Origin of the sequence: Streptomyces marincola (assembly GCF_020410765.1) — a bacterium.
GTDB classification, from domain to species: domain Bacteria; phylum Actinomycetota; class Actinomycetes; order Streptomycetales; family Streptomycetaceae; genus Streptomyces; species Streptomyces marincola.
In genome coordinates this window covers 743905-801575 of the sequence record NZ_CP084541.1, presented here as the reverse complement: position 1 = coordinate 801575, position 57671 = coordinate 743905, and the positions used below count along the sequence as shown (strand labels likewise).

The window sequence follows — 57671 nt, the reverse complement described above, 5'->3', positions numbered from 1 at the left end:
CAGGACGGCCTCGTTGATGATCGCGGTGAGCCGCAAGGGCGAGTCCTTGCGTCGCAGCACTTCCTGCCGCGTCATCCGGACCGCGACCAGCCGGTCCACCTCCTCGGGGCTGAGCCCCTGGTGGGCGCGCTCGTGGATGACGCGGACGTAGTCCTCGGTCTGGAGCAGGCCCGGCACGAACTCGGGTTCGTAGTTGTGCAGCGCGGTCGCCGTTGCTTCGAGTCCGAGAAACGCCTTGAACACCGGCCTTATCGCCGGGCGGTACTCGGGTGACTGCCACCAGTCGCGGCGGGTCTTGGTGACCGCCGCGTAGCCGGTGAGGCGGGCGCGGGTCTCCTCGCCTGCCCCGTAGATCTCGCACAGGGCCATCACGTCGGCCTGCTCGACCGAGGAGTTCTCTCCGGTTTCCAGGCGGGTCAGCTTGGACGGGCTCCAGAGGAGCTTTCGGACGACCTGGCTGGCCTTGAGGCCGGCCGCGAGGCGCAACGAGCGTAGCTCGCTCCCCAGTTGCAACCGGCAGAGCGCCGGTGTGGCCGACTCGATGTCTGTGATCATCCGCAGTCCTCTCGGTCTCAGTGTGGCGGGGCGTGTTGCGCGTGCGCAAGCAACGTTCCGCGTCGGCAAGCAACGTTCCGCACGGGCGAGCAATGTTTCGCGCCGCGACGGCAGATGCCGCTTCGGAGCGAGCAACGCCCGTGCACCGCCGGAATGGTGCGCAGAAAGTTGATTGCAGAATTCCGGGGCGCGGGTCCCACCGTAGCGTTTCTGATGCCATTCTGGAGTCAGTTGCTCACCCTGCGCCATAGGGCGTGGTGATCGCGACCCGAGCGTCCCCCTGCGCTGACTCTCTCCGGAGGCCCCGATGACCATTTTGGAAAGGCAGGCCGTCAGGCCCGACATGTACGGCTGGGCCGTCGACGTACGGGCTTCCGATCTGGCTCAACGACGGAGAGCCGTCGTGGACATCCTCCAGTTGTGGGGGGCGCCGGATTCCGTCGTCGAGACGGCCAGGCTGGGCGTGTCCGAGTTGCTGACCAACGTGCTCGCGCACTCCGGTCGGGCGGACTGCTACCTGTTGGTCGCGCGGGTCGGCGGCCTGGTCGTGGTGCAGGTGTTCGATGCGTCGCCGTCGTTGCCGGTGCTCAGGGAGCCCGCGTCGGATGGGACGTGCGGGCGCGGGCTGTGGCTGCTGCGCGAGATGGCCGACGATTTCGGGTACGCGCGCACGTGGCTCGGGGTGGGGAAGGTGGTCTGGTTCGCCTGCGCGCTTGCCTCCCTTGACGGCTCGGCGTCGTGCGGTCGCGCCTGTTGAGGCCATCTTTCGCGGCATGGTCGGCCCGCCGGGCCGATGGCGTGCCGCATCTCGACTCCCGCCCCCGGCGAGCACGGTTCGATACCGGCTCTCCCACGAGTCACAGGCTCCCGGGGGCGGGTTCTATCGATACGCCCGGTCGTGGCCCGGGCGCGGAACGGAGAAGTGCATCGTGCGATTCGATACCTACTCGGCAAGCCGTCGGCTGTCCGGGCCGCTGCCCGGGTACGGGGGTGATGCGCCGGTGGCGACCGGAGTGCTGGTCGCGGTGGAGATCGATGCCGCCACCGTCCGGCGCGGTGATCAAGTGATGATTGGCGCACAGGCGTTCACCGTGCGTGACCTCTTGGCGCTGGCGGGCGGTGCCAAGCGGCTCGTCTTCGATTCGGGGGACTCGTTCGTCATGGGGTCGCGCACTGTTCTGTGGGCCGCTCGGCGGGTCGATCCGCGGCGCAGGGGGAGGGCGTAGCGCACGCGGCCGGGTGTGCGCCGGGTGTGCTGTCGGAGACGGCCGCGACCGCGATGGTGAGGATGCCGGGGTGTCGGGGGTGGTGGTCAGGGGGTGCCGGTGGCGCCTGTGGGGCAGGCTGAGCCGTCGGGGAAGGCATCGGCCACGAGGCCGGTGAGGCAGTCCACCGTTCGGGCCGCTTCCTCCTCGTCGTCCGTCGGCAGGGCGTCGCTCAGTACGGTCAGGACCAGCAACTGCTTGTCCACGACGTCGAGATACATCCGGGCCCTGCTCGGCACGAGCTGGGACGCCGGTCCGAAGTCGACCACGGTGACCGAGGGCTGAGGTGGGGTGCTTCCCGTGTCGTGCACGATGGTGGGCCAGCAGCGGCCTCCCTGCACGAGGGCGAGCGCGACCTCCTTGGCCTCCTCCTCGCTGGCGTATTCGAGCAGTGAGTAGGACGCCACCGATTCGTCCTCCGCCTCGTAGGGCGCGGTCCAGCCGGAGGCTTGGCCCGCTCCCTCGGCGATGTCGTCCCAGCCGCAGAACTTCCACCAGTCATCGGCCCTGCGGGCCACGTCCTCATCCCCGCTCAGCTGCCAGCGCAGCTCGGAGTGCCAGGGCAGCGTGTCGGCCGCTGGGAACGGTGGTTGGGTGGAGGCGGACGGCGGCGGGCTCGCCGCGGGCGGCGTCGGCGGTGCGGGCTCGGGGGCGGCCGGGGTGAACAGCCAGGTGCCGGCCGCCACCGCGGCCAGCGCCGCCACGCCGCCCGCCATCGCGGCCGCCCGGCGGTGGCGTGCCCGTCGCCGCTGCGCGCGGCGCTTGGCGTCGCCGGGGCCCGGCAGTACGACCGTGGCCCCGAGTTCGTGGGCGAACGTGTGCAGCCGCTCGTCCAACGGGTCGCTCATCGGGTCTCTCCCCTGGGTGTCCCTGGCATGCTGAACGACAGTCGGTGCGGCGCCCGTTCGTCGGTCAGCCGCTCGCGGAGGGTCCGCCGGGCCCGGCTCAGCCGGGTGCGGACGGCGGGTTCCGACACACCGGTCTCCTGGGCGACCTGGGCGACGGGCAGGTCGAGTACATGGTGCAGCACGACCGCGACCCGCTGGTCGCGGGGGAGTTCGCGCAGTGCGGCGACCAGCGCCACGTGGTCGGGCGCCGCGGAGGGTACGGCGGGCGGCGGGCCGTGGCGCAGGTGTGCGCGCAGGCGGTTGCGGGTCTTGCGCCAGGTGCTGACGGCCAGCCGCAGCGCGACGGTCCGCACCCACGGCGTGGGGTCGCCCTCGGCGGTCAGCCGGTCCCAGCGCTGCCAGGCCCGCGCGTACGCCTCCTGCACCGCGTCCTCGGCGTCCCCGAGGTCGCCGGTCAGCGCGTAGATCGCGGTCACCAGCCGCCGGGCGGTGGCGGCGTAGAAGGTCTCGTAGTCCTGCCAGGCGCCGTTCCCGCTCATCGCGCGCCGCCCGGCAGCCGTCTGCGCAGCGCGGCGATGAGGCCGGTGACCTCGGTCAGCCGCAGTGGCCCCGCCAGCGACACCACGGAGGCGGCCAGCAGGGCGGTGCCGATCGCGAGGCCGGCGGCGTCGCCCGCCAGGCCGGGGCCGAGCGTTTCGCCGCACCAGCGGGCGGCGGACCAGCCGGCCAGCGTTCCGGGCAGCGCGGCGGCCAGGGCCCGCAGGTGGGTGCCTGCCGTGGCGGGCCAGCGGCCGATCGCCGCGCGCAGCGCCCACGTGGTGCACAGCAGGCCCACCACGCAGGCCACGGCGTAGGCGCCGGCCATCCCGGCCACCGCCCAGCGGGCGGGCAGCAGCGCGTAGGCGGCCAGCACGAGGGCGGCCTGGGTCGCGGCGGTGACCAGGTTGAGCAGGAACGGGGTCCGCGTGTCGCCCAGTGCGTAGAACGCGCGGGACAGCAGGTACTGGGCGGCGAACGCCGGCAGCCCCGGCGCGAAGGCCACCAGGACCCAGGCCAGCACGCGGACGTCGGCCTCCCCGGTCCTGCCGTGCTGGAAGACCACGCCCATCACCTGCGGCGCGAGCGCCACGAACACCAGTGCCGCCGGCATCAGGGCGACGGCGTTGCGCCGCAGTCCCCACGCCAGGTCCCGGCCCACCGCCGCCGGGTCGCCGCGCCCCGCGGCGCTCATGCGGGGCAGCAGCGCGGTCGCGAGCGACACCGTGACGATGCCCTGCGGCACCATCCACAGCGTGTACGCGTTCGTGTAGGCGGCGAACCCGGCGCCCGCCGCCGCGCCCTCGGCCGCCGCCCGCACCCCGGCCGAGGTGGCGAGGCTGGTCACCAGCCAGAACGTCAGCTGGTTCACGGCCACCAGCAGGATCGTCCAGCCCGCCGCGCGCAGCGGTGCGCGCAGTTCGGCGCCCACCAGGTCGAGGCGCAGGCGGGGCCTGAGTCCGGCCGCGCGCAGGGCCGGCAGGAGCACGCCGGCCTGCACCGCGACGCCCGCCGTCGAGCCGAGGCCGAGCAGCAGCGCCTGCCCTTCGGTGACCTGTCCGGCCTCCATGGCCTGCCCCGCCACCGCGAGGTAGAGGCCGAAGACCGCGATCACGACGAGGTTGTTGAGCACCGGTGCCCAGGTCATCGCGCCGAACCTGCCGTGCGCGGTGAGTGCCTGGCTCAGCAGCGCGAACAGGCCGTAGGCCAGGATCTGCGGCAGGCAGTACCGCGCGAGTGCGATGGTCAGGTCGCGCTGCGCGCCGTCGAAGTCGGGGGCGTAGGCGGCCACCAGCCAGGGTGCGGCGAGCACGGCCGCCGTGCTGAGCAGCAGCAGCGCGCCCGCGCAGAGGGTGAGCAGCCGGCCCAGGTGCGCCGTGCCGCCGTCCGCGTGCTCCCGTGCCGCGCGCACCAGTTCCGGTACGACGACGGCGTTGAGCGCGCCGCCGAGGAGCAGGAAGTACACGATGTTCGGCACCGTGTTGGCGATCTGGTAGGCGTCGCCGAGCAGCGCCGTGCCCAGGGCCGCGACCACCACGGCGCTGCGCACGAAGCCGGTGGCGCGCGAGACGAGCGATCCGGCGGCCATGATCGCGCTGCCCCGGCCGGGTGAGGACGCGCCCGGTGCCTGCGCGCGTCGCGCGTGCCGGGGACCGCTGGTCAACTGCTTCACGAGCATCGGAGTTTGCCCTGGTCAGGGGCTTGAGGGAAGGCGCGGAGGCTGTCGGGAATCTCATGGTCACCTTTTGCCGGGCCCGGGCGTGCAGCAGGAGAACGGGCCCGTCCGGGACCGTGGCCGGGCCCGCCCGGCAGCCGTTGTGGAGGGAAGTGTCCCGTGCCGACCGCAGTCATGATCCCAGCCGGAGTGCAGGCGCCCGAGGAGAAGACCCGTGCCGCTCCCGAGGTGGTGCGGCTGACCGCCGCCGAGCATCTGGCGTTCCTCAGGGAGGGTGCGGCGGGGGCCGGTCCCTGCCCCGGCCGGGTGAGTTTCCTGCAAACGCCGGCGTGGGCCGGGGTGAAGCAGGGCTGGACGGGCGAGAGCCTCGGCTGGCGGGACGCCGCCGGCCGGCTGCGGGGGGCCGCGCTGGTGCTGTACCGCCAACTGCCCGGGAGTCGCAGGTCGTTCGCCTATCTGCCGGAGGGCCCGGTGATCGACTGGGCCGCGCCCGACCTCGGCGGCCTGCTGGCGCCGCTGCTCGACCATCTGCGCGGCGCGGGCGCGTTCGCCGTGCGGATGGGGCCGCCGCTGGCCTACCGCCGCTGGTCGGCCAGGTCGTTGAAGGCGGCGACGGGGCCTGGCCGGCGGGTGGGCGATCTGCTGCCGGATCTTGTCGAGCCGCTGGGCGCGGCGGTCGCCGACCGGTTGCGCGAGGCCGGGTGGCGGCGCTGCGGCGAGGAGGACGCGGGGGGCGCGCGGGACGCGCAGCCCCGGCTGGTGTTCGAAGTGCCGCTGGCCGGGCGTTCGGTGGACGACCTGTGGTCGGGTCTGAACCAGGAGTGGCGGCGCAACGTGAAGCGCGCCGCGAAGGCGGGGGTCTCGGCCCGGCTCTCCGACCGGTCGGAACTGCCGCTGTTCCACGACCTGCTGGGGGTCACGGAGCGCCGCGACGGCTTCCGCCTGGGGCGTTCCCTTGAGTACTACCAGCGGCAGTTCGCCGTGCTCAACGAGCAGCAGCCGGGTTCCATGCGGTTGTACACGGCCGTCTACGCGGGCCAGGTGCTGGCCGCGCACACGCTGCTGCGTTCTCCTGACGGCGCCAGGGCCTGGTACCAGACCGGTGCCTCGGCCGACCACCTGCGCGAGGTGCGGCCGAGCAACGCCCTGCAATGGCGGATGATCAACGACGCCCACCAGGAGGGCGCGGCCGTCTACGACATGCGGGGGGTGCCGGACACCCTGGACCCGGGGGAGCGTCCGTTCGGGCTGCTGCGCTGGAAGCTGGGCACCGGGGGCGAGGCGGTCGAGATGCTCGGCGAGTGGGAGTTGACCTTGAGCGGTGCGGTCAACCGGACCCTGCACCGCGCCATGCAGACCTATCTCGCCCGTCGCTGAACGTCCTGGGCCCTGGGGCGTGGGTCGTGGGTCGTGGGTCCCGGGGTGGGGGCGGTGGGGCGGGTGCGTTGCCAGGGGTAAAGATAAGTGATAATCATTTTCATTAGTCACGGCCTCCCGCGTTCCTCCCCGCGCGGGGCCGTGCGCGTCGTCGCGCTGCCCGCTGCCTCGCCGCCCCCTGCTCCGTACCTGAAGGACACCACTGTGAGATCTCCCGACCGCCGCGCCTTCCTCGGACTCGGCGCCCTGACCGCCGCCGGAATAGCCGGGTTCCTGACCGGCTGCTCCTCCTCCTCGTCCTCCTCGTCGCAGGACGGAGAGGGCGGGGAGGGAGGTGATGGCGGGACGCTGCGCGCGGCCTTCGCCGGGGGCGGGTCGAGCGAGACCCTCAACTACCTCCTCGGCCCGACCGCGTTGGACTTCGTCCGGGCCCGCCTGGTGCACGGCGCGCTCGGCGCCATCGACGCCGGGCAGCCGGACGGCGTCCGCTACGGCGTGCTGGAGTCGATCGAGATCAGCGACGACCTGGCCACCTACACCCTGCGCCTGCGCGACGCCGTCGCCTTCACCGACGGCTCGCCGGTCACCGCCGCCGACCTGCTGTACTCGCTGCGCGCGCCCGACGAGTTGGGCGGGCTGCCGTTCACGCGCCTGGCGGGGCGCAACTTCGACCTGGCCGCCGCCCGCGTCGTGGACGACCGCACGCTCGACCTGCCGACCCTGACGCCCATTGCCGACGGGCGGCTGCTGCTGTGCCAGAGCATGCTGGTCGTCAAGGAGGGCGTGACCGAGTTCACCCCGCAGACGCCGTCCTGCGGGCCGTTCGTCATCGAGGCGTTCGAGCCGGGCCGGCAGACGGTGCTGCGCCGCAACCCCGACTGGTTCGGCCCGGCCATCGGCGAGGAGGTCTCCCTTTCCGAGATCCACCTGCTGTCCATCGGTGACCCCGAGGCCCGGGTGAACGCGCTGCGCGGCGGGCAGGCCGAGTTCGTCAGCGGCGTCTCGCCGGCCACCGCGCGCACGCTCGCGGACGCCGAGGGGGTCGCCGTCACGGCGGGCGAGCCGCCGTACGTGTCGAACCTGCGGTTCGTCATGAACCTCGCGCACCCGCCGTTCCAGGACGAGCGCGTGCGCCGCGCGTTCCGGCTGGCGATCGACCGGCAGGCCATCGTCGACACCGTCTACTTCGGCCGGGCGCACCTCGGCAACGACGTGCCCGCGCTCGGCTTCCCCGGCTACCACGCGGAACTTGAGCAGCGGGCCCACGACCCGGAGGCGGCCGAGGCGCTGCTGCGCGAGGCCGGGCACGCGGGCATGGCGATCGAGCTGACGGCGGGCCCCGAGCTGACCGGCATGGTCGAGACGGCCACGCTGATGGTGGAGCACCTGCGGGCGATCGGCGTGGACGCGACGCTCAACGAGCTGCCCGCCGGGCAGCTGTTCGCGGACTACGAGGCGTACCAGCGGCTGCCGTTCGCCGCCGGGTACAACCCGCCGGCGCCGTTCGAGCCCAATCACACGCCGGGGAACTTCCCCGACATCGACGAGCTGGTGGTCACCGCCCGCAGCGCGACGGCCGAGGCCGACAGGACGGCGGCCTCGCGCGAGGCGCAGCGCCTGCTGTGGGAGCGGGGCAACGAGATCATCCCGGTGTTCGTGCCCACGGTCGACGCCCACGCGGACGGTGTGGGCGGCGTGCGGCACCTCCAGTTCCCCGATCTGTCCCTCGCCACGCTCGACCCGGCGTGACCTGGCGCGATGTGGCGCTGCGCGGCCTGGTGGCCGCCGGCACGCTGCTGGTGCTCTCGGCGGTGATCTTCTTCTCCACGGACGTGCTGCCGGGGGACGCGGCCGGGATCATCGCCGGCCAGGACGCCACGGAACGCGAGCGGGCCGAGATCCGCGAACGCCTCGGCCTCGACCGCCCGGCCGTCGTCCGCTACCTGGAGTGGCTGGGCGACGCGGCCACCGGCGACCTCGGGCGGTCCGCCGCCGCCGGGCGGCCGGTCGCGGAGGTGCTGGCGGAACGGCTGGGCAACTCGGTGCTGCTGGTCGCGCTCGCGGCGGCGGTCGTCGCGGTGCCCGCGCTCGTGCTCGGGCTCGCCGCCGGGCTGCGGGCCGGCCGGCCGCTGGACCGGGCGCTGTCGTCGCTGACCGTGGTGCTGCTCGCGCTGCCGGAGTTCCTGCTGGCCACGGGGCTCGTGGTGCTGCTGGCCCAGCACTGGTCGCTGTTCCCCGCCGTGTCGATGGTGCCGGCGGGCGACGCGCCCTGGCAGCACCCGGACCTGCTGGTGCTGCCGGTGGCGAGCCTGGTGCTCGGCGGCCTCGGCGTGGCGACGCGGCTGGTGCGGGCCGCCGCGGCGAGCGCCGCGGAGCATCCGGCGGTGGAACAGGCCAGGCTGGACGGCGAGTCGGGCGCGCGGCTCGCGTGGTCGTATGTGCTGCCCGCGGCGGCCGGGCCCGCGCTCCAGGGCTTCACCGTGATGGTCGCGGGGCTGCTGGGCGGCAGCCTGGTCGTCGAGACGCTGTTCGCCTACCCGGGCATCGGGCACGAGGTGGCGCAGGCCGTGACCTACCGGGACACCGCGATGGTGCAGGGCCTGGGCCTCGCCCTGGCCGGGGCCGTGCTGCTGGTGCTCCTGGCGGGCGATGTGCTGGCGCGGGCGCTCGACCCGCGGTCCCGGCCGGCCCGGCGGGGAGGTGGGGCCGCGTGACGCGTACCGTGCTGCGCTGCCTGCCCCTGGCGGCCGTCGTGCTGACGGCGGTGTTCGCGCTGGCCGGGCCCTGGCTGCCGGTGCACTCGCCCACGGCGCAGGTGGGCGCGCCGTTCGAACCGGCGAGCTGGGAACACCCGTTGGGCACCGACTTCCTGGGGCGCGACGCGCTGGCCAGGACCGTGCACGGCGGCCGGTCGCTCGTGCTCCAGGCGCTGGCGGCCACGGCCCTTGGCAGCGTGGTCGGCCTGCTGGCCGGGACGTTCGCCGGGCTCGCCGGGCGCGGACCCGCGACCGGCGCGCTGCGCGTGGTGGACGGCCTCGCGGCCGTGCCGCCGCTGCTGGTGATGCTGCTGATCGCCGCCGGGCGGCCGGGCAGCGAGGCGGCCGTGTTCGCGGCCGTCACCGTCGTGAGCCTGCCGTTCTCGGTGCGGGTCGTCAGCGAGGCCACCAGGCGGCTGGCCGGCCTGTCCTACGTGCGCACCGCGCTGGCGCGCGGCGACAGCCGGTTCGCCGTGATCCGGCACGACATCCTGCCCAACATCGTGCGCGAGGCGTGGGCCGAGGCCGGTATCCGGTTCATCGCCGCGACCCAACTGTGCGCCACCGCCGGGTTCCTGGGGCTCGGCGCGCCCGCGCCGGCCGCCAACTGGGGCCGCCTGGTGCGGGAGAACGCCGCCGGGGCCGTCGCCAACCCCTGGCCGGTGCTGGCCCCGGCCGCGCTGCTCGTGGTGCTCGCGCTGGGGGCGACCCTGGCCGCCGACCGGCTGACGTCCCCGGGCGGCCACCCGCGAGGAGAACGGAGCGTGGTGACATGACGCTGGTCGAGGTCTCGGAGTTGAGCCTGGCGGCCGGGGGCCGCCCGGTGCTCTCCGGGTGCTCGCTGACGCTGCGCGCGGGGGAGCGGGTCGGCCTGGTCGGCCGTTCAGGATCGGGCAAGACGGCGCTCGCGCACGCGCTGCTCGGCCACACCCGCGCGGGTCTCGACCGCACCGGCGGAACGGTGCGGGTGGCCGGGATCGACCCGTTCTCGCGCGCGGGCGCGCGGCAGGTGCGCGGCCGGCTGGTCGCCTACCTGCCGCAGGACTGCGCCGCCACGCTGCCCGCCGAGCACCGGGTCGGCTGGGTGCTCGACCGCGCGGCCGGCCGGGCCGGGGTGCCGCGCGCGCGGCGCGCCGCCGAGCGCGCGCGGGCGCTTGAGCGGGTGCGGCTGCCCGCGGACCTGGCCCGTTCCTTTCCGCACCAGATCTCGGGCGGGCAGGCCCAACGGGTCGCGCTGGCCGCCGTGCTGGCCGCGGGGGCGCGGCTGATCGTGCTCGACGAGCCGACCAGCGGCCTCGATCCCGCCCTGGTGGACGACGTGGTGGAACTGCTGCGCACGGCGACGGGGGACGCCGCGCTGCTCGTCGTCAGCCACGACCCCGAGGTCGTGGACCGGCTCACGGAACGGCGGTTGACGATGGCGGGCGGCCGGCTCGCCGAGGGCACGGGGGCCGCGCCGGCCGCGGCCGGGCGGACAGTGGCTGCCGCGCCGCCGCGCGCCGCGCCGCCGGGGCCGCCGGTGCTGCTGGCGGAGGGCGTGACGGGTGGCCCAGGGCGGCCCGCGGTGCTCGCGGGCGCGGGGCTCAGCCTGGGCGCGGGCGAGTGCGTGGCCGTGCTCGGCGCCTCGGGCGCGGGCAAGACGACGCTGGCGCGGGCCCTGGCGGGCACCGCCGTTCCGGCGGGCGGGCGGTTGTGGCTCGGCGGGGACGAGCAGCCGTGGCCGGTGGCGCGCCGCACGCGGGCCGCGCGGCTGCTGGTCGCGCACGTCGACCAGGACAGCCGGGGCGCGCTCAACCCGCGCGAGCGGATCGGCACCGCCCTGGAACGGGCCCGCGCCGCCGCGCGCCGCGGCGGCGTCGACGCGCCGCCCGTCGCGGACCTGCTGGCGGGCGTCTCGCTGCCGGCGGGCGCCGCGCGCCGTTACCCGGGTGAACTCAGCGGCGGGGAGCGGCAGCGCGCGAACCTCGCGCGGGCCCTGGCCGCCGGACCCCGGGTGCTGCTGTGCGACGAGGTGACGGCCTCGCTCGACGGCGCGACCGAGGACGAAGTCCTCGACCTGCTGGGGCGCCTGCGCCGCGCGCACGGTCTCGCCGTCGTCCTGATCACCCACAGCCGCCGGGTCGCGTCCGGCGCGGACCGCTGCCTGGTGCTGAGGGACGGGCAGTTGGCCCCGGCCGGGCCGGGGCCAGGGGCGCCGTCCGCGACGACCGCGCCCGCCGCGCCCCCAGGACTGCCGTGCACGCCGTGACCGAGGACCTGACAGAACGTGAGAGAGGACCGCTGTGAGCTCGACTGTGCGTCTTGACGAACGCCTGACCGCGTACCGGGGGGACGCGGTGGCGGTGGCCGCCGCGCTGTGCGCCGGCTCCGGGGAGGCCCACCTGCTGTACGAGAACCGCGGCGCGGTGTGCTGGGCGGAGGGCGAGGCCGCGGTGGTCGAGGTCGGCTCAGGCGGCTGCTCGCTCGTCGTGGCGGGCGAGCGCCGCCGCCTCGACGCGGCGGGGGCGCCGCTCGCGGCGGTCGGCCGGGCCCTGGCCGAGGCGGGCGGCGAGGGGTGGCGGGCCTACGGGTGGGCGTCGTTCGGGCTGAGTTCCCTGCTGCTCGGCGGTCCGGCCGGCGAGGAGCCGGTGCTGCGGATGGTGCTGCCGAAGCGGGAGATACGGTTCGGCGACGGCAGCGCCCTGCTGCGGGCCCGCGACCCGCGCGAACTGGACGCGCTGGCCGGCCGCCTGGCCGCCGCCGCGGCCGGCGTTCCCGTGCCGGAGCGGCGGGTGGCGGCCGACGTGGACGGGCACGGCGCGGACGCCTACCGGGGCGCGGTCGCCGCCGCGGTGCGCGACATCCGCGCGGGCGCGCTGGACAAGGTGATCCTGTCCCGCGAGGTGCCCGTGCCCGAGGAGATCGACCTGCCGGCCACCTATCTGGCGGGCCGCGCGGGCAACAACCCGGCGCGTTCCTTCCTGCTGCGCATGGGAGGTTGGGAGGTCGCGGGGTTCAGTCCCGAGATCGTCACGCGGGTGACCGCGGCCCGCGAGGTCAGCACGCAGCCGCTGGCGGGCACCCGCGCGCTGACCGGGGACGCCGAGGCCGATCTGGCCAGGCACCGGGAGCTGTACCGGGACGCCAAGGAGGTGCACGAGCACGCCATGTCGGTGCGCCTGGCCGCGACGGAGCTGGGCGGCATCTGCCGGGAGGGAACGGTGCGCGTGGACGACTTCATGTCCGTGCGCGAGCGCGGCAGCGTGCAGCACCTGGCCTCGCGCCTGTCGGGGCGGCTGCGCGAGCAGGCCACGTGCTGGGACGCGCTGGCCGCGCAGTTCCCCGCGATCACCGCCTCCGGCATCCCGAAGGCGGCGGCCTGCGAGCGCATCGTCCGTTCCGAGGCGAACGGGCGCGGCCTGTACAGCGGCGCGGTGCTGACCGCGGACGCCGACGGCTCCCTCGACGCGGCGCTCGTGCTGCGCAGCGTCTTCAGGCGCGGCGGGCGGACGTGGCTGCGGGCGGGCGCCGGCATCGTCGCGCAGTCCGATCCCGAACGCGAACTGGAGGAGACCCGCGAGAAGTTGCGCAGCGTGTGCGGCTTCCTCGTGCCCGCGGCCCCGCCCGCGGCGCGGCCGGTCAGCCCTCGCGGAGCGTGATCGCTCCCGAGGGGCACCAGTCCACCGCGTCGCGCACGCCCTCCTGATCCGCGCCGGTGGGCTCCTGGGTGAGGACCAGGACGAGACCGTCGTTCTCGTCCTGGTCGAACACCTTCTCGGCGGCGAGCACGCACTGCCCCGCGCCCACGCAGATGTCGCGGTCGGCGAAGACCTGCACCGGATACTCCTCTCTCGCGGGAACGCGGCGGCCCCGCGGCCTCGTGCGGGGGAGGGGACCGGTCGGCCCGGGTGCGCGCGATCTCCCGCAGCGCCTTCTTGTCGGTCTTCCCCACGGCGGTCAACGGCATGTCGGCGATCGGGACGACCTCGGCCGGCGCCTTGTAGCCGGCGAGGCCGCGTTCGCGCAGGAAGCGGGCCAGTTCCCTGGCGTCCGGCGGCTGTTCGCCGTGCGGGACGACGAACGCGACCGGCCGCTCCCCGAGTTCGGCGTCGGGAACGGCCACGACCGCGACCGCGAGGATGCCGGGATGCGCCAGCAGGTGGCCTTCGACCTCGGTCGCGTCGATCTTCTCGCCGCCCCGGTTGATCTGGTCCTTCACGCGGCCGACGACGTTCAGATGCCCGCTGGGCAGCCGCCGCACGAGGTCACCGGTCCGGTAGAAGCCGTCGTCGGTGAAGTGGGCGGTGTTCTGCTCGGGTGCGCGGTAGTAGCCGCGCAGCGTGTAAGGCCCCCGGGTCAGCAGTTCTCCCACCTCGCCGTCGGGCACGTCCGCGCCGTCCGCGCCGACCACGCGGATTTCGTCCGCCGGGGAGACGGGCCGCCCCTGCGTCGAGCAGACGAGGTCGTCGGGGTCGTCGAGCCGGGTGAGGTTGAGCAGCCCCTCGGCCATCCCGAACACCTGCTGGAGCCGGCAGCCGAGCGCCGGGCCGACGCGCCTGGCCAGGTCGTCGGCGAGGCGGGCGGCGCCGACCTGCACCACGGCCAGGCTGGACAGGTCGGGGCGGCTGTCCTCGGCCTCCGCCAGCCAGTAGGGCACCAGGGGCGGGTTGATGGCGGTGAGGGTGACCCGTTCCCTGGCGATCAGCGCGAACGCGGTGGGCGGGCTGGGGTCGGGGGCGATGACCACCGTGCCGCCGGCGCCCAGGGTGCCGAGGATGCCGGGGCAGCTCATGGTGAAGTTGAACGCGACCGGCAGCACGGCGAGATACACCGTGTCCTCGTCCAGCCGGCACACCTCGGCGGCGGCGCGCGCGTTGTAGGCGTAGTCCTGGTGGGTGCGCGGGATGAGCTTGGGCGTGCCCGTGGTGCCGCCGGAGAGCAGCAGCAGCGCGAGGTCGCCGGGCGCGACGGGCGGCCCCGGGTCGGCCACCGGGGGCCGGGACGCGGTGCGCAGCGTCTCGTAGGCGACGAAGCCGGGCCGCCCGCCGGGGTCGCCGACGACGATCACGTGCCGCAGCGAGGGGTGCCGCTCCCGCACGCGCGCGGCCAGCTCCCGGTGGTCGAAGCGGGCGTGCCGGTCCGGTACGACGTAGCCGGCCGCCTCGGTGATCCGGGCCAGGTGGGCGATCTCGTGCTCGCGGTGGCCCGGCATGGCGTGCACCGGTACCGCGCCGAGCCGTTGCAGCGCGAACCAGGTCAGCACGAACTCGGCCCGGTTGGGCAGTTGCACGATGACGCGGTCGCCCCGGCGCAGCCCGAGCGCGTGGAACGACCGGTACAGCGCCTCGACTTCCGCCTCCATGGCCGCGTACGTCCAGCGGCGGTCGCCGTCGACGAGCGCGCAGGACGCGGGGCGCGAGGCGGCCTGACGGGCCGGGAGGTCGCCGAAGACCTCGTCGCGCCAGTACCCGGCGGCGCGGTAGTGCCGCGCGGCGTCCGCCGGTTGGCCGGCCGGATCCGGCGGGGCGGGCGCCGCCGCCGGGGTCGGGAACGTCTCCATGTTCTCCTCCGCATCATCCGCACATCTGGTGTCAGCAGCACCGAACGCCTAGGCTAAGGTAATTGAACATGATTGTCATTTGACATTGGGTGTGGAGAAGGAGGCGGCGGGGCTCGTGAGCGAGGCGACTCGACCGGACGGCACGGAGACCGGGGCGTGGGAGGACACCGACGTCCTGGCGGCCGTGGCGGCAGCGGTCGACCTACCACCGGAGGAGATCGGTGCCGACACCGACCTGTTCGAACTCGGCCTGGACTCCCTGGCCCTGATCCGGCTCGCCGCCGACTGGCGCCGCCGGGGCCTGCGGGTCGGGTTCGAGGAGCTGGCCGGAGAGCCGACCCTCGCGCACTGGAGGCGCCTGCTGACGGCCGCCCGCGCCGCCGCGCCGGGGGAGGAGGGCGACGCGGCGCGAACGGGCGCGGCGGCAACGGGCGCGGCGGAACCCGGCGCCGGGGACGACGCGTTCCCGCTCGCGGTCATGCAGCACGCCTACTGGATCGGACGGCAGGACGACCAGCCGCTCGGCGGGGTCGGCGCGCACTTCTACGCCGAACTCGACGGCACGAGCGTCGATCCCGGCCGCCTCGGCCGCGCCGTGCGCCAACTGCGCCAGCGCCACGAGACGTTGCGCATCACCGTCCTCGACGACGGGCGGCAGCGCGTTCTGGAGGAGCCCGCGCGACGGGACGTCACCGTGCACGACTTCACCGCCCTGCCCGCCGACGAGGCGGCGAAGGCCCTGCTGCGGCTGCGGGATCAGTACACCCACCGCAGGATGGACGTGGAACGCGGCGAGGTGTTCGACGTCGCGCTCAGCCTGCTCCCCGGCGGCGCCACCCGGCTGCACATCGACCTGGACATGGTCGCCGCCGACGCCGCCAGCATGCGCGTGCTGCTGCGCGACCTGCGCCACCTCTACGCGCGGCCCGACGAGCCGCTGCCCCCCATCCGCGAGAGCTACCGCGCCCACCTGCCCGCCGCGCGGGCCGACCGCGCCGCCGACCGGGCCGCCGCCCGCGACTGGTGGCGCGAGCGGCTGCACACCCTGCCGCCGCCGCCCCGGCTGCCGACCGTCATCGACCCCCTCGACCCCGGCTCGTCCGACGCCCGCTACCACCGCACCACGCGGCTGCACCACCACCTGACGGCCGAGCGCACCCGCGTGCTGCACGAGCGCGCCAGGCGGCACCGGCTCACCCCGACCGCGGTGCTGACCGCCGTGTTCGCCGAGGTGCTGGCCGCGTGGAGCGCCGAACCCCGGTTCCTGCTCAACATCCCGCTGTTCCAGCGCGACCTCGGCCGCCCGGGCGCCGACCTGCTCGTCGGCGACTTCAGCAGCTCGGTCCTGCTCGACGTCGACCTCACCGAGGAGCGGCCGTTCGCCGAGGTCGCCCGGCACGTGCAGGACGGGCTGCGCGCCACCATCGCCCGCGGCGCCTACTCCGGCGTCGAGGTGCTGCGCGACCTCGCCCGCGCCGCGGGCGGCACGCCCGTGCTCGCGCCCGTCGTGTACACCAGCGCCCTCGGCCTCGGTGAGATCTACGACGGCGGGGTGCGGGAGACGTTCGGTGAGCCCTCCTGGATCATCTCCCAGGGCCCGCAGGTCTGGCTCGACGCGCAGGTCACCGAGTTCGACGGCGGCCTCCTGCTCAACTGGGACGTCAGGGAGGCCCTGTTCGAGGCCGGCGTGCCGGCCGCCGCGTTCGGCGCCTACCGCGGCCTCATCGAGACCCTGCTCGACGACGAGGACGCCTGGGCCCGCCCGGTCGGCCCCCAACTCCCCGCCGCGCAGCGCGAGAACCGCGACCGGGTCAACGCCACCGACGCGCCGCTCCCCACCGGCCTGCTGCACGAGGGCTTCCACCGCGCGGCGCTGCGCGCCCCCGGCGGCACCGCGCTCGTCGACGTCACCGGCAGGCCCGTCACCTACGGCGAACTCGCGGACCGGGCCGGCCGCGTCACCGCGCTCCTCAACCGCGCCGGCGTGCGCCCGGGCGACTCCGTCGCCGTCCGCCTGCCCAGGGGCGCCGGGCAGGTCGCCGCCGTACTCGGCGTGCTGGGCGCGGGCGCGACCTACGTGCCCGTCGGCGTGGGGCAGCCGGCCGAACGCGCGGCGCGCATCGTGCGCGGCGCCTCGGCCGTCGCCGTGCTCACCGACGAGAAGCGGGCCGCGGCGGCCGGCCCGGCGCCGCGCGTGCTCACCCTCGAAGCGGCCGAAGGACTCGACCCCGCGCCCCCGCTGCTCGACCAGCCGCTCGACACGGTCGCCTACACCCTGTTCACCTCGGGCTCCACCGGCCGGCCCAAGGGCGTGGACGTCTCCCACGGCGCCGCCGTCCAGACCATCACCGCGCTGGGCGAGCGCTACGGCACCGGCCCCGCCGACCGCGGACTCGCCCTGGCCGAGCTGGACTTCGACATGTCGGTCTACGACCTGTTCGCGCCCCTGTCCGCGGGCGGCTCCGCCGTGCTGATCGACGAGGAGTCGCGGCGCGACGCCGAGCACTGGTGCCGGCTGGTCCGCGAGCACGGCGTCACGTTCGTCAACTGCGTGCCCGCGCTGCTCGACATGCTGCTGACGGCGGCCGAGGCGCACCCGGCGGGACTCGGGGACACCCTGCGCCTGGTGCTCCTCGGCGGCGACTGGGTCGGCCTCGACCAGCCGGGCCGGCTGCGCGCCCTGGCCCCCGCCGCCCGCTGCGTCGCCCTGGGCGGCATGACCGAGGCCGCCGTGCACTCCACCGTCTTCGATATCGACGAGGTCGACCCGGCGTGGACCTCGATCCCCTGGGGCGTGCCGCTGCCCAACGTCCGCGCCCGCGTCGTCGACACGCGCGGCCGGGACTGCCCCGACCAGGTCGCGGGCGAGCTGTGGATCGGCGGCGCCGCCCTCGCGGAGGGCTACCGAGGCGACCCCGGGCGCACCGCCGACCGCTTCGTGCGCCACGAGGGGCGCCGCTGGTACCGGACGGGGGACCGGGCCCGCTACCGCCCCGACGGGACCCTCCAGTTCCTCGGCCGCGCCGACCACCAGGTCAAGCTGCGCGGCCACCGCATCGAACTCGGCGAGGTCGAGGCCGCCGCCGCGAGCCGCCCCGACGTGTCGGCGTGCGTCGCGCTGGTCACCGGAACGCCCGCGCGCCTGGCGCTCGTCGCCGCCGGAGGGCCGGAAGGGCCGCCGTCCGAGGCCGCGTTGCGCGAGACGCTGACCGGGCTGCTGCCCGCCTACATGGTCCCGGCCCGGCTCGTCCTCGTCGACGCCCTCCCGCTCACCCTCAACGGCAAACCCGACCGGGCGCGGGCCGCGGCCCTGGCCGGGGCGGGCGAGGCGGCCGGGGAGCGGCGCGCGGAGGCGCCCGCAGGCTGGGCCGAGACCGTGCTCGCCGAGGCGTGGTCGGAGCTGCTCGGCGTCCGGGACGTCGGCCGCCACGACGACTTCTTCGCCCTCGGCGGCGACTCCCTGCTCGCCACCCGCCTGATCGCCGCACTCCGCGCGCGCGGCGCCGGGGGCGCCCGCGTGGCCCGGCTGTTCGCCGCCCCGCGCCTGGCCGACTTCGCGGCCGACCTGGTGCGCGAACAGGCGGCCGTCGCCGCCCTGGGCACGGGCGACCCGGCCCGCGCGCACGAACCGTTCCCGCCCACCGACGTGCAGCGCGCGTTCTGGATCGGCCGGGACGACCGGCTGCCGCTGGGCGGCGTGGGCACGTGGCACTACAGCGAGTTCGACGGCGAGGACGTCGACCTCGGCCGCGTGGAGCGCGCCTGGCGCCTGCTGATCGACCGCCACGACATGCTGCGCGCGGTCCTCGACGAGGACGGGCGGCAGCGCGTGCTGCCCGGCGTCCCGCCGTTCACGGTCCACGTCACCGAGGTGGCGACGGAGGCCGAGGCGCCCGCCGCGCTGGAACGGCTGCGCGCCGCGTGCTCGCACCGCGCGCTCGACCTGACGACGTGGCCGCTGTTCGACATCCGGGCCGTGCGCTACCCGCGCGCGGGCTGCACCCGCACCCGGCTGGCGCTCGGCCTCGACTACATCGTCCTCGACGGCGCCTCCATCATGATCCTGCACAGCGAACTCGACACGCTGTACCGCGACCCTGACGCCCAACTCCCGCCCATCGACGTCTCGTTCCGCGACTACGTCCTCGGTGCCGTCCCGGACGCGGATGCGGTGGAACGGGCCCGCGCCTACTGGCTGCGCCGGCTCGACGACCTGCCCCCCGCGCCCGAACTGCCGCTCGCCGGCGACCCGGCGGCGCTCGCCCGCCCCCGGTTCACCCGCCGCGACCGGCCGCTGCCCGCCGACCGGTGGGAGATCCTGCGGGACCGGGCGAGGCGGCACGGCCTGACGCCCTCGGCGGTGCTGCTGCTCGCCTACGTCGAGGTGCTGGCGGCCTGGAGCGACCAGGACGGCGTCACGGTCAACCTCACCCTGTTCAACCGGCAGCCGGTGCACCCGCACATCGACCGCGTCGTCGGCGACTTCACCTCCGTCTCCCTGATCGGCCACCGGCCGCGCCCGGGCGAGAACTGGCTGGACGCCGCGCACCGGCTCCAGCGCGTCATGGGCGAGGACCTCGACCACAGGGAGGCGTCCGCGATCTGGCTGATGCAGGAACTGGCCCGGCGCACCGGCACCGTCGAGGCGGCCATGCCCGTGGTGTTCAGCAGCACCGTGGGCGTCGGGGACCGGGCGGCCAAGGACCGCTCCGCGGCCTTCCCCGCCAAGGTGTTCGGCCTGACGCAGACCCCGCAGGTGATGCTCGACAACCAGGTGACCGAGTCGCGCGGCGGCGTCATGGTGAGCTGGGACGCCATCGAGGACCTGTTCAGACCCGGCGTGCTCGACGCCATGTTCGACACCTACTGCCGCACGCTCGACGCGCTGGCGGGCCCCGAGTGGGCCGAGGGCCCCCTGCCCCTCGCACCGCCCGCCGTGCCGCACCCGGCAGGGCACCGGCCCGGCGGCCCCGCCGGCCTGCTGCACGGGGACCTGCTGCGGCAGGCCGCCGACCGGCCGGAACGCCCCGCGCTGCTGTGGCCGGGCGGCTCGCTCACCCACGGCCTGCTCGCCGAACGCGCCGCCCGGGTGGCGGCCGGCCTCGCCGCCCACGGCGTGCGGCCGGGAGACGTCGTCGCGCTCCGACTGCCGCACGGCCCCGACCAGGTCGTCGCGGCGCTCGGCGCGCTGCGCGCGGGCGCCGCGTACGTCGCCGCCGGCGCGGACGGCGAGGCCGCGCCCGGCGCGGCCGAACGCCCCCGCGCCGCGGGCGCGGTGCTCGCCGTCGCGGCGGAGGCCGACCCCGCGGCCGGGCCGCGGGCCGTCGCGCTCCGCGACCTGCTCGCCTCGCCGCTCCCGGCCGGGCCGCTGCCAGGCGACCCCGGCGGGCGGCCCGACCCCGACGCCCCCGCCGTCCTCGGCGCCGCGCCCGCGCCGGGGCGTGCGCCGCACGCCCTCAGCCACCGCGCGGCGCACAGCGCCCTCGCGGACCTGCGCGCCCGGTACGCGGTGGGGGAGCGCGACCGGGTCCTGTCGCTGGCCGGCCCCGACTCGGCGCGCTGGACGTTCGACGTCTTCGCCGTCCTCGGCGCGGGCGGCGCGCTCGTGCTGCCGACCGCCGACGGGCCGGACCGTTCCGGCGAACCCGGCCGTTCCGCAGAGCCGGGCCGTTCCGGCGAACCCGACCGTTCCGCAGAGCCGGGCCGTTCCGGCGAACCCGACCGTTCCGCAGACCCAGAGCCTGGCCCCGACCCCGGCGTCTGGGTCCGGCTCGCCGCCGAGCACGGCGTCACCGTCTGGAACGGCACCCCGGCGCAGCTCGACCTGTTCCTGGCCGCCTGCGCGTCCCGGCCCGGCGGGGCGCCGCTCCCCGCCGGGCTGCGGCTCGCCCTGGTCTCGGAGGACCGGGTCGGCCGCGACCTGCCCGGCCGGCTGCGCGCCCTCGCGGGCCGCGACTGCCGGTTCGTGACGCTCGGCGCCGTGCCCGGCTCGCCCGTCTGGGCCGGTGCCGCGGAAACCGGCGCGGAACCGGACCCGGAGCCCGGCGCAACCCCGGCCCCCGGCGCGGACGCGCCGCGCCCGGCGGACGCCGCAGGCGCCCGTTTCCTGCCGCTCGCCGGGCAGCGGTACCGCGTGGCCGACCCGGCGGGACGCGACCGGCCCGCCTGGGTCGCCGGCGAACTGTGGCTCGGCGGCCCCGAGTCGGCCGCCCCGCCGGACGCGACCGGCTGGTACCGCACCGGCGTGCGGGCCAGGCACCGCGAGGACGGCACGCTCGACCTGCTCGGCCCCGAGGACCGGTCCGTCCGGGTCGGCGGCCGGCGCGTCGCGCTCGACGAGGTCGAGGCCGCCGTCGAGTCCCACCCGGGCGTCGCCCGCGCGGCGGTCGCCGCGCTCGGCCCGGCCGGCGACCTCAGGCTGCACGCCGTGGTCGTGCCGGCCGGCGGTGAACCCGCCGACCTGGCCGCCCACGTCGCCGGCCTGCTGTCGCCGCACGCCACGCCCACCCGGTTCGCGTTCACCGACCGGCTCCCGCTGACCCCGGAGGGCCGCGTCGACCTGGCCGCCGTCGCCGCCCTGGCCGAGGCGGCGGCCGGGGCGGCAGGGCCGCCGTCCGGCGCCGTGGAACGCCGCGTCGCGGCCCTCTGGGCCGGGCACGTGGGCGCGGAACCCGGCGACCGGCACGCCAACTTCTTCGCCGAGGGCGGCGACAGCCTCGCCGCGCTGCGGCTCGTCGGGGCCGTCAACGAGGAGTTCGGCACGGACGTACCGGTCCGCGCGTTCCTCGCCGCCCCGACCCCGGCCGACCTCGCGGCGCGGGTCGAGGCCGCCCACAGCACACGTACGACGGAAGAGAGCGGAGTCATATGAACGCCCCGAACACCCGGGACGCGCAGGCCATCGTCACCGACCTGGAGAAGGACGGCATCCGGCTCTGGGAGGAGCACGGCGCTCTCCGCTTCCGCGCGCCCAGGGGCGCACTCACCGAGGAGCGGCGCGCGCTGCTGCGCGCGAACCGCGAGGAGGTCATCGCCCACCTCGCGGAACGCGCCCGCGCCACGCGGCTGACCCCGGACCCCGAGGGCGCGCACCGGCCGTTCCCGCTGACCGACATCCAGGCCGCCTACCTCGTCGGACGCGGCGACGCCTACCGCTACGGCGGCGTCGCCTGCCACGTCTACACCGAACTCGCGCACCCGTCCGGCACCGACCCGGACCGGCTCGGCGCCGCCTGGTGGGCGATCGTGCGACGGCACGACATGCTGCGGGCCGTCGTGCACCCCGACGGGTACCAGGAGGTGCTGCCGGACATGCCCGAGCGGCCCATCCCCGTCACCGACCTGCGCGGCGCCACGGCCGAGGAGGCAGAGCGCCACGTGGCCGCGGTCCGCGCCGAACTGGCCGCCCGGGTCCCGCCCACCGACGTGCCGCCGCTGTTCGAGCTGCGGATGACCCGGCTCGACGACGCGCTGCTCCTGCACCTGTCCATCGACCAGCTGATCGTGGACTACGCCAGCCTGCTCGTCGTCCTCGCGGAACTTGAGGACGCCTACCACGGCAGGCCGCTCGCGCCGCTCGACATCAGGTTCCGCGACTACGTGCTCGCCCGCCGCAAGCAGACGCTGACCGGCGAGTACGCCAAGCACCGCGACTACTGGACCCGGCGGCTGCCCGAGCTGCCCGGCCCGCCGGAACTGCCGCTGGCCGACGACCCGGAGGCGGCCGGGCCGTTCCGCCGCCACGAGACCGTGCTGAGCGCGGCGGAGCGGCAGGCGTTCGAGGCGAACGCCGCGGCCCACGGGCTCACCGCGTCCGCCGCCGCGCTCACCGCCTACGCGGAGGTGATCGGCCGCTGGAGCCGCACGCCCGCGTTCACGCTCAACGTGCCCACGTTCACCCGGCTTCCGCTGCACGAGGACGTCGACCGCCTGGTCGGCGACTTCACCGCCGTCGAACTGCTCGCCGTCGACCTGCGGCCCCGGCAGACCTTCGCGGAACGCGTCAGGACGCTGAGCGCGGGCCTCCTCGACGACCTGGCGCACTCGCTGTTCACCGGCAGCCAGGTGCTCGCGGAACTCGCCAGGCTCCGCGAGACGCGGACGCTGCTGATGCCCGTGGTGTTCACCAGCACCCTCGGCTCGGCCACCACGCGCCGGCCGGCCGCCGAGGTCAGGCACGCGCAGACCCAGACCCCGCAGGTGTGGCTCGACTGCCAGGTCATGGAACGCGGCGAGGAACTGGCCCTGAGCTGGGACGTGCGCGAGGGCGTCCTCGCGGGCGACACCGCCGCCGACCTCTTCGCCGCCTTCGCCGCGCTCATGAGGCGGCTGGCCGCCGACCCCGGCGCCTGGCGCGAACCCGCCGCGACCGAACTGCCGGAGCGCACCCGCGCCGTGCGCGCCCGCGTCAACGACACCGCCGCGCCCGCGCCCCGCGCCCCGCTGCACGACGCGGTGCTCGCCACCGCGCGCCGCGTCCCCGACCGGATCGCGCTCGTCGACCGGGAAGGACCCGTGACGTACGCCGAGCTGATCCGGCACGCGAACGGCGTCGCCAAGGCCCTGACCGCCGCCGGGGCAGGACCGGGCGACATCGTCGCGATCACCATGGACAAGGGCAGGGAGCAGGTCGCGGGCGTGCTCGGCACCCTCCTGGCCGGCGCCGCCTACCTGCCGCTCGACACCACCCAGCCCCCGCTGCGCCGCGCCGCGATCCTCACCGACGCCAAGGCCCGCGTCCTGCTCACCCAGTCGTGGCTGCGCGCCGACGACGACCGGCCGGCGGACATCCCCGCCATCGACGTCGACACCCTCCCCGGCACCGGCACCGCGCCGCCGGCCGCGGGCACCGACCCGGACGCGCCCGCCTACGTCATCTACACCTCGGGGTCGACCGGCGCCCCCAAGGGCGTGGTGATCAGCCACGCCGCCGCGCTGAACACGATCGCCGACATCAACCGCAGGTTCTCCGTCACCGGGCGGGACCGCGTGTTCGCCCTGGCGCAGCTCGGGTTCGACCTGTCCGTGTACGACCTGTTCGGTCCGCTGTCCCTGGGCGCCACCGTCGTGCTGCCCGACCCCGAGCGGCGCGGCGACCCCTCCGCCTGGGCCGAGACCGTCAGGCGCGAGCACGTCACCATCTGGAACTCGGTGCCGGGACAGCTCCAGATGCTGCACGACTACCTGCGCGCCGACGACCCGCCGCTGCCCTCGCTGCGGCTCGCGATGCTCTCGGGCGACTGGATACCCCTCGCCCTCCCCGAGGCCGTCAAGCGCTGGGCGCCCCGCATGGCGACGCACAGCCTCGGCGGGGCGACGGAGGCGTCCATCTGGTCGATCCACCACCCCGTCGACGGGCCGCGCCCCGGCTGGCGGAGCGTTCCGTACGGCACGCCGCTGACCAACCAGACCTTCCACGTCCTCGACTCCGCGCTGCGGCCCCGGCCCGACCTGGTGGCCGGCGACCTCTACATCGGGGGAGCGGGCCTCGCCCTCGGCTACCTCGGGGACGCCGAACGCACCGCCGCCGCCTTCGTGCGGCACCCCGACACCGGTGAACGCCTCTACCGCACCGGCGACATCGGCCGCTACCACCCCGACGGCGTCATCGAGTTCCTCGGCCGGGCCGACACCCAGGTCAAGATCCGCGGTTACCGCATCGAACTGGGCGAGATCCAGGCGGCCGTGGAGTCCCTGCCCGAGACCGGGGCCGCCGCGGTCGTCGTCGCCGGCGGGCGCGGCGACGCGAGCACCGGCTCCTCCCGCACGCTGGCCGCGTTCGTCGAACCCGCCCACCGCGCCGCGCTCCTGCCCGTGCCCGACGCGCTGCGGCCCGCGCTCGACGCGGCCATGCGGGAGGCGGCCGACGGGGTCGACCTGCCCGCGCTGACCGCGTTCCGCGCCGCGCTGAACGAGGCCGCGCTGTCCTCGATGTGCGACACGCTCGCCCCCGCGTTCGCCGGCGCCCCCGGGCCCCGCACCGCCGCGCAGGTCTGCGCCGCGCTCGACGCCGCCCCGGCGCACCACCGCCTCGTCAGGCGCTGGCTGCGCGGCCTGGTGGCGGCCGGCCGCCTGACGGCGGAGGCCGACGGCGGCTACTCCGCCCTGGCCGTGCCGGAGCCGGGTGCCACGGAACGGGCTTGGGAACGCGCCGCGGCCGGCGAGCGCGAAGCCGCGTGGAGCACCGAGCTGTTCGGCGTCGTGCGCGACTGCGCCGCCCACCTGCCCCGCCTGCTCTCCGGCCGGGCCGCGCCCGCCGACCTGCCGTTCTCCGACGCGGCCCCCGGCGCGCTCGCCGCCGCCTACCAGGGCAACCCCGCCGCGCGCGCCCTGCACCGCGTGCTCGTCGCCGGCGTCGCCGCCATCGCCCGCAGCCACCCGGCCGGCACCCCGCTGCGGGTGCTCGAAGTCGGACTGCGCGGCGGCGGCGCCGTGGGCGAACTCGCGCCCGCGCTCGACGGGTTCGACTACGACTACCTGGCGACGGATTCCGCCGCACGGCACCGGGCGCCCGTCGAGCAGCGGTTCGCGGACGAACCGCGCGTGCGCTGCGCCCCGTTCGACCCGGCCGCGGACCCCCGCGCCCAGGGCCTCGCCCCCAACTCCGTGGACGTGCTGGTGTGCGTGGGCGTGCTGGACAACCTCCCCGACGCGGGCGCGGCACTCGACCGGCTGTCGGCCCTGGTCGCCCCGGGCGGCTGGCTGGTGCTGCTGGAGAACACCGACGACGAGGACCACGCCCTGCGGATCTCCACCGAGTTCCTGCCCGAGCACGGCGGCCCGTTCACCGACGCGCGCGCCGAGGGCGAGCGGTCGTTCCTCGACGCCGGGCAGTGGACCGCGTACCTCGAACGCGACGGCGGCCAGGTCGTCGCCGCCTTCCCTACCGGGGAGCAGGCCGCGGCCGGCTACGGGCAGCGGCTGTGGTTCGCGCGCCCCAAGCCCGCGCGCGAGCCGGTCTCGGTGCCCGTACTGGCCGCGCGCTGCGCCGAGTTGCTGCCCGAGTACGCCGTGCCCACCCGGTGGCAGGTGCTCGACCGCCTGCCGCTGACGGCGAACGGGAAGCTGGACCGCGCGCTCATGGAGACCTGGGCGGCGCAGGCCGAGCAGCAGCAGGAGACGACCGCGTCCGGCGTGCCGCGGGACGATCTGGAACGGGCCATCGCGGCGCTGTGGGCCGAACTCCTCGGCATCGACGAGGTCGGCCGCGACGACGACCTGTTCGCGCTCGGCGGCGACTCGCTGCTCGTGGCCCGCATCGTCGGCCGGCTCAGGGACGGCCTCGACGGCGTGGAGGGCGTCGAGTGGGACCTCGAATGGGAGGTCGTCCTGCGCCACCTGCTGCGCCGGCCGACGGTCGCGGGCCTGGCCGACTACCTCAGGGGCGTCTCGGACGCCCCCGAGCACGGCGGCCGGCAGGAGGCGTCCCCGATCGTGGTGCTCGACGAGCCCGCGCAGGGACCCGTCACGGTGCTCGTGCACGCGGGCACCGGCACGCTGCTGCCGTACCGGCCGCTGATCACCGAGCTGCGCGGGCGCCCCGGGGGCCGGACCGGCCTGCTCGGCCTTGAGATCCCGGAACTCGACGCGTTCCTCGGCGCCGACCCGGCCGGGCTCATCGACCGGATCGCCGCCCGGTACGCGCGGGCCCTGCTGGACGCCGGGCACACGGCGTTCGACATCGTCGGCTACTGCGTGGGCGGCGTCATCGCCACCGAAGTGGCCAGGAACCTGGCCGAGTCGGGGGCCGAGGTGCGCAGCCTCACCGTCATCAGCAGCCACAGCCCCACCTTCCGCATCGACGACGAACTGCTCTCCGAGTACTCCTTCGCGCTGATGATGGGCATGGACCTGGCCGCGATCGGCTTCCCCGCCGATCCGCAGCGGGCGGGGGCGGCCGTCGCCGCGGTGCTCGACCGGTCGCCCGACGCGATCGTGGACGGCGCGCTCACCGGCCTCGGCGGCGAACACGCCGACGTCGCCGCCGCGTTCGCCGCGCTGGAGAACGTGCCGAGGATGCGCCGCGTCGCGCGCATGTGCGAGGCACTGCCGCCCGCGCTGGCCGGCACCTACCAGCCGGAGGGCCTGCTGCGGGCGCTGCGCACCTACCAGCAGAGCCTGTACGCGCTCAGCCGGCACCGCGCCGAGCCGTACGCGGGGGACATCACGTTCCTGCGGCACAACGGGGCCTACCCGTTCCCCGGCAGCGCGGACACCATCACCGACCACTGGGCGAAGATCTGCCTCGGCACGCTGCGCACCCGCGACATCCCGGGCGAGCACTTCACCTGCATGACCGGCGGGCACGTGCCGACGGTCGCCGGGCACCTGCGCGACATCATCGAAGGGGAGACGGCATGATCGGCATCCTGGGGGCCTCGGGCGCGGTGGGGCGGCACGCCGTCGCCGCGCTCGCCCGGGCGGGCGCGGGGCCGCTGCGCCTGGGCGCGCGCCGGCCCGGCGCCATCCGCGTCGACCCGGCGTGGCGGGACGCCACCGCCGTGGCGGCGGACGCGGGCGACGCGGACTCGCTCGCGGCGTTCGCCGCCGGCTGCCGCGTCGTCCTCAACTGCGCGGGTCCCAGCTACGCGTTGAAGGACACGGTGGCCAGGGCCGCGCTCGCCGCGGGCGCCGACTACGTCGACGTGCTCGGCGACGACCCGGCGCGCGAGGCACTGCTCGCCGCCGGCGGGCCGCCGCCCGGCCGCACCGTCCTGCTGTCGGCCGGTGTGGTGCCCGGCCTGTCCGCGCTGCTGCACCGCCGGCTGACGGAGCTCTCGGCGGGCGACGCGAGCCCCCCGACGCGGCTGGTCACGTACGCGGGCGGCCTTGAGCCGGCCACGCGCACCGTCGCCGCCGACATCCTGCTGTCCCTGAACGCCGGCGGCGTGGACGGCGAACCGTACGGCCACCCGCTGGCCGCGTGGCGCGAGGGGCGGCGCAGGCCCGGGGTGCTGCGCGTCGACGAGAACGCCGAGGTGCCCTACTACCCCGAACGGGTCGCCGTCCAGCCGCTGCTGACCGCCGAGGTGGAGCGGGGCGCGGCGGCGGCGGGCCTGGCCGAGGCCGACTGGTACAACGTGTTCCCCGGCCGGCAGGTGCGCGCCCTGTTCACCGCCCTGCCGACCCTGCCCGCGGACACCCCGCGGCAGCGCGAGGAAGTGATCGACCGCGTCATCAGGGCGAGCGAGATCGACCTCGCGGGCGCCGACCCCTACTACCGCCTGGTGGTCACGCTGTCGGGCCCCGACCGGTCGAGGACGGCGCACGCGCACACCGACGACAGCTACCGGCTCACCGCCGCCGTCGCCGCCCACGCCGTGCTCGCGGTGCGCGACGGGCGGGTGGCGCCCGGCCTCCACTTCGCCGGCGACGTGCTGGCGCCCCGCGAGGTGATCGACGGGCTCGTCGCGACCGGCGCGGCCGAGGTGGCGATCCACGAGAGCGCGGGCGGCCACGCGGCGCCAGGCGACGGCTTCGGTGGCTCCGGTGACGGCTTCGGTGGCTCGGGTGGCTCCGGCGGCTTCGCGGACGGCTTCGAGGACGGTGCGCTGTGAACGCCCCGCACGAGCGGCCGCTGCGCACGGTGGTGGCCGGCACCAACTTCGGCCGCTTCTACCTCGACGCGGTCCGCGCGCACCCCGGGTTCGAACTCGCGGGCATCCTCGCCAGGGGCAGCGAGCACTCCCGCGACCTGGCGCGGCGGCTGGGCGTGCCCTGCCACACGGATGCCGGCCAGGTGCCCGACGACGTCGACGCGGCCTGCGTGGTGGTCCCCTCCGCGGTCATGGGCGGCGAGGGGAGCGAGCTGGGCACGGCCCTGCTCGACCGGGGCGTGCACGTGCTCCAGGAGCACCCCGTGCACCCCGACGAGCTGGCGGACTCCCTCCGCCTTGCCCGGCGGCGCGGCGTGCGGTTCCGCGTCAACACGCACTACGCGCACGTGGCGCCCGTCCGCCGTTTCATCGAGGCGGCGGGTGAACTGCGCCGCAGGCAGCGGGTGTTGTTCGTGGACGCGGCGGCGCCTGTGCACGTGCTGGCGCCGCTGGTCGACATCCTGGGCCGGGCCCTGGGCGGGCTGCGGCCCTGGCGGCTTGGCGACCCGGCGCCCGTCGCGGACGAGGTGCGTGCCGCGTCCGACGGGCAGGTGCCGGTGCGCACGCTGCACGGCGCGGTCGCCGGGGCCCCGTTGACGCTGCGCGTGCAGAACCAGATCCACCCGGGCGACCGCGACAACCACGCGCTGTTCTGGCACCGCGTCACCATCGGCACCGAGGGCGGCGTGCTCACGCTCGTCGACACCCACGGGCCGGTGCTGTGGCACCCCAGGCTGCACTCCCCGAGGGACGCGGGGCACCGGCTCGTCTTCCGGTCGGGCCCGGGGGCCGAGTCGCTGCGGCTGCCGACCCGGTCGGCCGTCGGCGACCCGGCCGACGAGCCGCGCGACTTCGACGACATCTTCGCCCGGACCTGGCCCGACGCGGTGGCCGAGGCGCTCGGCCTCTTCCGCGACGCGATCCTCGCGGACGAGGACGGGCCGCGGGCCGCCCAGCACGACCTGACCGTCCACCAGGTGTGGCGGGACCTCATGGCGCGCCTCGGGCCGCCCGAGCTGATCCGTCCTGCCGCGCCCACGCCGCTCGCCGTGGCGGACTTGGGGATCGCCACACCCGCCGCACCCGCCGGGTCCGGTCCCGCCGCGCCTCCGGCCCCCGGTCCCGGCGCGGGGTCCGGGGCCGCCGCGGGGGAGGAGGGGCCGGGGGCCGGCTACAGCGGCCCGGCCGAGTTCTTCGACCTCGGCGCGCGGGAGCACACCGGACGCACCGGGCCCGCGGTGGTCGCCTCGCTCGCGGGCCTCGACCACGGGGCCGGCCCGCTGCTGGACATCGGCGCGGGCACGGGCCTGGTCACGCGGCAGATCGCCGCCGCCTACCCCGACTGCCGGATCATCGCGGCGGAACCCGCCGCCGGCATGCGCGCGATCCTCACCGCCAGGCTCACCGAGGACGCGGCGCTCGCGCGGCGGGTGACGGTGCTGCCGGCCGCCGCGAACGACCTGGTCCTGCCCGACCGCATCTCCGGCGTGGTCGCCTGCGGGGTCCTCGGCCACCTCGCCCCGGACCGGCGCCGTTCCCTGCTGCGCGACCTGGCGGCCCGGCTCGCCCCCGGCGCGCCCATCGTCGTGGAGCTGATGGGGATGTACACGCCGGTGTCGATGCCGCCCACCCGGCTGCGGCAGGCGACCCTCGGCGGGCTCAGGTACGAGTGGTGGATGGCGGGCGAACCGGCGGGCGAGGCCCTGATGCGCCTGGACACCACGTGGCGCGTCCTCGACGGCACCGAGGTGGTGCGCGAGGTCCGCGACCACTACCACTGGCACACCGTGGACCTGCCCACGATCGCTGCCGAGGCGGGCCTGACGCTGCACGCGCCACCGCCGCCGCACGGCGGGGCCGTTCCGCACCTGGGCGTGCTGCGCGGTGCGGAACGGCCCGCGGTCACCAGGTGACGAGGACCTGTTCCGGCCCGAAGGCGATCCCTTCGTGCCGGAACCGGATCTCGTGCGGCTCCGCCACCGCCCGCAGGGTCGGCACCCGGTCGATCAGAGTGCCGATGGCAATCGTCAGTTCCAGCCTGGCGATATTCTGCCCCACGCACTGGTGAACGCCGTAGCTGAACGCGACATGCGGTTTTGCCTCGCGTCTGAAATCGATGTCGGAGGGGTGAGGGAAAACACTCTCGTCATGATTTGCTGATGCCAATAGCGGGATGATTCCGTCCCCCGCGGGAATCACCTGGTCCCCGATGCGTATGTCCTCGGTCGCGGTGCGGAGGGCGATCGAGTCGCCCACGGAGAGCGCGCGCAGCAGCTCCTCGACCGCGGCCGGGAGCACGGTGTGGTCGCGCCGCAGTTCCGCGAGCAGCTCGGGGCGCTGGAGCAGCGCGAGCACGCTCAGGGCGATCTGGTTCGTGGTGGTCTCCCAGCCCGCCACGACGAGGATCGCGATCGTGGTGACCAGCTCCTGGCGGGTGACCTCGCCCGGGGCCAGCCGGCCGGCGATCAGCCGGCTCAGCAGGTCCTCGCCCGGGCGCGCCTCGCGCTCGGCGATGATCCCCTCGACCACGTCGCACAGCGCGCCGATGCCCTCGGCCGCGCCCTCGGCGGTGCTCGCGCCGCCGCCGAAGACCTGGGAGCCGAGCGTTCCCGTGACGCGCCGGAACCAGGGGTCGCCGCGCCGCACGCCGATGAGTTCGCACATCACCGTGCTGGAGACGGTGTGCGCGAAGTGGGTGACCAGGTCGACCGGGGGGCCGCCGGCCAGCAGCTCGTCGATGCGCTCGTCCACGACGCGCTGGATGTCCCGGCGCATCAGCCGCGCCTTGCGGACGGTCATCTCGGCGAGCAGCATGCGCCGGAACCGCGTGTGCTCCGGCGGGTCCATCCTGATGAACGGCCGGGTCCGCGCGCCGACTTCCTGCTCGCCCTCGACGAGCGCGGGGAAGTTCGGCCGGCGGATGTCCGCGCTCACCCGGGGGTCGGCGAGCACCGCGCGGACCTCCCGGTGGCCGGTGACCACCCACGCCGTGCGGCCGGTGGGCAGGCGCACCCGCGCGAAGGGCCCCGCAGCGCGCAGCTCCGCGTAGCCGCGCGGCGCGGAGAACGGGCACTCGCGGGCCATGGGGAAGGTCGGGACGGCGGCGTCGGCCGCATGCGGATCACTCATGGTTTTCACATCCTCTGGGACGGCGGAGCCGTCATCCTAACGCCGCGACAGATCGATAGCTATGGCAAAGCAATGAGGGCGGCAATGAGCAGGGGCGAGCGCCGGTAAATCGTTCGGCATTGATTGCCGTTGCGGCGTCCGCTCGGCCATAATGAACGTGTTCTGCTGCCCGGGTCCGCCGGTGGGCAACGAAATATGGATGGGGTATGTCGTCGTATCGCTCGGAGCTGGGGCCCTGGCTGCGCCGGCCCGTCGCCCGCCCGGAGGCCGGCCTGCGCCTGGTGTGCTTCCCGCACGCCGGCGGCGGCGCCGCGGCGTTCCGCCCCTGGCAGCGCCTGCTGCCCGAGGGCGTGGAGCCGCTGACCGTGCAGTACCCGGGCCGGGAGGACCGGTTCGCGGACCGGCCGGTGGGCGCGATGCCGCTCCTCGTGGCCGAGGTCGTGGCCGCCGTCGAGCCCCTGCTCGACCGGCCCTACGCCCTGTTCGGGCACAGCATGGGCAGCGCGGTCGCCTTCGAGGTGGCCGTGGAGCTGCGGCGCCGCGGCCACCGGCCGCCGGTCCGGCTGCTGGCGGCGGGCCGCCCCTCGCCGCACCACGCGCGGGCGGGCGACGTCCACCGCGGCGACGACGACGCGCTGGCCGCGGAGCTGGTCAGGCAGGGCGGGACCCCGCGCGAGGTGCTGGCCGACCCGGATCTGCGCGCCGCCGTCCTGCGGTACGTGCGCGAGGACTACCGGCTGATCGAGACCTACCGGCCCTCGTCCGCCGAGCCGTTGAGCTGCCCGGTGAGCGTGCTGCGCGGCGCCGACGACCCCGAGTGCGGCGAACGTGCGGCGCTGACCTGGTCGAGCACGACGCGGGGCGAGCTGAAGGTCACGGTGTTCGCCGGCGGCCACTTCTTCCTCGTTCCGCAGCGCGCCAGGGTCGCCGAGACCATCGGCCGGGACCTGGGCGCGCACGCCGGGCGGCCCGTGCGCGCCTGGCCGAGCACCCCCTGACACCGGAGAGGACGCCACTTCCTTGGTCACCGACTACTACTCGGCCTCCGCCGAGTTCTACGAGCTGGTCGCCGCGCGCCACGTGCGCACGAGCGCCGGACCGCTCATCACCGCCCTGTCCGGGGTCGACGCCTCGCACGGCCCGGTCGTGGAGATCGGCGCGGGCACCGGGCGGATCACGGCCGTGATCGCCGGAGCGCTGCCCGGCGTGCCGATCATCGCCGCGGAACCCTCCACGCCCATGCGGGCGATGCTCACCAGCCGCGTGTTCGGCGACCCCGACCTGCGGGACCGGGTGACCGTGGTCGCGGAGCCGGCCCAGCGGCTGCGGCTGCCGCCGCGCATCGGCGCGGTCGTCATCTTCGGGGTCGTGGGCCACCTCACCGGCGCAGAACGCCGCGCCCTGTGGCGTGAGCTGCGGGAGAGACTGCCCGAGGGCGGGCCGATCGTCGTGGAGCTGATGGGCGTCGGCGCGGCCCGCCGCATACCGCCGTTCCGCATGCTCCGCGAGACGATCGGGGAGCAGAGCTACGAGTGGTGGACGCAGGCGGACCCGGTCGGGGGCGCGGTGATGCGCTGGCGGACGTCGTGGAAGGTGTTCCGCGACGGCGAACTGGTCCGCAGCACGTCCGACAGCTACGACTGGGAGAACCTCAGCCTCGAACAGCTCGCCGCCGAGGCGGGGATGAGCAGCAGCCTGGTCAGCGCGGCGGGCGTCCCTGGCGCGCCGGAGATCGGCAGGCTCGTGCGCTGAGGCCCTGCGGTGGCCGCCCCGGGGCGGCCACCGCACGGCGGCGCGTCAGCGCAGGCCCGTGACCAGCAGGGTCGGGTGCACCATGTAGTAACCGGGCTCGTCGAGAACGTAATCGGGGCCGCCGGGGGTGAGCAGGCCGACGGCCTGTTCGATCTCCGCCGCGCTCATGCCCGCGTCCGCTCCGCGCGTCGTGGCCGCCTCCTTGAGCTCCGGCCACACGACCGTCTCCAGGTAGGCGCGCACCGCCGGGTCCTCGTCGGCGGGGAAACCGATCCGGGGGAAGACGCGGACCCGCACGTCGCGCAGCCCGGCCGCGACGGCCCAGTGGACGTGCCGCTCGTAGTGCGTGGAGCCCTCGCCCGGTATGCCCCAGTTCAACTCCGAGGCGATCCGCAGCTTGTTCTGGAGCCTTGAGTACCCGGGCAGGAACATCGACTGGTAGTAGTTGCTGGTGAAGATCCCGGCGACGCCGCCGGGGGCCAGCGCGCCGGCCAGGGCCGCGACCGCCGCGGCGGGGTCGGGCACGTTCCCCGGCCAGATCACGTCCGAGGCCCAGATCGCATCGAACGCGCCGTCACCGGCGCCGGCTTCGGCCAGCACGTCCAGCAGGTCGGCCGCCCGCGTGCTCACCCGGTCGGCGACGCCCTCGGCCTTCGCGTGCTCGTCGGCCAGGGCCAGCACGTCCGGGTTCGCGTCGACCCCGAGGACGTGCGCGTCCGGCCCGGCCGCGCGGGCCAGTGCCACGAGACCGCCGCCCGCCCCCGTTCCCGCGTCGAGCAGGCGCCGGCGGCCCCGCAGGTCCATCGCCCCGACGGCCTGCTCCACCGCGGGCGCGGCGAAGGCCCGGTTGCTCAGCAAGTAACCGTGGAGCCCTGTCCGTTGAATCTCCGTCATGCGACGCCACCTCTCCCTCGTCCCGGGTGGCCACCGCTGACCACCGCCATCGGCCCGGCCGCCGCGGCGGCCCGCGTGGCAGGGCCGGGCGGCGCCACTGTAACCCGCAATGGGAACCGTTTTCATCTGGCGTCGGTCGTGCCCCCGCGGTCCCGCGTATGACGGCGGCATCATCAGACCGCCGGTTTTCGGCCCGTCCGGCCGCCGGGGGATTGCCGCCGCGCCCGCGCGGAACCCGGTGAGGAACCGGCGCGCACCCGCGCCGCCGACGCAACGGACGCCATCGAGGAGGACCCATGGCCATCCGGTGGGACAAGGACAAGGTGCGGTCGCACGCCGCCGAGGAACTGGCCCGCACCGATCCCGACGCACGCCCGATCGTCACCTTCCACGCCACCGTCACGCGCGAACGGCGCCTGCGCGGCCCGCGCCCTCTCGTCGCCGCGCTGCGCCGGGCCGTCCGGCTCGCCGGGCGCAACTACTTCATCGCCCTGACCGACCGGCACGTCTTCGTGCTGCTGCTCGGCGGCGCCGTCCGCACCCACGTCGTCGAGCGCTACCGCGTCCTGCCGCGCGGCGGTCCCGACCCGGTGGTCGAGGAGGTGCGCCGGGGCAGCCTGTACAACCGGCTGCGCCTCGCCCTACCGGGCGAGGACGCCGCACTGCACTGCGAGGTCGTGCGGTACTGGCGCCCCGAACTCGACCGGTTCCTCGCCGAGGTCGGCCGCGCCCCGGCCCTCGCGGCCGGCCGCTGACCGCCCCGGCCGGCCCGCGGGCGGGCGGCCGCGCCGCGCTCAGGGGGCCTGCCGGTGCTCGGGAAGCCAGCGGTAGGACAGCTCGGGCCGGCCGATCTGCCCGTACCTCGGCGTGCGTTCCGCCCGCGACGTGGCCACCAGGTGCTCCAGGTAACGGCGCGCGGTGATGCGGGAGATGCCCGCCGCGGTGCCCGCGGCCCCCGCGGTGACCCCGCGTTCCCCCGCGTCCCGCAGGACGCGCGTCACGGCCGCGAGCGTCGGGCCGGAAAGGCCCTTCGGCAGCGCGGCGGGACCGGCCGAACGCAGCGCCGCCAGCGCCCGGTCCACATCCTCCTGCCCGCCGGCCTCGCCCGCCGCGGCGCGGAACTCCGCGTACCGCACCAGCCGGTCCCGCAGCGTGGCGAACGCGAACGGCTTCAGCACGTACTGCACCACGCCGAGCGAGACGCCCTCGCGCACCACGGCCAGGTCGCGCGCCGAGGTCACCGCGATCACATCGGCCCCGTGACCGGCGGCCCGCAGGGAACGCACCAGGTCGAGGCCGTGCCCGTCCGGCAGGTACAGGTCAAGCAGCACCAGGTCGACCGGGGAGCGGTCCATCGCCCGCCTGGCCTCCGCGCCCGAGTGCACCGCCTGGCAGGCGACGAACCCCGGCACCCGGTCGACGTACCGCTGGTGCGCCTCGGCCACCGGCGGGTCGTCCTCGACGACGAGCACCCGGATCGGCCCGCCCAGGACCGGCCGCCGCGGCCCCGCGCTCACGCCGGCACCCCGGCGGGCAGCGGCAGCCGCACGGTGAACTCCGCCCCGCCGCCCGGCGCGCGCGCCGTGCCGATCGTGCCGCCGTGGCGGCGGACGGCCTGGCGCACCAGCGCGAGGCCGAGGCCGCGCCCGGCCGCCTTCGTCGACCAGCCGCGCCGGAACGCGTCCTCGGCCCGTTCCGGGTCGAGGCCCGCGCCCGTGTCCGCGACGCGCAGGAGCAGTTCGCCGCCGACGGCCCGGGCCGTCACCGTGACCCGGCCCCCGCCGGGCTCAGGACCGTCCGCCGCGACGCCCTCGGCGCTGTCCAGGGCGTGGTCCAGGGCGGCGTCGACGGCGGCGTCGACGGCGTTGTCCACCAGGTTGCCCAGGATCGTCACCAGGTCGCGGGCCGGGAGCGCGGGCGGCAGCACCCCGTCGTCGATGCGGCTGTCCTCGGTCAGCACCAGCTCCACGCCGCGCTCGTTGGCCTGCGCGGCCTTGCCGAGCAGCAGCGCGGCGAGCACGGGCTCCCCGACCGCGCCGACCACCCGGTCCGTCAGCGCCTGCGCCAGCCGCAGCTCGGCCGTGGCGAACTCGACGGCCTCGTCCGCGCGGCCCAGCTCGATCAGGGAGACCACGGCGTGCAGGCGGTTGGCGGCCTCGTGCGCCTGGGAACGCAGCGCCTCGGCGAAGCCGCGCACCGAGTCAAGCTCACCGGCGAGCGCCTGGAGCTCCGTGTGGTCGCGCAGGGTGACCACCGTCCCGTGCTGCTCGCCGCCCGAGACGGGGGAGCAGTTCACGACGAGGATGCGCACGTCGGTCAGGTGCACCTCGTCCACGCGGGGCCCGGCCGACGCGAGCGCCGCCGTCAGCGGCTCCGGCAGGCCGAGGTCCGCCACGCGCTCGCCCACCCGGTCGCGGGACAGGCCGAGCAGGTCGCGCCCCGCGTCGTTGATGAGCGCGATCCTGCCCTCGCCGTCGATCAGCAGCAGCCCTTCCCTGACCGCGTGCAGCGTCGCCTCGTGGTAGTCGTGCAGCCGGCTGAGCTGCCGCGCGTCCATGCCGTGCGTGTGGCGGCGCAGCCGGGCGTTGATCGCGTACGTGCCCAGACCGCCGAGCACGAGGGCGCCCGCGGCCACGGCGAGCAGGGCGGCCAGCTGCCCGGCGAGCCGGTCCCCGATCTCCTCGACGCCGAGCCCCGCGCTGACCAGCGCCACCACCTCGCCGTCGCCGTCCAGCACGGGCGTCACCACGCGCACCGAGCGGCCGAGGGTGCCGGTGTGGGTCTCGGTGAACGTGCGGCCATCGAGCGCGGGCGCGATGTGCCCGATGAACTGCTCGCCGATCTCCTCGGGGTTCCGGTGCGCCCAGCGCTCGCCCGAGGGGTCCATGATCGTCACGAACGTGATCCCGGTGTCGCGCCTGACCTGCTCCGCGTAGGGCTGGAGCGCCGCCGAGGGGTTCTCGGAACGGGCCGCCGCGCGCACCGTCGGCGCGTCGGCGATCGCGCGCGCCGCCGCGGTGACGCGTTCCTCGGCGGCGTCCTCCGCCTGCTCGCGGTCGGTCAGATAGGCGAACACCGCGCAGCCCGCCACGACCACGGCGACCAGCGCCACCTGCATGGCGAACAGCTGGCCGGCCAGGCTGCGCGGGCGCGGCGGACGGGGGATGCGCATCCCGCCAGTGTGCCCTGTCGCTTTCGTCGGCCGCCATGAACGAAATGAACGTAAACGTGACCCCTCTCACAGGCGCGTGGATAGTCACCCGAGGCGCGGCCGGCCCCCCGGCTGCCTCGACAACGACGACGGGACGACCAGGAGGGACGCCGTGGCTACGAAGGCCGCTCGACGCCGCGATCGGACGCATTATCTGTACATCGCCGTGATCCTCGCCGTGGTGGCGGGGATCACGGTAGGGCTGGCGGCGCCGGACGCCGGGGAGGCTCTCAAGCCCCTGGGCACCGGGTTCGTCAACCTGATCAAAATGATGATCTCGCCGGTGATCTTCTGCACGATCGTGCTCGGCATCGGTTCCGTCCGCAAGGCGGCCAAGGTGGGCGCGGTGGGCGGCCTCGCCCTCGGCTACTTCATGGCGATGTCGACGCTGGCCCTGGCCATCGGCCTGCTCGTCGGCAACGTGCTCGAACCCGGCTCGGGCCTTGAGATCACCCGGGCCACCGCGGAAGCGGGCGCGGAACACGCGGCCGGCGGCGGCGAGTCCACCGTCGACTTCCTGCTCGGCATCATCCCCACCACCATGGTGTCCGCCTTCACCTCGGGCGACGTCCTCCAGACCCTGCTGGTCGCGCTGCTCGCGGGCTTCGCGCTCCAGGCCATGGGCTCGGCGGGCGAGCCGGTGCTGCGCGGCATCCAGCACATGCAGCGCCTCGTCTTCCGCGTGCTCGCCATGATCATGTGGCTCGCCCCGGTGGGCGCGTTCGGCGCGATCGCCGCGGTGGTCGGCGAGACGGGCGTGGACGCGCTGCGGTCCCTGGCCGTCATCATGATCGGCTTCTACCTCACCTGCGCGATCTTCATCTTCCTGGTCCTCGGGCTGCTGCTGCGCCTCGTCGCCGGGATCGGCATCTTCTCGCTGCTGCGCTACCTGGGCCGCGAGCTGCTGCTGATCGTGTCCACCTCCTCCTCGGAGTCGGCGCTGCCGCGGCTGATCGCCAAGATGGAGCACGCCGGGGTCAGCAAGCCGGTGGTGGGCATCACCGTGCCGACCGGCTACTCGTTCAACCTGGACGGCACCGCGATCTACCTGACCATGGCCTCGCTGTTCATCGCGGAGGTGATGGGCGACCCGCTGACCGTCGGCGAGCAGATCTCCCTCCTCGCCTTCATGATCATCGCCTCGAAGGGCGCCGCGGGCGTCACAGGAGCGGGCCTCGCGACCCTCGCCGGCGGGCTCCAGTCGCACCGTCCCGACCTCGTCGACGGCGTCGGGCTGATCGTGGGCATCGACCGGTTCATGAGCGAGGCGCGGGCGCTGACCAACTTCGCGGGCAACGCCGTCGCCACCGTGGTCATCGGCACCTGGACCAAGGAGGTCGACCGGGAGCGGATGCGCGCGGTGCTCGGCGGCGAGGTGCCGTTCGACGAGGCCACGCTCCTGGACGACGGGCACGGCGGCGGACCCGCGGAGCGGGACGAGGCGCCGGCCGGCTCCGCGCCCGCGGAGCGGCCGACGGACGCCGCCCCTGAACCCCGGGAGCGCCCGGCGGCGGCCGGCACGGCGGCCGGCCACTGACCGTACGGCGTGGTATCGGTCACACCGCGGCCCGCGGGCGCATCGCGTCCGCGGGCCGCGCGCCGTCGTGCGCCGGTGCCGGAACCACGCGCCGGAGCAGACCCCGGAACGGAGGAATGGGCGTTCCGCGGTGTTCGTCAACCCCGTTGCCGGGAAAGGTGAATCGTGGGACCGGGATACCCATGCGTCCCTGAGGGGCGTTAGGGTTACCCTGCCCGGACCGGGTGTCGTTGTACGGGTGGGAGAGCCATGAAGCAGATAACAGCGCGGAGCAGGCCGCCACGGGTGCCTGCCATCAACTGCGGCAGCGGCGCGAACAGCGCGCGCCTCGACCGTCACTTGAGCGTGCTCTCCGGACCCGCGGCCCCGCAGCGCGAGGCCGAGGAGGCCACGACGCTGATGCGCGAGCTGACCACGCACGACGAGAAGACCGCCGCACGGGCCAACCGGGGCCCCCGCGTGCTGCTCGTCGCACCGCTGCGCAGGCTCCGCAGGACGCTGTTCGGCGGCCGAGGCTGAGAGACGGCCGCCGGGGGCTCGCCCCGGCGGCCACGCGTCACTCCGGCAGGGCGTCCATCGACACCGCGAACGAGAACCGGTCCCCCCGGTAGTGAATGCGCGCGACATCCACGGCCCGTCCCCGCTCGTCGTACTCCACCCCGGTGATGTGGAGGATGGGGCTGAGCAACGGCACGTCGAGCAGTCGCGCGACGGGCGGGTCCGCCAGTCGGGCCTGCACCGTGTTGGCGATCCTGCCGACCGCCACGCCGGCTATGTCCCGCAGCACCTTCGTCATCGGCCAGCGTTCGAGCGCCGACGGGTCGAACAGGTCCGCGATCTCGGGACGCACCAGGTTCTCCGCGCAGTTCGCGGCCTCACCCGTCGTCCGGTCGCGCCGCAGCCGCAGGAAGCGCACCACCTCCCCGAGCCCGGGAAAGTGCTCGGCCAGCTCCGCCGGGACCGGCACGGGACCGTGGTCGAGCAGCGTCGTCTCCTCGCCCGACTGCTGCGCCACGATGGTGTCCACCGAGCCGAGCAGCCGCACGGGACCGCCCGGCCGCACCGCCGGGCAGATGAACGTGCCGCGGCGCCGGTGGCGCGTGATCAACCCCTCGATCTCCAGTTCCTTCAACGCCTGCCGCATCGTCAGCACGCTCACCCCGTAGTGCGCGGCCAGTTGCTCCTCCGTCGGCAGCCGCAGGGGTGCCGTGGCCGGGCGGCCGAGGATGGAGGCGCGCAGCGACTGGGACACCTGGTACCAGAGGGGCAGTTTGCGGTTCAGTTCGAGCGAGTCGGGGGCGAAGACGGTCACGGGCGGTCGCTTTCGGCTCGGTGGTGCGGTGCTTCGGCGCCGTCCCTTCCCAGAGGTCAGGACGGGAAGTGGGGGTTCAGACCCTGCCACACCTCGTCGTACCCGCGCTGCCGGAACGGCGCCTCGCTCGCCTGTGCGGTAACCGCGATGGGCCACGGCGTCTCGAACATGAACGCGAGACCGTCGTCGACCTTCCGCGGCACGAGATCGGCCGCGGACGCCCGTTCGAACGTTTCCCGGTCCGGTCCGTGCGCCGACATCATGCTGTGCAACGAGCCGCCGCCCGGTACGAACCCGTCCGCCTTCGCGTCGTAGGCCCCCTCGATCAGGCCCATGTACTCGCTCATCACGTTGCGGTGGAAGTACGGCGGCCTGAAGGTGTCCTCGCCGACCAGCCAGCGCGGCGCGAAGACCACGAAGTCGGCCGCGGGAGCCGTCAGCACCGTGAAGATCGACGGATCCGGATGGTCGAAGCTGATCGAGCCGAGCACGTTGAACCGCCGCAGATCGTACACGTACGGGACGTGGTTGCCGTGCCAGGCGACGACATCGAGCGGGGAATGGTCATAGGTGGCCGCCCACAGGTTCCCGCAGTACTTGTTGACCACCTCGACCGGTCCTGCCGCCTCCTCGTACGCGGCGGCCGGGGCGTGGAAGTCCCGTGCGGCGGCGAGGCCGTTGGCGCCGATCGGCCCGAGATCCGGCAGCTCGAACGGCGCCCCGTGGTTCTCGCACACGTACCCCCGCGCCGTGCCGTCCGGCAGCTCCACCCGGAACCGCACCCCGCGCGGGATCAGCGCCACGTGCCCTGGCCCGGCGCGCAGCACCCCGAACTCCGTGCGCAGCAGCAGCGCGCCGCGCTCGGGAACGATCAGCAACTCGCCGTCCGCGTCGCCGAACACGCGGTCCGTCATGGACGCGTTGGCCCGGTACAGGTGGACGGCCATGCCCGTGCGGTGCCGCGCGTCGCCGTTGCCGCCCAGGGTCCACAGGCCGGCCACGAAATCCGTGCCCGCGGGCGGCTCGGGCAGCGGGTTCCAGCGCATGCGGTTCGGGTCAGGATCGGCCTCGGTGAACGGCGCGCCGCGCAGGCCGCCGTTGCCGATCCGGCGGAACGGCGGGTGCGCGGCGGAGGGCCGGATGCGGTAGAGCCAGGACCTGCGGTTGGTGGCGCGCGGCTCGGTGAACGAGGTCCCGCTGAGCTGCTCCGCGTACAGCCCCAGCGGGGCCCGCTGCGGCGAGTTCCGCCCGAGGGGCAGGGCGCCCGCGACCGCCTCGCTGCTGTGCTCGTTGCCGAAGCCCGTGAGGTGGCCGGTCGGGCTGCCCGCCGATGGCCTGATGGTGTCCGTCACGCGCACTCCTGTCGCCGCGAATCCATTCCTTTGTTCGACCGTAGGAATGGGGCGGCGCCAAGTCAACGTCCGTGCGCCGTGCGCGCGAGCAGGTCGGCCGCCGGCTTGCGGTTGCGGTAGGGGGCGAGCGCCTGGCGCATCTCGCGCACCGCCCGGTCGGCCTCGCCCGAGCGCAGTCGTTCCCGGGCTGACAGGAACCCGCTCCACGCGGCGCACGCGTCGTCCAACCGGCCGCCGCGCAGCAGCAGCTGACCGAACCTCGCCTGGCTGAGCGCCCGCCCTCGGACATCCGACGCGGCCCGCTCGCCCGCCGCCCGGCGCAGCGCGGCGAGCGCCCCCTGGAGGTCCCCGAGCGATTCGAGCACCGCGGAGGTCTGGAAGAACAGGGCCGCCGGCGGGTAGGACTCGAACGGCACGGTGCTGCGCGTGGCCTGCTCGGCCGCCCGCTCCGCCCGCCCCAGCGCCGCCAGGGCGCCGCGCCGGTCGCCGCTCGCGCCCAGTACCACGGCCAACTGGGCCTGCACATAAGCCTGCTGGGCGGGCGGCGAGGAACGCGCCGCGCGGTGCGCGGCGTCCGCGAGCTGGAGCGCCGACGGCAGGTGCCCGAGGCGGTGCGCCTGCGAACTCATCGCGCGCACCACCACGCTCCACGTGGTCCGGTCGCCCGCCTCGGCCGCGAGCCGGTGGGCGTGGGTGTAGTAGCGCTGCGCCGCGCCGTGCAGCAACCCGTCCTCGTACATCCGTGCCAGCAGGAACGCCAGCCGCGCCGCGAGCACCAGCACTTCGCGCCGCTGCCGCTGCGGCAGCGCCGCGCCGAGCAGCGGGACCACGTCGTCCGCGAGGTAGGCGCCGAGCGCGCCCCGCGCGTGCCGGCCGCCGTGGGTTTGGATGGACGCGGCGAAGAACACGACCGCGTCGTGCAGCGAGGCCGTCGTCTCCGTCCGGGCGCCCAGCGGCCCGCCCGGCACCGGGTGCGCGGGCGCGGGCGGCGCGACCGCGTCGGCCACACGGTAGGGGCGCTGGTGCAGCAGGGAGCGCCGGGCGGCGTCGGTGTCGGTGCGGCACAGCGTGCCGAAACCGGCGATCGGGTCCGCCGGTGTGGTGTCCCGGGCGCAGTCGGGGAAGCCGGCCGCCTCGGGCGTGACCGGCCTGCCGATGCGCCGGGTCAGCGCCTCCGCGGTCAGCTGGGGGACCGGGTGGCGGGGCTGCGTGCCGGACAGCCAGTGCGCCACGGCGGTGCGGTCGTAGCGCAGGACGGCCCCGATCTCCGCGCCCAGGGTGTTCACGGCGCGCGCCAGCGCCTCCTGGGTCCAGCCGGCCTCGGTGAGCAGGGCCCGCAGTTCGTAGTTCGGGCCGCGCCGGTTCGTCATGGTCCTGTGGTCTCACGACGCGGCGCGCACGGCCAGAGCGCACGGGAGCACGCGCCGGAGCCCGTTTGCGTCCCCTTCACACGAACGGGTGCGCGTGGGCGCCGACTTCCTCACCCTGGAGTGGGAGTTGCGGCATCCGGTTGACGCTGCCAGCGGTGACTTCGGGCAGCGGTCCCCACGCCCGGCGGCGGGTCAGAAGAAGTAACGGGTGACGGTCTCCGCCGCACACACCGGCTTGGTGGCGCCCTCGCGTTCGACCGTCACGGACAGCGCGGTCTGTACCCCGTCCGGCACGTCCGTGACGGACACCAGGGCGCCCGTCGCGCGCACGCGCGAGCCGACGGGCAGGGGAGCGGGGAACCGCACCTTGTTCACTCCGTAGTTGAGTGCCATCCGCACCCCGCGGACCTCAAGCAGCTGCGGCGTGAGGACGGGCAGAAGGGAGAGGGTCAGGTAGCCGTGCGCGATCGTCGAGCCGAACGGCCCCTCGGCCGCCCGCCGCACATCGGTGTGAATCCACTGGTGGTCACCCGTGGCCTCGGCGAACAGATCGACCCGCTGCTGGTCCACCGTCAACCAGTCACTGACACCCAACTGCTCACCGATCGCCGCGCGCAGCGCGTCCGGCGACTCGAAGATCCGCGGCTCCGTCATCCCGCCAGGATACTCACCGGTAGCAACGGCGACCACACGCCTGCCAAGCCCCGCGCCCCACGCGCTCCGCGCCGAGCGCGAGGCGGCCGAAGCGGCCAGTTGCTCGGCCCCGGGCCGAGCAACTGGCCGCTTCGGCGCCGTGCGCCGGGCGCGGCGGGGCAGGCCGTCAACCAGCCGCGCGCCCTCATGCCGCCACCCCAGCCGACGGCCCACCCGGCCACCTGGCCATGGGGGATGATGGAGGGCGGGAGAGGAGGGGAGGCGGGATTTGTCACTCGGTGTCCGACCTCCGGGAAGTGAATGAAAACGGCCTGCCGCCCGGAGAAAGCCGCAGGTCACGAACTGTGCTCCCCGCGCACGCGGGGATGGTCCCGGCCCCGCATCGCGCAGGTGCGGGGCCGCAACGTGCTCCCCGCGCACGCGGGGATGGTCCCCGCTGGTTCGCCAGATCGATCTGATGCGCCAGGTGCTCCCCGCGCACGCGGGGATGGTCCCGCGCGGCTGTACGGCGTGTGCTTCGTCAATCGGTGCTCCCCGCGCACGCGGGGATGGTCCCCGCGCGCGCGGACGACCCCGCGGGCCTGCTGCGTGCTCCCCGCGCACGCGGGGATGGTCCCGGGACCGCACCGGAGAATGGCGAAAACTGCCCGGTGCTCCCCGCGCACGCGGGGATGGTCCCCCCGTGGGACTGATGGCCATCGCCTTCTTCGTGTGCTCCCCGCGCACGCGGGGATGGTCCCTCGTGGCGCAGGAGGGTGTAGATCGACCAGGTGTGCTCCCCGCGCACGCGGGGATGGTCCCCGGAGCGAGCAGCGGACGCAGGTACGACGTGGGTGCTCCCCGCGCACGCGGGGATGGTCCCTCCTTGACTCTGCCGCCCTTCAGCAGGTGGTAGTGCTCCCCGCGCACGCGGGGATGGTCCCCGCGCCGCTAGCTGCCGGTCGGTCACGCCGCGGTGCTCCCCGCGCACGCGGGGTTGGTCCCGACCCGGCGGCACCGCGCCCGGTTGCCCGGGCGTGCTCCCCGCGCACGCGGGGATGGTCCCCGGCGCCGCGACCGCCCATCACGAGTCGTGGGGTGCTCCCCGCGCACGCGGGGATGGTCCCTCGTCACCTGGTGGCGGGTCCTGCGTGACCGAGTGCTCCCCGCGCACGCGGGGATGGTCCCGGCCACGGGTGTGAGTGCGGGCGGCTCACGGCGTGCTCCCTGCGCACGCGGGGATGGTCCCGTCTGCCGCTGGCCACCAGGCCAAGAAATGCGGTGCTCCCCGCGCACGCGGGGATGGTCCCAACCCCGACGGGGTCAGGGCGGGCGTGCGCGTGTGCTCCCCGCGCATGCGGGGTTGGTCCCAGACTAGATGCGCGCAGCGTGGACGCGGGCGCGTGCTCCCCGCGCATGCGGGGATGGTCCGGGCGGCGCATGCGGCTCCTCTCAGGTGGGAACATGACCGGCCGCGTCGTGGCTTGTGGGGGCGCCAGGGCGGTGGGCACAACCGAAGCGGGCCAGGTGCGGGTGGGTCCGCGCGGAGCCGTTGAACGGAATGTCCAACCGTCGGAGCGGGACGCCCCACCTTCGCCGCCGGCACAGGGCCTGGTGTTCTGTCTACGAGTCGATCCGGAGGCGGTCGGCGAGGGCGTTGATGGGGGAGGAGCGGCGGCGTTCCCTGTCGCGCAGCTCCGTGGCCACGCGTCGCGCGGTCGCGTGGTAACGCATCCACTCCGGCGAGGCCTTCTCCGCCCGCAGCAGCGCCCGCACCGCCGCACGGTCGTCCTTGAGGTCCGCGTGGGCGAGGGCCAGATCCACCTGGTACCGCGCGTTCCACGTCGCGGGCAGGGAGTCCACATCGGGTACCGAACGTGCCGTGCGCAGGGCCTCGTTGCTCTTCTCCATCTCGACCAGGAAGTTGACCTGGGCCACGCCCAGATTGGTCGGGCCGAACGGTGTCGCGTACACGAGTCGATCCCGCCCCATGCGCGTGGCCGCCGCACCGGCCAGGCTCAGCAGGTCCTCGACCGCCGCCTTCTTCCCCTGGCGGACCGCGGCCGTTGCCGCGCGGAGCAGCAGGATTCCCCACAGCGCCAGGTCGGTCGGGCGGGAGCGGGAGGAAGGCTCGATGCGCTCCGCGCGGGTGAGGGCGACGCGTTCGGCGTCCGCGAGTCGGCCCTGTTTGGTGAGGACCCAGGACAGAGTCGAGATGCCCATCGTCTCCAGGTGTGGGTCGTCGGACTGGCGGGCGGCGTGCAGGGCGCGTTCGAGGGCGGTGAACGCCGCGTCCTCCTTGCCGAGTGCGGCCAGTGTCGTGGCGGCCACCTGGTACGCCTCGGCCAGCACGGAGCACGCGGCTGCCCGTTCCGCGCCCTGACTCGCGTGGACGGCGTCCCGGGCGTCGCGGATCAGGTGCGGCAGGAGAACGCCGATCTCTCCCATGCGTCCCGCGCGCCGGATCTGCTCGGTCGAACGCAGCGAGGCCCGCAACGCCCCGACGTCCGGCGGCATTTCCGGGTCGGGCTCCTCACCGAGCAGGTCGGAGACGGGGGAGACGGCTTGCCTCAACGCCAGGACGGAAGGTGAGTCTCCGTCCTGGCGCGCCTCGAAGGTGGTGGGCTGGCCGACCAGCACGGAGGGTGCCACGTCCAGGGCCCGCGCCAGCGCGTTCAGCGTCGCGAGGCGCGCGGTCTGCCGTTGTCCCTGTTCGAGTTTGCGCACGGTGTCCACGGAGAGGCCGGACTGCTCGGCGAGCCGTTCCTGTGTCAGGTCGCGTCTGCGCCGCAGCCGTGCGATGCGGTCGCCGATACCGGAGTTCACGTCGGGCTGCATGCTCACCCCACCAGAAGGTCGTACCACCACGCTACGTCCTCAACCGTTTGTGAACGGAGTGGCCGAAACCCTCGCGGGTGTGGCCACAATGGGCTGCGCGGCCCATTCGGGGGCGGGGTGAGCGAAGGGGACGACTGATGGCGGGGACGTCGGGAAGCGCCGGTTCCCGGCCCGGTCGGGGCGGGTGGTTGGTCGCCGGCCTCGGCTGCGGCCTCCCTTTGCTGGCCGTGCTGATCGGCATCGCCGGCCTGGTGACCCACTTCGTGATCAAGACCCCGAACTCGCCTTACCAGGTGGCGTTCTCCGAGGCCGGGGACGCGTGCGGCTCAGTTGACCTGAACGAGGAGAGTGACGAGGAGGACGAGGAGTTGATCCTCGACGAGGAGACGGGCGAAGTCCTGTACTGCACCCTCGTGCCCCCCGTCGTCGGCGAGGGGCGGGCCCACGCCCGCGGAGTGTTCGACGCGGAGGAGGTCGCCCGCGTCACCGGCCTGTCGCAATCCCTCGCCGCGGAAGGCGGGTTGAGCGAGGCAGACCGCCGGGATGTGGAAGACCTGGTCGCGGAGATCGGCCGGGAGAACGGCCACGAGAAGACCTCGTCGACCGCGCTGGAAGACCTGACCTGGCGGGTCGGCCTCTACAGCCTCATCGGCGGCCTCGCGGTGCCCTTCTGCGTCGGGCTCTGGGCGCACTTCATGGAGTCGGGCACCGGCCCGCAGGGCCGGGCCGGGTGAGGGGCACGCACGTTCGGTGGCCCAGCCGTTCGCGGGATAAGGCGGCGGTAAGCGGGCCTTAAGCGCCGGGGAGCAGGCTGTGCGGCACACGCGTGAACACGTGGTCTTCTCATCGGAGGTGGGCATGAGCGTTATGGGGGCCGTGAGGAAGCGGGTCGCCGCGGTCGGTGCGGTCGGTGCGGTGGTGGCCGCGGGGCTGGCGTTCGCACAGCCGGCCGCGGCCGAAGGCGTGCGGGTCACCGAAGGCGTGCGGGTCACCGAAGGCGTGCGGGTCACGGAGGCGGGCGTGTCCGCGACGCGCGCCCCGTGGTGCATCGATGTGCACTACAAGTTCCTCTACGCGACCGTCGGCAACGACTGCGGCCGGACCTACGACATCAGGCTGGAGAACGACGCCGGCGTCAGCACGGGCTGCAAGGAGGTGCGGTCCGGCGACGCGGTCAACTTCAGCCTGGTGAACGGCCCCACCTGGGTCGGCCTTGAGGCGTACATCTGCTGAGGACGCGCGCCGGGGCCGTCGTTGCACGGCGGCCCCGGCGTGGATGCCACACCCGGCAGTCGTCTGCGAAGGGCTGCCCCGAAGCCCGATCAGCGATGCCGACGTGGGGCCCCGGTCCCGCCCCGACCTCCGATTGCTGTCGGGGCGGGACCGGGCGGCTGTTCCCGTCCGGGGTCTCCGCGGGCCGCCGTCGCGGCGTGGCACAGGTCCGGCGCCGCGCGGAGCCGGACCGTTCGCGTGTCCGCGGTTCTCACCAGGGGCCCGCGAGCAGGGTGGCCGCGCACAGGGCCGCCGCCGCGACGACCGCGGCGGCCAGGGGGACGGTGCCGCCCGCCGGCCGGGGCCGGCGGGCGGCGAGCGCGTGGATGCGCCGGTGCGCGAGGACCAGGAAGGCCACCCACAGCAGGGCCGTGCCGGCCACGAGCGCGGCGGCCGCCGCGCGTCCTTCGTCCGCCGTGGCGGCTCCGCGCGCGGCGAGCGCCACGACCAGCGCGAACGCCAGGGTGGTGCGCCGCCACGCGAGCCGGGTGCGCTCCGGTTGCGCGCCGGGATCGCGGTTCACGCGCCTGTCCCGCCGAACACGACGGCGACGATCACCAGCACGGCCGTCACCACGGTGCCGACCGCGAGCAGCGCGGGGAAGCGGCTGACGGGCAGGTCCTCGCCGTGGCGCATCGCGCGTTCGGTGCGCACCCAGTGGTTGACCGCCCGGACGGCGCACAGCGCGCCGCCTGCGAGCAGTGCGAGCGCGATGGTCGTGCGCACCCCCCACCTCAGGTCGGTGAGGAACTGGTCGACGGCGATGCCGCCGGCGAGCAGCGCGAGCGAGGTGCGCAGCCAGGCCAGGAACGTGCGTTCGTTCGCGAGCGAGAAGCGGTAGTCCGGCGTGACGCCCTCGGCTCTCAGCCGTTCGGGCGCGAACCACAGCCGTGCGGCGGCCAGGGCTCTTCGGATCATGCGACGAGCCTAATCCGTGGGCCGAGGTCGTTCGCGCCGGAGGGGTTCCCGGCCGGGCGGGACGGCGGTACCCTCCCCGCGCTGCAAGAAATTACGCAAGTTCTTGCGGCAATCGACTGCCGGAGTTGAGGCGCGCAGCTGACGGCTTGCCATCCCCCACGGCCGCTCCGGCGGCCGATCTCGCAAGGAGAGCCGTACGGACGATGAGATCCTGGCTGGCAAGACACCCCGCGCCCGGGCGCCTGTGGCCCGTGCTCGGCCTGCTGGTCGCCCTGCTGGCGACCACCACTCCCGCGGCCGGTGACCCGGCCGCGGACGACGCGGCCCCGGCCGCCAACAACGCGACGGTCTTCTACTGGACGGAAAGCCGCGACTGGTCGGCGTACCACCTGCACTACGCCCCCGAGGGGGGCGGGTGGACCGACCCGCCGGGGCTGCCCATGGAACCGGCCTGCGCCGGCTGGGTGAAGCGGACGGTCGACCTGGGCGGGGCGTCCGGGCTGACCGCCGCGTTCACCGACGGCGCCGGCACGTGGGACAACAACGACGGCGAGGACTACCGGCTGGGCGCGGGTCCCGTCACGGTCAGGGACGGCGAGACGGCCGTGTCCGACCCGTGCGGCCCCGGCGGGGACCCGGACCCCGGCCGGAACACGGCCGAGGTGTACTACGCGACCGCGACGCTCGGCTGGCGCACCGTGAACCTGCACTACCGCCCCGACGGCGGCGCCTGGACCTCCGTGCCCGGCGTGGGCATGGCCGAGGCGTGCCCCGGCTGGGTGAAGCGGACGGTCGACCTGGGCGGGGCGTCCGGGCTGACCGCCGCGTTCAACAACGGCGCGGGCACCTGGGACAACAACAACGGCGCCGACTACCGCATCGGCACCGGGCTCACCACCGTGCGGGACCGGCAGGTCGTGCCGGACGCCACCGACCCGTGCGCGGGGCGGGAGCCGGACACCGAGGCGCCGTCCGCGCCGGCGAACCTGACCGCCGACGTGGACGGGGTCGGCGTGCTGCTGCGCTGGGACGCCGCGCGCGACGACGTCGGGGTCACCGGCTACCGCGTGACGGTCGCCGGCGGCCCGCCCGGCACGGTGGTCGTGGACACCGCCTCGACCGTCTGGTCGGCGACGGACCTCAGGCCGCGCACCCGCTACACGTTCACCGTGCTGGCCAGGGACGCGGCGGGCAACCTGTCGGAGCCCACCCCGCCGGTCGCGGTCACGACCGGCGACGCGCCGCCCGCGCCCGCGCCGGGCGAGCCGATCGGCACCGACCCGCGGCGGGACCCGATCTACTTCGTGCTGACCGCACGCTTCAACGACGGGGACAGCGCCAACAACCGCGGCGGCGGCCTGCACGAGCGGTCGGGGAACGCCGCGCACGACGACCCGATGTTCCGCGGGGACTTCCGGGGGCTGATCGACCGGCTCGACTACATCAAGGGGCTCGGCTTCTCCGCGGTGTGGATCACGCCCGTGGTGCTGAACCGCTCCGACTACGACTACCACGGCTACCACGGCTGGGACTTCTACCGGGTGGACCCGCGCCTCGAATCGTCCGGCGCGACCTACCAGGACCTCATCAACGCCGCGCACGCCAAGGGCATGAAGATCTACCAGGACGTGGTCTACAACCACAGCTCGCGCTGGGGCGCCCGGGGCCTGTACACGCCGACGGCCTACGGCGTGCGGGACGAGCAGTGGGACTGGTACTACGACGTTCCCGAGGAGGGCCGCGCCTACGACCCGCTGGAGGAGGACGAGAGGGGCTACCCCTACAACGGCGACCTGTGGTCGACCGAGGAGCCGGCGGCCAACACGTGCGTGCGCTGGGGGCAGCCCACCCAGTGGACGAGCCCCGAGGGCTACCGCATCTACGAGTGCCAGTGGCCGAGCCCGACCTCGGGCATGTTCCCCGAGGAGTTCTACCACCAGTGCTGGATCGGCAACTGGGAGGGCGAGGACTCAAGGAGCTGCTGGCTGCACGACGACCTCGCGGATCTCAACACCGAGAACGCCACCGTGCGGGACTACCTGATCAACGCCTACAACCGGTTCATCGACATGGGCGTGGACGGCTTCCGCGTCGACACGGCCGTGCACATACCGCGGGTCATGTGGACCCGGCACTTCCTGCCCGCGATGTACGAGCGGGTCGAGGAGCGGTTCGGCGCGGAGAAGGCGGCGAACTTCTTCGTCTTCGGCGAGGTCGCCGCGTTCGTCAACGACAAGTGGAACCGCGGCTCGGTCAACCACTCCGCGCAGTTCTTCACGTGGCAGCCGCGGCGCGCGTACAGCCCGGACGACGCCGAGGCGGTGCTTGAGGAGTACGCGCACGAGAACGGCGTCGGCCCGGCCGGGCAGCCGACCTCGGACAACGCCTTCCTCGACGGTAACGAGTACCACGCGCCCGACCGCAGCCGCTTCTCCGGCATGCACATCATCGACATGCGGATGCACATGAACTTCGGCGACGCGGCCAACGCCTTCCACAACGGCCGCGACTCCGACGACGCGACCAACGACGCCACGTACAACGTCGTCTACGTCGACAGCCACGACTACGGGCCGAACAAGAGCGGCAACCGCTACGCGGGCGGGACCGACGCGTGGGCGGAGAACATGTCGCTGATGTGGACCTTCCGGGGCATCCCGACGCTCTACTACGGATCGGAGATCGAGTTCCAGGCGGGGGAGCGGATCGACTGCGGCCCGTCCTGCCCGCTGGCCACCACCGGCCGCGCCTACTTCGGCGACCACCTCGAAGGGCACATCCAGGCGGGGGACTTCGGCGAGGTCGTCGCGGCCGATGGGCCCGTGGCCAGGACGCTTGAGCACCCCCTGGTCGAGCACGTGCAGCGGCTGAACCAGATCCGCCGTGCGGTGCCCGCCCTCCAGATGGGCCAGTACTCCACGGAGGGCGTCAGCGGCGGGATGGCGTTCAAACGCCGCTGGACCGACGCGGGAACGGACAGCTTCGCGCTGGTCACCGTGTCGGGCGGCGCCCGGTTCACCGGCATCCCCGACGGCAGGTGGACCGACGTGGTCACGGGCCGCACCGTCGAGGTCACCGGGGGCACGCTGGACATCGAGGCCCCGGGCAAGGGCAACGCCCGCGTGTACGTGCTCGACACCGGGGACGGCACGCCGGGCCGCGTCGGCGCCCCGGGCCCCTACCTCAGATAGCGGGGCGGCCCCGCCGCGCCCCGCGGCGGGACGGGCACCGGCTCAGCCGAGCCGGCGCCCGTACGCCTCGGCCAACTGGCGCCGCGAGTCGTCCAGATAGGCGGCGAGCAGCGCCTCGGCCCCGACCGCGTCGCCGGCCGCCAGGGCCCGCAGGATCTCCCGGTTGCGCGGCAGGTACGGCTCGTGGAACCGGCGCGGGTCCTCCATCACGTGGAAGACCAGGCGCAGTTCGGCGAGGATGCCGCGCATCACCTCGTTCGTGCGCGGGCTGCCGGCCAGCGCCACCAGCTCCTGGTGGAAGCGGATGTTCGCCGTGCCCAGGTCGCGCCACAGGCCCGCCCGCGCGGCCTCCTCGCCGGTGGCGACGGCGGCTTCGAGCCCGGCCACGGGGAACGGCGGCCGGCCGAGACCGCGCAGCGCGGCGCACTCCAGCAGGCGGCGCACCCGGTAGATGTCGATGAGGTCCTCGACCGTGAGGACCCGGACGAACACGCCGCGGTTCAGCTCGTGGACCAGCAGCCGCTCGTGGGTGAGCAGCCGGAACGCCTCCCTGAGCGTGTTGCGCGAGACGCCGAGCGCCGTGGCGATGGCCTTCTCCGGCAGCTGGGCCTCGGGCCTGAAGTACCCCTCGGCGATGCGGGTGCGCAGGATGTCGGCGACCCGTTCCGCGGTGCTCGTGCGTCCCAGCAGCACGCGGTCGTCGGCGAGCCCGGCGAGTGCCTCCCCGGTGTCCGTCACGTGTTCCGTCCTCCGCCCGTGGCCCCGAATCCCGCCCCCGCCAGGGCAGTTAATCGCAGAACCGAGAACAGGACAACGTGAGTATTGCGGGATTGTTCAACGATCCTCTACCTTGTTCGGCAAGGCAGCCTGAACTGCCGGGCGAATCAGTCGATCTCGCGCTGGTTTTCTCACATCTGCGAGGTGCACATGAGCACACCCGCACCACCCGCCGCCCCGTCCGGCGCCCACGAAGACACCGGCCCCCTGGCCTGGTTACGGGCCCTCGGGCCGCGCGGACGCCGCGCGTTCGCCGGGGCCTTCGGCGGGTACGGCCTGGACTCCTACGACTTCTTCACCCTGCCGCTGAGCATGGTCGCCATCGAGGCGTACTTCCTGCTCGACTCGGGCAGGACCGGCCTGCTGACCACGGTCACCCTCGTGTCGTCGGCCGTCGGCGGCGCCGCGGCCGGCATCCTGGCCGACCGCATCGGCCGCGTCAGGGCCCTGATGATCACGGTCGCCACGTACGCCACGTTCACCCTCCTGTGCGGCCTGGCACCCACCTACGAGACGCTGCTGGTCTTTCGCGCCCTTCAGGGCCTGGGCTTCGGCGGCGAGTGGGCGGTCGGCGCGATCCTCGTCGCCGAGTACGCCTCACCCCGGCACCGCGGCAGGACCCTCGCCTACATCCAGAGTTCGTGGGCCGTCGGCTGGGCGCTCGCCGTGCTGGTGTGGACGCTCGTCTTCCAGATCTTCGAGGACGACACCGCCTGGCGCGTCATGTTCCTCACCGGCGCCCTGCCCGCCCTGCTCGTCGTCTGGGTGCGGCGGCAGGTGCAGGACGCGCCCGAGGCGGCGGAACGGCGCCGGCGCAGCCCGGACCGCGGCTCGTTCCGCGCCATCTTCCGCCGCGGACTGCTCCGCCCGACCCTGTTCGCCGTCCTCATGTCCACCGGCGTGCAAGGCGGTTACTACACCCTGGCGACCTGGGTGCCGACCTACCTCGACGACGAACGCGGCCTGACCGTCGTCGGCACCGGCGGCTACCTGGCCTTCCTCATCACCGGCGCGTTCACCGGCTACCTGACCGGCGGCTGGGTCACCGACCGGCTCGGCCGCAGGAACAACGTCGCGCTGTTCGCGGTGCTCTCCGCGGTCGCGATCCTCGTCTACACCAACCTCCCCGAGGGCGCCGACACCCTGGTGATGGTCCTCGGCTTCCCGCTCGGGTTCTGCATGTCCGCCGTCTTCAGCTGCTTCGGCTCCTTCCTCGCCGAGCTGTACCCGGCCGAAGTGCGCGGCACAGGACAGGGGTTCACCTACAACACCGGCCGCGCCGCCGGCGCCTTCTTCCCCGGGCTCGTCGGCTTCATGGCCGACAGCATGGGCGTCGGCGGCGCCCTGGTGTTCGGCGCGGCCGGCTACGGCCTCGCCCTGCTCGCCCTCCTCGGCCTCCCCGAGACCAAGGGCCGCGAACTCACCTGAACCGCCCCGCCCGCACGGCCGCGCACGCACCGCACCCGCACCCACATCAGGAACAGGAAAGGCAGGACCAGGCCATGACCACTCCGGAAGCACCCCCGCACCTGAGCCCCGCGGCGGCCCGCGCCCACTTCCGCGCCGGCGGCGCCCGGCCCACGGCCGGCTGGGCCCCGGGCCACCTCCAGGCCAACCTCGTCTCCGTGCCCTCCGACTGGGCCACCGACCTGGAGCAGTTCTGCCGGCTCAACCCGCAGCCCTGCCCCGTGCTCGACGTCACCGCGCCCGGCGCCTGGCACACCGGGCTCGCCCCCGACGCCGACCTGCGCACCGACCTGCCCCGCTACCGCGTCTGGGAGGACGGCACGCTCGTCGACGAGCCGGGCGACGTACGCGGCCACTGGCGCGAGGACCTGGTGACGTTCCTCCTCGGATGCAGCTTCACCTTCGAGAACGCGCTCACCGAGGCGGGCATCCCGCTGCGGCACGTCGAACAGGGCCGCAACGTGCCGATGTACCTCACCAACCGCCCCTGCCGGCCCGGCGGACGGCTGAGCGGCCCGCTCGTGGTGTCGATGCGGCCCGTGCCCGCCCGGCTCGTGGCCGGCGCGTGGCGCGCCAGCGCCTCCATCCCCGCCGCCCACGGCGGCCCCGTGCACGTCGGCGACGGCGCCCACCTCGGCATCCGCGACCTCGACCGGCCCGACTTCGGCGACCGCGTGGACCTGCTGCCCGGCGACGTGCCGGTCTTCTGGGCCTGCGGCGTCACCCCCCAGGCGGCGCTGATGGCCGCGCGGATTCCCTTCGCCATCACCCACGCCCCCGGCTATATGTTCATTACCGACGCGCGGGACAAGGAGTACCGAGTGGCATGACCGGCAACGACACGGCGACCATCGACCTGAACGCCGACCTCGGGGAAGGCTTCGGCCGCTGGCACCTCACCGACGACGAGGCGCTGCTCGACATCGTCACCAGCGCCAACGTCGCCTGCGGCTTCCACGCGGGCGACCCGCCCACCATGCGCCGCGTCTGCGAACTCGCGGCCCGGCGCGGCGTGGCCATCGGCGCCCACGTCGCCTACCGCGACCTGGCCGGCTTCGGCCGCCGCGCCATGGACGTGCCCCCCGCGGAACTGGCCGCCGAGACGGCCTACCAGATCGGCGCGCTGGAGACCTTCGCCCGCGCCGCCGGAACCCGCGTGCGGTACGTCAAACCCCACGGCGCCCTGTACAACCGCACCGTGCACGACGAGGAGCAGGCCGAGGCCGTCGCCGAGGGCGTCGCCCTCACCGGCCTCGGCCTGCCGGTCCTCGGCCTGCCTGGCTCGCGGCTGCACCGGGCCGCCAGGCGCGCCGGACTCCCCGCCGTCTCCGAGGCGTTCGCGGACCGCGCCTACACCGCGGCCGGCACCCTCGTGCCGCGCCGCGCGGAGGGCGCGGTCCTCACCGACGCGGACGAGGTCGTCGCCCGCTCGGTCGGCATCGCCAGGGACGGGCAGGTCACCGCGCGCGACGGCGGAACGGTCCGCGTGCGCGCCCGTTCCCTGTGCGTGCACGGCGACACCGAGGGCGCCCGCGACCTGGCCGCGCGGGTGCGGGACGGGCTGCGGGCGGCCGGGCTGCGTCTGGAGCCGTTCGCGTGAGAATCCTGCCGGCCGGGGAGCACGCGCTCCTCGTCGAACTGCCCACCGGCGAGGCGGCCCGGGCCCTGCACGCCGAACTGCTGCGCCGCCGGGCCGCGAACGAACTGCCGGGCACCGGGGAGATCGTGCCGGCCGCGCGCACCGTCCTGATCGACGACGTGCGCGACCCGGCCGCTCTCGCCCGGCGGCTCGCCACCTGGGAGGTGCCCCCGGTCCCGGCCTCGACCGGCCGGGACGTCACCCTCCGCGTGCGGTACGACGGCCCCGACCTCGCCGACGTCGCCGCACTCTGGGGCGTCGGGCCCGAGGACGTGGCCGAGATCCACGCGGCGGGCGTCTACCGCGTGGCGTTCTGCGGCTTCGCCCCCGGGTTCGGCTACCTCACCGGCCTGCCCGAACGGTACGCCGTGCCGCGCAGGGCCACGCCCAGGACCCGCGTCCCACCCGGCTCCGTGGCCCTGGCCGACGCCTGGACCGGCGTCTACCCCGGCGCCTCGCCCGGCGGCTGGCAGCTCATCGGCACCACCGACGCCGTGCTGTGGGACACGGGACGCGAGCCCGCCGCCCTCCTCGCCCCCGGTACCCGAGTCCGCTTCGTCCCGGAGACCCCCGCGTGAGCGACCGCTCCCTCACCGTCCTGCGGGCCGGTGCCCTCACCACCGTCCAGGACCTCGGCCGCGCGGGGTACGCCCACCTCGGCGTGCCCCGCTCCGGCGCCCTCGACCCGCCCGCGCACCGGCTCGCCAACCGCCTCGTCGGCAACCCGCCGCACGCCGCCACCCTGGAGACCACGCTCACCGGCTGCGCGCTCCGGCCGCACGGGCCCGTCACCGCCGCCGTGACCGGCGCCCCCTGCCCGGTCGCCGTCGACGGGCGGCCCGCGCCCTGGGGAACGGCGTTCCGGGTGCCCGCCGGCGCCGTCCTCGACATCGGGCGCGCCACCGCGGGCGTGCGCGCCTACCTGGCCATCGGCGGCGGCATCGCGGTCGGCGCGGTCCTCGGCAGCCGCTCCGCCGACCTGCTGTCCGGGCTCGGCCCGCCGCCCCTGACCGACGGCGCGGTCCTGCCGCTCGGGCCCGGCGGCCCGCCGCCCGCGCCCGCCGACGCGGTGCCGCAGCCGGGACCGCCGGCCGAACTCGCGCTGCGCCTGCGGCCGGGGCCAAGGGACGACTGGTTCGCCCCGAACGCCCTGGCCACGCTCGCCCGGGGGCGTTACCGCGTGTCTCCGGAGAGCAACCGCGTCGGGCTGCGCACCCAGGGACCCGCCCTGAAACGCGCCCGGCACGACGAACTGCCCAGCGAGGGGCTCGTGCTGGGCGCCGTGCAGGTCCCGCCGAACGGCCTGCCCCTGGTGTTCCTCGCCGACCACCCCACCACCGGCGGCTACCCCGTGATCGGCGTCGTCCCCGCGTCCGACCTGCCCGCCGCCGCCCAGGCCCCGCCGGGCACCCCGCTGAGGTTCGTGCCCCTGGGCCGCCGCTGCCGCGCCCGTTGACGCGGGGCCGCCGCGGGCCGAGGATCTTCCCACCCACCAGCGCCCGGGAGGTCGCCGCCATGGCGTACGACGCCGACGTCATCGTGATCGGGGCCGGGCTCGCCGGCCTGACCGCCGCCGCCGAACTGGCCGACGCGGGACGCCGGGTCATCATCCTCGAACAGGAACCGGAGGCCTCGCTCGGCGGCCAGGCCCACTGGTCCTTCGGCGGCCTCTTCCTCGTCGGCTCCCCTGAGCAGCGGCGGCTCGGCATCCGCGACAGCCGCGACCTGGCCTGGCAGGACTGGCTCGGCAGCGCCGGTTTCGACCGCCCCGAGGACGACTGGGCGCGCCGCTGGGCCGAGGCGTACGTCGACTTCGCGGCGGGGGAGAAGCGGGCCTGGCTGCGCCGGCAGGGCCTGCGCTTCTTCCCCGTCGTCGGCTGGGCGGAGCGCGGGGGCCACGACGCCGCGGGGCACGGCAACTCCGTGCCCCGCTTCCACATCACGTGGGGCACGGGACCCGGCGTGCTCGAACCGTTCGAACGCCGGGTCCGCGAGGCCGCCGGGCGCGGCCTGGTCGACCTGCGGTTCCGGCACCGCGTCACCGGCCTGGCCCGCACCGCGGGCGCGCTCGACACGGTCACGGGCGAGGTGCTCGCGCCCAGCGCGGCCAGGCGCGGCACGGCCAGCAACCGGCGGGCCACCGACGCGTTCGAACTGCGCGCCCAGGCCGTGCTGATCACCTCGGGCGGCATCGGCGGCAACCACGACCTGGTCAGGGCGCACTGGCCGCGC

General features: G+C 75.1%; 43 protein-coding genes, 1 pseudogene and 1 CRISPR repeat array (2 of these 45 only partly in view). Of the genes and pseudogenes, 26 read left to right on the top strand and 18 right to left on the bottom strand.

From position 1 onward, the window contains the following. A protein-coding gene (locus tag LC193_RS03360) for a helix-turn-helix domain-containing protein (RefSeq protein ID WP_226071351.1) crosses the window boundary here: on the bottom strand, positions 1–555 show its 5' portion. The gene continues 330 nt to the left of window position 1, outside the view; 555 of the gene's 885 nt are visible here — the first part of the coding sequence; the start codon lies at positions 553–555; its stop codon lies off the left edge, out of view. A 307-nt stretch (positions 556–862) separates the two neighbouring features. On the opposite strand from LC193_RS03360, the gene LC193_RS03355 reads away from it, so the two are divergent. Together LC193_RS03355 and LC193_RS03350 are read left to right on the top strand one after the other, a co-directional pair. After that, on the top strand, positions 863–1312 hold the full coding sequence (locus LC193_RS03355) for an ATP-binding protein (protein WP_226071342.1): 450 nt from the start codon (positions 863–865) through the stop codon (positions 1310–1312). A gap of 172 nt (positions 1313–1484) precedes the next feature. After that, positions 1485–1781: a hypothetical protein gene (locus LC193_RS03350; protein WP_226078918.1), complete on the top strand. Its 297-nt coding sequence runs from the start codon at positions 1485–1487 to the stop codon at positions 1779–1781. Between the two features lie 86 nt (positions 1782–1867). Here LC193_RS03350 and LC193_RS03345 read toward each other — a convergent pair whose 3' ends face one another. The 3 genes from LC193_RS03345 to murJ are packed head-to-tail and all read right to left on the bottom strand — an operon-like array spanning position 1868 to position 4883. Beyond that, complete coding sequence (locus LC193_RS03345) at positions 1868–2668, bottom strand: hypothetical protein (RefSeq protein ID WP_226071340.1); 801 nt, start codon at positions 2666–2668, stop codon at positions 1868–1870. Continuing rightward, a complete protein-coding gene (locus tag LC193_RS03340; protein ID WP_226071338.1) occupies positions 2665–3207 on the bottom strand; it encodes a SigE family RNA polymerase sigma factor in 543 nt (180 codons plus the stop codon). The genes LC193_RS03345 and LC193_RS03340 overlap by 4 nt, the downstream gene beginning before the upstream one ends. Continuing rightward, positions 3204–4883, bottom strand: coding sequence for a murein biosynthesis integral membrane protein MurJ (gene murJ / locus LC193_RS03335; protein ID WP_450263607.1), 1680 nt, complete (start codon positions 4881–4883; stop codon positions 3204–3206). Before murJ ends, LC193_RS03340 begins: the two co-directional genes overlap by 4 nt. A gap of 171 nt (positions 4884–5054) precedes the next feature. On the opposite strand from murJ, the gene LC193_RS03330 reads away from it, so the two are divergent. From LC193_RS03330 to LC193_RS03305, 6 genes are all read left to right on the top strand, one after another. Beyond that, the gene (locus LC193_RS03330; protein WP_404819511.1) at positions 5055–6257 is read left to right on the top strand and encodes a lipid II:glycine glycyltransferase FemX; all 1203 of its coding nucleotides are present in this window, start codon (positions 5055–5057) and stop codon (positions 6255–6257) included. A gap of 204 nt (positions 6258–6461) precedes the next feature. Then, positions 6462–8006: an ABC transporter substrate-binding protein gene (locus LC193_RS03325; protein ID WP_226071334.1), complete on the top strand. Its 1545-nt coding sequence runs from the start codon at positions 6462–6464 to the stop codon at positions 8004–8006. Continuing rightward, on the top strand, positions 8003–8971 hold the full coding sequence (locus tag LC193_RS03320; RefSeq protein WP_226071332.1) for an ABC transporter permease: 969 nt from the start codon (positions 8003–8005) through the stop codon (positions 8969–8971). The genes LC193_RS03325 and LC193_RS03320 overlap by 4 nt, the downstream gene beginning before the upstream one ends. Continuing rightward, positions 8968–9789 carry an ABC transporter permease gene (locus LC193_RS03315; RefSeq protein WP_226071330.1) on the top strand — a complete coding sequence of 274 codons (822 nt, stop codon included), beginning with the start codon at positions 8968–8970 and terminating at the stop codon, positions 9787–9789. Before LC193_RS03320 ends, LC193_RS03315 begins: the two co-directional genes overlap by 4 nt. Beyond that, entirely contained in the window at positions 9786–11261 is a 1476-nt protein-coding gene (locus tag LC193_RS03310) for an ABC transporter ATP-binding protein (protein WP_226071328.1), read from the top strand. The genes LC193_RS03315 and LC193_RS03310 overlap by 4 nt, the downstream gene beginning before the upstream one ends. A 34-nt stretch (positions 11262–11295) precedes the next feature. Continuing rightward, positions 11296–12651: a salicylate synthase gene (locus LC193_RS03305; RefSeq protein ID WP_226071326.1), complete on the top strand. Its 1356-nt coding sequence runs from the start codon at positions 11296–11298 to the stop codon at positions 12649–12651. Here LC193_RS03305 and LC193_RS03300 read toward each other — a convergent pair. Further along, positions 12632–12829 (bottom strand): ferredoxin, encoded by a 198-nt coding sequence (locus tag LC193_RS03300; protein ID WP_226071324.1) that lies wholly within the window; start codon positions 12827–12829, stop codon positions 12632–12634. The genes LC193_RS03305 and LC193_RS03300 overlap by 20 nt on opposite strands. A 70-nt stretch (positions 12830–12899) precedes the next feature. Further along, positions 12900–14552 (bottom strand): annotated as a pseudogene (locus tag LC193_RS03295) ((2,3-dihydroxybenzoyl)adenylate synthase); the annotation flags it as partial. A 115-nt stretch (positions 14553–14667) separates the two neighbouring features. Between LC193_RS03295 and LC193_RS03290 the strand changes: the two are divergent. Genes LC193_RS03290 through LC193_RS03275 form a run of 4 tightly spaced genes read left to right on the top strand, consistent with a single transcriptional unit; the run spans position 14668 to position 30060 of the window. Next, positions 14668–21423: a non-ribosomal peptide synthetase gene (locus LC193_RS03290; protein WP_226071322.1), complete on the top strand. Its 6756-nt coding sequence runs from the start codon at positions 14668–14670 to the stop codon at positions 21421–21423. After that, positions 21420–26912: a non-ribosomal peptide synthetase gene (locus LC193_RS03285; RefSeq protein ID WP_226071320.1), complete on the top strand. Its 5493-nt coding sequence runs from the start codon at positions 21420–21422 to the stop codon at positions 26910–26912. Before LC193_RS03290 ends, LC193_RS03285 begins: the two co-directional genes overlap by 4 nt. Continuing rightward, positions 26909–28108, top strand: coding sequence for an NAD(P)H-binding protein (locus tag LC193_RS03280; RefSeq protein ID WP_226071318.1), 1200 nt, complete (start codon positions 26909–26911; stop codon positions 28106–28108). The genes LC193_RS03285 and LC193_RS03280 overlap by 4 nt, the downstream gene beginning before the upstream one ends. Further along, a complete protein-coding gene (locus LC193_RS03275) occupies positions 28105–30060 on the top strand; it encodes a Gfo/Idh/MocA family oxidoreductase (protein ID WP_226071316.1) in 1956 nt (651 codons plus the stop codon). Before LC193_RS03280 ends, LC193_RS03275 begins: the two co-directional genes overlap by 4 nt. Here the strand turns inward: LC193_RS03275 and LC193_RS03270 are convergent. Further along, positions 30050–31276 carry a cytochrome P450 gene (locus LC193_RS03270; protein WP_226071314.1) on the bottom strand — a complete coding sequence of 409 codons (1227 nt, stop codon included), beginning with the start codon at positions 31274–31276 and terminating at the stop codon, positions 30050–30052. The genes LC193_RS03275 and LC193_RS03270 overlap by 11 nt on opposite strands. Before the next feature lie 206 nt (positions 31277–31482). Between LC193_RS03270 and LC193_RS03265 the strand changes: the two genes are divergently transcribed. Further along, on the top strand, positions 31483–32274 hold the full coding sequence (locus tag LC193_RS03265) for a thioesterase II family protein (protein WP_226071312.1): 792 nt from the start codon (positions 31483–31485) through the stop codon (positions 32272–32274). Between the two features lie 22 nt (positions 32275–32296). After that, positions 32297–33028 (top strand): class I SAM-dependent methyltransferase, encoded by a 732-nt coding sequence (locus LC193_RS03260; protein WP_226071310.1) that lies wholly within the window; start codon positions 32297–32299, stop codon positions 33026–33028. A gap of 45 nt (positions 33029–33073) precedes the next feature. Here the strand turns inward: LC193_RS03260 and LC193_RS03255 are convergent, their stop codons facing one another. Then, entirely contained in the window at positions 33074–33922 is an 849-nt protein-coding gene (locus LC193_RS03255; protein ID WP_226071308.1) for an SAM-dependent methyltransferase, read from the bottom strand. A 296-nt stretch (positions 33923–34218) separates the two neighbouring features. Here LC193_RS03255 and LC193_RS03250 point away from each other — a divergent pair, with 296 nt between their 5' ends. Further along, positions 34219–34677 carry a hypothetical protein gene (locus LC193_RS03250; protein ID WP_226071306.1) on the top strand — a complete coding sequence of 153 codons (459 nt, stop codon included), beginning with the start codon at positions 34219–34221 and terminating at the stop codon, positions 34675–34677. 39 nt (positions 34678–34716) lie between these two features. Here LC193_RS03250 and LC193_RS03245 read toward each other — a convergent pair whose 3' ends face one another. Continuing rightward, positions 34717–35439, bottom strand: coding sequence for a response regulator (locus tag LC193_RS03245; protein ID WP_226071297.1), 723 nt, complete (start codon positions 35437–35439; stop codon positions 34717–34719). Further along, a complete protein-coding gene (locus LC193_RS03240; RefSeq protein WP_226071295.1) occupies positions 35436–37094 on the bottom strand; it encodes a sensor histidine kinase in 1659 nt (552 codons plus the stop codon). The genes LC193_RS03245 and LC193_RS03240 overlap by 4 nt, the downstream gene beginning before the upstream one ends. A gap of 151 nt (positions 37095–37245) precedes the next feature. Between LC193_RS03240 and LC193_RS03235 the strand changes: the two genes are divergently transcribed. Both LC193_RS03235 and LC193_RS03230 read left to right on the top strand, forming a co-directional pair. Then, positions 37246–38670 (top strand): cation:dicarboxylate symporter family transporter, encoded by a 1425-nt coding sequence (locus tag LC193_RS03235; RefSeq protein WP_226071293.1) that lies wholly within the window; start codon positions 37246–37248, stop codon positions 38668–38670. Between the two features lie 249 nt (positions 38671–38919). Beyond that, positions 38920–39189 (top strand): hypothetical protein, encoded by a 270-nt coding sequence (locus tag LC193_RS03230; protein ID WP_226071291.1) that lies wholly within the window; start codon positions 38920–38922, stop codon positions 39187–39189. Between the two features lie 37 nt (positions 39190–39226). On the opposite strand, the gene LC193_RS03225 is transcribed toward LC193_RS03230, so the two are convergent. From LC193_RS03225 to LC193_RS03205, 5 genes are all read right to left on the bottom strand, one after another. After that, positions 39227–39982, bottom strand: coding sequence for a GntR family transcriptional regulator (locus LC193_RS03225; protein WP_226071289.1), 756 nt, complete (start codon positions 39980–39982; stop codon positions 39227–39229). Between the two features lie 56 nt (positions 39983–40038). Then, positions 40039–41334: a homogentisate 1,2-dioxygenase gene (gene hmgA, locus LC193_RS03220; protein ID WP_226071287.1), complete on the bottom strand. Its 1296-nt coding sequence runs from the start codon at positions 41332–41334 to the stop codon at positions 40039–40041. Positions 41335–41396: 62 nt separating this feature from the next. Further along, a complete protein-coding gene (locus tag LC193_RS03215; RefSeq protein ID WP_226071285.1) occupies positions 41397–42704 on the bottom strand; it encodes a hypothetical protein in 1308 nt (435 codons plus the stop codon). A 192-nt stretch (positions 42705–42896) separates the two neighbouring features. Continuing rightward, on the bottom strand, positions 42897–43358 hold the full coding sequence (locus LC193_RS03210) for a MaoC family dehydratase (protein WP_086161369.1): 462 nt from the start codon (positions 43356–43358) through the stop codon (positions 42897–42899). 344 nt (positions 43359–43702) lie between these two features. Beyond that, positions 43703–44769: a CRISPR direct-repeat array (repeat unit 29 nt; unit sequence GTGCTCCCCGCGCACGCGGGGATGGTCCC). Between the two features lie 191 nt (positions 44770–44960). Next, entirely contained in the window at positions 44961–46175 is a 1215-nt protein-coding gene (locus tag LC193_RS03205; RefSeq protein WP_226071283.1) for a helix-turn-helix domain-containing protein, read from the bottom strand. Between the two features lie 137 nt (positions 46176–46312). On the opposite strand from LC193_RS03205, the gene LC193_RS03200 reads away from it, so the two are divergent. Together LC193_RS03200 and LC193_RS03195 are read left to right on the top strand one after the other, a co-directional pair. Then, complete coding sequence (locus LC193_RS03200) at positions 46313–46909, top strand: hypothetical protein (protein WP_226071281.1); 597 nt, start codon at positions 46313–46315, stop codon at positions 46907–46909. A 124-nt stretch (positions 46910–47033) separates the two neighbouring features. After that, positions 47034–47408: a hypothetical protein gene (locus LC193_RS03195; protein ID WP_226071279.1), complete on the top strand. Its 375-nt coding sequence runs from the start codon at positions 47034–47036 to the stop codon at positions 47406–47408. 250 nt (positions 47409–47658) lie between these two features. Here the strand turns inward: LC193_RS03195 and LC193_RS03190 are convergent, their stop codons facing one another. Continuing rightward, positions 47659–47970 (bottom strand): DUF202 domain-containing protein, encoded by a 312-nt coding sequence (locus LC193_RS03190; RefSeq protein WP_226071277.1) that lies wholly within the window; start codon positions 47968–47970, stop codon positions 47659–47661. After that, positions 47967–48365 (bottom strand): YidH family protein, encoded by a 399-nt coding sequence (locus LC193_RS03185; protein WP_226071275.1) that lies wholly within the window; start codon positions 48363–48365, stop codon positions 47967–47969. Before LC193_RS03185 ends, LC193_RS03190 begins: the two co-directional genes overlap by 4 nt. Before the next feature lie 203 nt (positions 48366–48568). Between LC193_RS03185 and LC193_RS03180 the strand changes: the two genes are divergently transcribed. Further along, a complete protein-coding gene (locus LC193_RS03180) occupies positions 48569–51556 on the top strand; it encodes a carbohydrate binding domain-containing protein (protein WP_226071273.1) in 2988 nt (995 codons plus the stop codon). 42 nt (positions 51557–51598) lie between these two features. On the opposite strand, the gene LC193_RS03175 is transcribed toward LC193_RS03180, so the two are convergent. Further along, the gene (locus LC193_RS03175; protein WP_226071271.1) at positions 51599–52294 is read right to left on the bottom strand and encodes a GntR family transcriptional regulator; all 696 of its coding nucleotides are present in this window, start codon (positions 52292–52294) and stop codon (positions 51599–51601) included. Positions 52295–52483: 189 nt separating this feature from the next. Between LC193_RS03175 and LC193_RS03170 the strand changes: the two genes are divergently transcribed. The 6 genes from LC193_RS03170 to LC193_RS03145 all read left to right on the top strand — a co-directional run. After that, the gene (locus tag LC193_RS03170) at positions 52484–53761 is read left to right on the top strand and encodes an MFS transporter (protein ID WP_226071269.1); all 1278 of its coding nucleotides are present in this window, start codon (positions 52484–52486) and stop codon (positions 53759–53761) included. Positions 53762–53835: 74 nt separating this feature from the next. Next, entirely contained in the window at positions 53836–54630 is a 795-nt protein-coding gene (locus LC193_RS03165; protein WP_226071261.1) for a putative hydro-lyase, read from the top strand. Further along, on the top strand, positions 54627–55400 hold the full coding sequence (locus LC193_RS03160; RefSeq protein WP_226071259.1) for a LamB/YcsF family protein: 774 nt from the start codon (positions 54627–54629) through the stop codon (positions 55398–55400). The genes LC193_RS03165 and LC193_RS03160 overlap by 4 nt, the downstream gene beginning before the upstream one ends. After that, positions 55397–56017 (top strand): 5-oxoprolinase subunit B family protein, encoded by a 621-nt coding sequence (locus LC193_RS03155; RefSeq protein WP_226071257.1) that lies wholly within the window; start codon positions 55397–55399, stop codon positions 56015–56017. The genes LC193_RS03160 and LC193_RS03155 overlap by 4 nt, the downstream gene beginning before the upstream one ends. Next, positions 56014–56895 (top strand): 5-oxoprolinase subunit C family protein, encoded by an 882-nt coding sequence (locus LC193_RS03150; RefSeq protein WP_226071255.1) that lies wholly within the window; start codon positions 56014–56016, stop codon positions 56893–56895. Before LC193_RS03155 ends, LC193_RS03150 begins: the two co-directional genes overlap by 4 nt. A gap of 59 nt (positions 56896–56954) precedes the next feature. Continuing rightward, a protein-coding gene (locus LC193_RS03145; RefSeq protein WP_226071253.1) for an FAD-binding dehydrogenase crosses the window boundary here: on the top strand, positions 56955–57671 show its 5' portion. It continues 936 nt past the right edge of the window; 717 of the gene's 1653 nt are visible here — the first part of the coding sequence; the start codon lies at positions 56955–56957; its stop codon lies off the right edge, out of view.

Bases quoted from the DNA above. Each gene is read 5' to 3' on its own strand.
- LC193_RS03355 (WP_226071342.1), top strand. From the start codon at position 863: ATGACCATTTTGGAAAGGCAGGCCGTCAGGCCCGACATGTACGGCTGG.
- LC193_RS03345 (WP_226071340.1), bottom strand. From the start codon at position 2,668: ATGAGCGACCCGTTGGACGAGCGGCTGCACACGTTCGCCCACGAACTC.
- LC193_RS03340 (WP_226071338.1), bottom strand. From the start codon at position 3,207: ATGAGCGGGAACGGCGCCTGGCAGGACTACGAGACCTTCTACGCCGCC.
- murJ (WP_450263607.1), bottom strand. From the start codon at position 4,883: ATGCTCGTGAAGCAGTTGACCAGCGGTCCCCGGCACGCGCGACGCGCG.
- LC193_RS03330 (WP_404819511.1), top strand. From the start codon at position 5,055: ATGATCCCAGCCGGAGTGCAGGCGCCCGAGGAGAAGACCCGTGCCGCT.
- LC193_RS03310 (WP_226071328.1), top strand. From the start codon at position 9,786: ATGACGCTGGTCGAGGTCTCGGAGTTGAGCCTGGCGGCCGGGGGCCGC.
- LC193_RS03285 (WP_226071320.1), top strand. From the start codon at position 21,420: ATGAACGCCCCGAACACCCGGGACGCGCAGGCCATCGTCACCGACCTG.
- LC193_RS03280 (WP_226071318.1), top strand. From the start codon at position 26,909: ATGATCGGCATCCTGGGGGCCTCGGGCGCGGTGGGGCGGCACGCCGTC.
- LC193_RS03270 (WP_226071314.1), bottom strand. From the start codon at position 31,276: ATGAGTGATCCGCATGCGGCCGACGCCGCCGTCCCGACCTTCCCCATG.
- LC193_RS03265 (WP_226071312.1), top strand. From the start codon at position 31,483: ATGTCGTCGTATCGCTCGGAGCTGGGGCCCTGGCTGCGCCGGCCCGTC.
- LC193_RS03255 (WP_226071308.1), bottom strand. From the start codon at position 33,922: ATGACGGAGATTCAACGGACAGGGCTCCACGGTTACTTGCTGAGCAAC.
- LC193_RS03250 (WP_226071306.1), top strand. From the start codon at position 34,219: ATGGCCATCCGGTGGGACAAGGACAAGGTGCGGTCGCACGCCGCCGAG.
- LC193_RS03240 (WP_226071295.1), bottom strand. From the start codon at position 37,094: ATGCGCATCCCCCGTCCGCCGCGCCCGCGCAGCCTGGCCGGCCAGCTG.
- LC193_RS03230 (WP_226071291.1), top strand. From the start codon at position 38,920: ATGAAGCAGATAACAGCGCGGAGCAGGCCGCCACGGGTGCCTGCCATC.
- LC193_RS03215 (WP_226071285.1), bottom strand. From the start codon at position 42,704: ATGACGAACCGGCGCGGCCCGAACTACGAACTGCGGGCCCTGCTCACC.
- LC193_RS03210 (WP_086161369.1), bottom strand. From the start codon at position 43,358: ATGACGGAGCCGCGGATCTTCGAGTCGCCGGACGCGCTGCGCGCGGCG.
- LC193_RS03205 (WP_226071283.1), bottom strand. From the start codon at position 46,175: ATGCAGCCCGACGTGAACTCCGGTATCGGCGACCGCATCGCACGGCTG.
- LC193_RS03200 (WP_226071281.1), top strand. From the start codon at position 46,313: ATGGCGGGGACGTCGGGAAGCGCCGGTTCCCGGCCCGGTCGGGGCGGG.
- LC193_RS03195 (WP_226071279.1), top strand. From the start codon at position 47,034: ATGAGCGTTATGGGGGCCGTGAGGAAGCGGGTCGCCGCGGTCGGTGCG.
- LC193_RS03185 (WP_226071275.1), bottom strand. From the start codon at position 48,365: ATGATCCGAAGAGCCCTGGCCGCCGCACGGCTGTGGTTCGCGCCCGAA.
- LC193_RS03180 (WP_226071273.1), top strand. From the start codon at position 48,569: ATGAGATCCTGGCTGGCAAGACACCCCGCGCCCGGGCGCCTGTGGCCC.
- LC193_RS03170 (WP_226071269.1), top strand. From the start codon at position 52,484: ATGAGCACACCCGCACCACCCGCCGCCCCGTCCGGCGCCCACGAAGAC.
- LC193_RS03165 (WP_226071261.1), top strand. From the start codon at position 53,836: ATGACCACTCCGGAAGCACCCCCGCACCTGAGCCCCGCGGCGGCCCGC.
- LC193_RS03160 (WP_226071259.1), top strand. From the start codon at position 54,627: ATGACCGGCAACGACACGGCGACCATCGACCTGAACGCCGACCTCGGG.